The following is a 55,477-nucleotide window of genomic DNA, read 5'->3' as shown; positions in this document are numbered from 1 at the left end:
GGGCTTCGCCGCCGGCGTGATGCTGGCGGCCTCGTTCTTCTCGCTCATCATTCCCGGCATCGACGTGGCGCAGGAGCAGGGGGCGACCAAGCTGGGGGCCGTCACCCTGGTGATCGCCGGCATCCTGCTCGGGGCCGCCAGCCTGTGGCTGGTCCATCGCTACCTGCCGCACGAGCATTTCATCATGGGCCGGCAGGGACCCGACGCGCCGCGCTTCCGGCGCATCTGGCTGTTCGTCATCGCCATCACCCTGCACAACTTCCCCGAGGGGCTGGCGGTCGGCGTGGGCTTCGGCGGCGACGATCTCGGCAAGGCGGTGGCCCTGGCGATCGGGATAGGCTTGCAGAACATGCCGGAGGGGCTGGCCGTCGCTGTCGCGCTGCTGAGCCTCGACTACAGCAAGGGGCAGGTGTTCCTGGTGGCGCTGCTGACCGGGCTGGTCGAACCGATTGGCGGCCTGCTGGGGGCCGGCGCCGTCACCGTGGCGCAATCGCTGCTGCCCTGGGGCCTGGCCTATGCCGGCGGCGCCATGATCTTCGTGATCAGCGACGAGATCATCCCCGAAACCCACCGCCGCGGCTTCGAGACCCATGGCACGGTCGGCCTGATGATCGGCCTGGTGGTGATGATGTTCCTCGACGTCATGCTGGGATGAGGAGCAAAGAAAAAGCCTCCTCCGCCGGAGCAGAGGAGGCTTTCCTTAGTCGTTAGCAGTGACTTACTGCACCACCTCGAACAGGCCGGCGGCGCCCATGCCGCCGCCGATGCACATGGTCACGACGACGTTCTTGGCCTTGCGGCGACGGCCCTCGATCAGGGCGTGGCCGGTGCAGCGCGCGCCGGTCATGCCGAACGGATGGCCGATCGAGATCGAGCCGCCGTTGACGTTCAGCTTCTCGTTGGGGATGCCGAGCTTGTCGCGGCAGTACAGGACCTGCACCGCGAAGGCCTCGTTCAGCTCCCACAGGTCGATGTCGTCCATCTTGAGGCCGAACCGCTTCAGCAGCTTCGGGATCGCGTAGACCGGGCCGATGCCCATTTCGTCCGGCTCGCAGCCGGCGACGACCAGGCCCTTGTAGATGCCGAGCGGCGTCAGGCCGCGCTTGGCGGCTTCGGCATCGCTCATGATGACCGCGGCCGAAGCGCCGTCCGAGAGCTGGCTGGCATTGCCGGCGGTGATCCACTTGTCGGGACCGGCGACCGGCTGCAGCTTGGCCAGGCCCTCGAGCGTCGTGTCGGGACGGTTGCCCTCGTCCTTGGTGAGCTTCACCGTCTTGCGGGTGGTCTCGTTGGTGTTCTTGTCGGTGACCAGCATCGTGGTCTCCATCGGCACGATCTCGTCGTCGAACTTGCCGGCCTGCTGGCCTGCCGCAGTGCGCAGCTGGCTCTGCAGCGAGTACTCGTCCTGGGCCTCGCGGCTGATGCCGTAGCGCGCGGCGACCGTGTCGGCCGTCGTGATCATGGCGTGGTAGATGCCCGGCACGTGCTCCTGCACCCACGGGTTCACCAGACGGTTCTTGTTGCCGCCCGGCGGGCCCTGGACCAGCGACACCGACTCGAGGCCGCCGGCGATCATCACCGGCACCTTGTCGACCAGCACGCGCTGGGCGGCCATCGAGATGGTCTGCAGGCCCGAGGAGCAGAAGCGGTTGACGGTCACGCCCGAGACGCTGACCGGCGCGCCGGCTCGCATGGCCGAGACGCGCGCCACGTTGGAGCCCGTGGTGCCTTCCGGCGCGGCGCAGCCCAGAATCACGTCCTCGACTTCGGCCAGGTCGACCTTGGCGCGCTCGGCGGCGTGCTTGATCACGTGCGCGCCCATGTCGGCGCCGTGCGTGTCGTTGAAGATGCCGCGGAATGCCTTGCCGATCGGCGTGCGGGCGGTGGAGACGATTACTGCATCAGCCATTTTTCTTTCCTCCTCGATCGCCGCCCAGATGGCACGGCGTTGACTTCCGATAATTGTCCTCCCGAGGCCGAAGGCCGAGGGACCTTTACTGTTCCGGAAAGGTCCCTCGCTGCGCTCGGGATGACAGCGTGCTTAAACTCAGACGCTAGAGAACTTCTTGCCTTCCTGCACCAGCTTCTTGAGCAGCGGAGCAGGCTCCCAGAACGGGTCGCCGGAAGCATCGCGATACTTCAGCAGCGCGTCGTGGATGGTCTTGAGGCCGACGACATTGTCGGCCCACCACATCGGGCCGCCGCGATAGACCGGCCAGCCGTAACCGTTGACCCAGATCACGTCGATGTCGAGCGAGCGCTGGGCCATGCCCTCTTCGAGGATCTTGGCGCCCTCGTTCACCATCGGATAGAGCGCGCGCTCCAGGATCTCCTGGTCGGAAATGGCGCGGCGCGTGATGCCGAGCTTCTTCGAGGTCTCCTCGATGATCTTCTCGACCTCGGGATCGGGGATCGGCGTGCGGTCGGGCAGATTGTACTTGTAGTAGCCCGCGCCGGTCTTCTGGCCGAAGCGGCCCAGCTCGCAGATCGCGTCGGCGACGTAGCCGGTGTAGCGCACGTTGCGCTTTTCCTTCTCCTTCTTGCCCTGGCGGATGCGCCAGCCGACGTCGTTGCCGGCGAGGTCGCTCATGGCGAAGGGGCCCATCGGGAAGCCGTAGTCGTAGACCACCTTGTCGATCTGCTGAGGAAGGGCGCCTTCCTCCATCATGTAGGCCGACTGGATGCCGCGCATGCGCAGCATGCGGTTGCCGACGAAGCCTTCGCAGACGCCGACCAGGACCGGGATCTTGCCGATCTTCTTGGAGAACGACATGACCGTGGCGATGACGTCCTTCTCGGTCGCCTTGCCGCGTACGTTCTCCAGCAGCTTCATGACGTTGGCCGGCGAGAAGAAGTGCATGCCGATCACGTCGCCGGGCCGCTTCGTGTAGGAAGCGATCTGGTTGACGTCGAGGCCCGACGTGTTGGTGGCCAGGATGGCGCCGGGCTTGGCGACCTCGTCGAGCTTCTTGAAGACGGTTTCCTTGACTTCCATCGTCTCGAAAACCGCCTCGATGATGACGTCGGCATCCTTGAGGGCATTGTAGTCGAGGGTCGGCGTGATCAGCGCCATGCGCTTCTCGACATCCTCGGCCTTCATGCCGCCGCGCTTGGCGGTGTTCTCGTAGTTGGTGCGGATGGTCTTGAGGCCGCGATCCAGCGCCTCCTGGCTGGTTTCCAGCATCGTCACGGGCACGCCCGCATTGGCGAAGTTCATCGCGATGCCGCCGCCCATCGTGCCGGCGCCGATGATGCCGCCGGTCTTGATCTCGCGCTGCGGCGTGTCGGCCGGCACGTCCTTGACCTTGGCGGCCTCGCGCTCGGCGAAGAAGTAGTAGCGCTGCGCCGCGGACTCAGTCGAGGTCAGCAGCTCGGCAAACAGCTCGCGCTCGCGCTTCATGCCCTCGTCGAACGGCAGATCGACGGCGGCCTGCACGCACTTGATGATGTTCCACGGCGCCTTGAAGCCGCGTGCCTTGCGGGCAATCGACTTCTCGGTCTCGGCGAACAGCTCGGGCGATTCCAGCGTCACGCTGAGGTCGCGGACCCGGCGCAATGGCGCCTTCTGCGCCAGCAGCATCTCGGTATGCGCGATGGCGCCCTTCAGCAGGTCGCCCTCGACGATCGCATCGACGATGCCCTTGCTCTTGGCCTCGGCGGCCGGGATGTGTCGGCCCGACAGGATGGCGTCGAGCGCATACTTGGCGCCGGTGAGGCGCGGCAGGCGCTGGGTGCCACCGGCGCCCGGCAGCAGGCCGAGATGCACTTCCGGCAGGCCCATGCGCGTGGTCGGCAGGGCGACGCGATAGTGGGCGCCCAGCGCCGTCTCGAGGCCGCCGCCCAGCGGCGTGCCGTGCAGCGCCGCCACGATCAGCTTGGGCGAGTTCTCCATCGTCGCGATGACGTCGTTCAGGTTCGGGCCCGATGGCGGCTTGCCGAATTCGCGGATGTCGGCGCCGGCGATGAAGGTGCGGCCGCCGCCGATCAGCACGATGGCATCGACGTTCGAGTCCCGGCCGAACGCCTCGACGCCGTCCTTGATGCCGGCGCGTACCGCCGCGGCCAGCGCATTCACCGGCGGATTGTTGATCGTGAGGATTCCGATGCGCCCCTCTGTGGAGCGAATTACGGCGTCGGACATTGGCGGGTCTTCCCTGTCGAGGCTGTTGCTGTTGAGCCCCTCTTAGCACGGATGTCGCCATCGCAAGGCGCTCCGGGGTTTCGCTTTGCGAAGCGTCGCTCGCATCTTTCCAGGACATGAGTGTCGCGAGCTGGAGGCTACGCTTGCAGGCCCGCCACCGACAGCAGGAGCCAGCCCGCCGAATAGGCTGCGACGAAAGCGGCGAGCCAGAGGCCGGCCGCGTGTCCCGCGAATCGCTGGAGCAGGAAGCCCGCCAGGGGGATGAACTGCTGGGCATGCACGCCGAGGAAATGCGCGGGCCTTGTATCTCCGCCCGTCAGGTGCCAGCCGACGACCGGCACGCCGACGCCGACAGGGGGCTGGCTGGCGCCCAGCATGAATCCGCTGGCCGTCGCCAGCACAAAGGTGAGGACGAGCCCGACGATGACGGCCTGGGTCGCCACCGGTCGCGGGCGTTGCACGCCGTGGACGAAGATCTGCCACGCCAGGAATGCCTGCGTTCCCGTCAGCATGACTGCCGCCACTGCCATCAGGCCGAACATCGCGGCATGAAAGGCGTCGGCGGTGTTGTAGTGGGACGGGGCGCCGAGTGCGCCCTGGATGCTGATGTAGGCCACCTCGAACGCCGACGTCAGGATCACCGTCCATATCATTGCCCGGTTCGCAGGCGAGGTCCGCACGGACTCGGGCAGGAGGTCCATGAACCATGCCGTGGACAGCGAGAACAGCGCGGTGGAGGCCATGAACTTCAGGGGCTTGGCCCAGACGCCGACCTCGCGCGTCGTGCGTTCGTCGAAGGCCATGAGGACCAGCGTGGGCACCATCAGGCAGGCCATCAGCCCCGCATAGATGACGAGTGCGCGATGGCGGCGCGCGAACCCCGCGACGAGATCGCGCGATGTGTACCGGGATGCATCGAGGAGCACGAGGTTGGAGGGGGCCACGGACATCTCTTTTGTTGACGGCGTCAACCATCATTGGCTAGATTGTTGACGGCGTCAACTCCAGGGGGTGAATTTCATGATCAACCGACGCGAACCGCTCGAGGTCCGGTACGGCCCCTGGGCGCTGGTGACGGGCGCTTCGGAAGGCATCGGCAGGAGCTTTGCCGCAGCCCTCGCACAGCAGGGATTCCATCTGGTGCTGGTGGCTCGGCGGTCACATCTCCTCGAGGCCCTGGCGGACAACCTGACGCAGGCCCATGGAACGCAATGCGAAGTGCTGGCCGCGGATCTGTCTACCGCCGAGGGCGTGGCCGAGGTGCTGGATCGCACGGCACGCCATGACGTCGGCTTGGTGGTGTGCTCTGCCGGTTTCGGCACGGCCGGGTGCTTTCTCGAAGGCGATATCGGCGAGGAACTCGACATGCTGCGCGTCAACTGTGGCGCTTCGACTGCGCTGAGCTGGGGGTTCGGCCGACGTTTTAAGTCGCGGGGCCGCGGTGGCCTGATCCTGCTGAGCTCGATCGTGGCGTTCCAGGGCGTGCCACGCTCGGCCCACTACGCTGCCACCAAGTCCTACGTGCAGACACTCGCCGAAGGTCTTCGGGCCGAGTGGGCCGACCGCGGGATCGACGTTCTGGCCGTGGCACCCGGTCCTGTCGCCACGGGATTCGCCCGCCGCGCCGGGCTCACCATGGGGCGGGCGGAAAACCCCGATGTCGTGGCGGCTGAAAGTCTGAACGCCCTGGGCAGGCGTGGAACGGCAAGGCCCGGCCTGCTGGCCAAGGTGCTGGGGTATAGCCTCGCGATGACGCCGCGGTGGGGACGAATCCGCATCATGGCGATGGTTATGCGCGGAATGACCAAGCATCATGCGGCCTGACGTGGACGTCGATCCACAGCTAGGGCGATTTCGTGGCTCGGACGGCATGGCGACAGGCAGAAAAAAGTCGTTCGATCTGAAGGAAGCCTGTGTCCAGGCCGCGCGTGACGTCATCGCCGAGCAAGGCATCGAGGCCCTGAGCATGCGCGACGTCGCACGCAAACTGGGCATCTCGCATCAGGCGCCCTATCGGCACTTCGAGAGCCGCGATCACCTGCTGGCCGAAATCATGCGCCGCTGTTTCGCGGACTTTGCCGAGCACCTCGACCGCCGAAAATCCTCGGATGAAAACGGCGATCATGAAGACATGGGCAGCGCATACCTCGCATATGCGGCGCAGAAGCCCCTGGAGTACCGGCTGATGTTCGGCACGCCCTGGCCGGAACCCGCGCAGCATCCGGAACTGGTGAAGTATGCGGTGCATGCCTTCGACATTCTGCGCAACAGCCAGCGGGCGAGGTACGGTGATGGCCCGGCGCATTATGCGAAGGCCGATCTGGACGCGCTGTTCGTCTGGTCGACGCTGCATGGCATGGCCAGCATCCTGCAGGCCAATGTCATGCAGCACCTCGTGCTGGCGCCGGAGGTCCTGCCCCGTCTCAAGGCGGACCTGATGGGCAAAATCGATGCTGCGCTGGAGGCGTCTTCTCTGCCTGCACCCAAGGCAAAGAAGGCCCGGCGGAAACCGGCGAAGCGATGATGGTGGCGCACGCCATTGCCGTGGCCACCTTGATGGTCTCCCTGTCCGGGTGTTCGGCCTTCAACTATGCCGCCCCGGACAGCCCGGTTCCGGAGGTCTCGGTCGCGCCCATGACGCCGGCGCCACGGGTTGCGCTCGTGCTAGGCAGTGGTGGTCCGCGCGGCTATGCCCACATCGGCATCATGAAGGTGCTGGAGGAGGCCGGCATCGACTACGATCTTGTGGTGGGATCGAGCGCCGGGGCCCTCATCGGAGCGTTTTGGGCGAACGGCTACGACGCCGAGGAAATCGACAGGTTCGCGCAGAGCGGAGGCCCGTTCACCCTCTTCGACCTGTCCTTGTTCGCCGACAGGGGCTGGATCCGAGGCCAGCGCTTGCAGGACTACGTGAACATGCGCCTGGGCGGCAAATCGATCGAGCAGATGCCGCGACGGCTCATCGTGGCGGCCACCCGAAGGGACGACAAGGCGCCGGTCTTCTTCCGGAGCGGCAACATCGGCGTCGCCGTGCGGGCCTCCAGCGCCGTGCCCCGGATCATTTCGCCGGTCGGGATCAACGGCACGGAATTCGAGGATGCCGACGAATCCCTGCCCGTAGCGGTCAGGGCCGCGCGCCAGGCCGGCGCCCGGTTCGTGATTGCCGTCGACGTCTCGGCCAAGGCCGGGGCGGCGCCGCAGGGTACGTCGAAGGCGCTTCTGGAGCGCGATGCACGGCGTCGCAGCCGCATCGATCCGGAGCTTGCCGCCGCCGATTTTCTGATTCATCCGGACCTGGAATATGCCGCGGGACCCCGACGCACCTATTTCGTGAATGCGCAGGCCATGGGCGAACGGAGCGCCCGTGACGCCCTGCCGGCCTTGGTGAAGCGGCTCCGCCTGGCCGGCGTGAACGTGCGAGACTGATCGATCATTGCCCTAGCATCGTCGGAATCGCACCACTATATGACCTGCCGATTGAAAGTCTGGGAGGACTGAAGACAATGACGACGACCCGCCGCACCCTTCTTCGCGCCACTGCCGGCCTGGCCCTTGCCGCGCCTACGATCGTCCGCGCCCAAGCTGGTGCTTGGCCGAACAAGCCGATCACCATCGTCGTGAACTTTCCCGCCGGCGGCCTTACCGACGGCATTGCCCGGGCGTTCGGCCAGTCCGTCAGCCAGGCCACGGGTCAGCAGGTCATCATCGACAACAAGCCCGGCGCCAGCGGAAACATCGGCGCGGCCCAGGTGGCCCGCGCGCCGGCCGACGGCTACACGTTCCTGCACTCGGTCTCGAGCACGCTCATACAGAACCGGGTGATGTTCAAGACGCTGGGCTTCGATCCCGACAAGGACTTCACGATCGTGTCCGGCACTTCCTCTGGCGTGCTGCCGGTCGTCGTGCACAAGTCGCTGCCGGCCGAGGTCAAGGACATCAAGTCGTTCATCGAATACGCCAAGACGAACAAGGTGAACTTCGGCTCGTGGGCGGTCGGGTCCTCGGCGCACATCTTCGCGCAGACCCTGAACGAGAAGTACGGCCTCACCATGGAGGTCGTGACCTACAAGGGCGAGGCGCCGATGTGGCAGGACATGGGCGCGGGTCAGCTCCAGGCCGCCATGGGCAGCCCGCAGGCGATGAACGCGCTCATCGTGAAGGGCGACGTCCGCGGCATTGCGGCACCGTCGAAGGTGCGGGCGCGCGCGCTTCCCGACGTGCCGACCTCAAGGGAGCAGGGCTTCGACGACGATGCCTTCACCGTGTCGGGCTGGCTGGCGCTGGCGGCGCCGGCTGCGACGCCGAAGGACATCGTGAAGAGGATGTCCGATCTCTGGGTCGCCGCAGCCGACTCCGAGCCCGGCAAGAAGATGATGGACAGCTTCGCCCTCGTGGAGAAGCCGATGCCCCACGAGGAAGTCATGATCGACTATGAGCGACTGAAGAAGACGCTCATCCCGCGCATCGTCGCGCTGGGCATCCAGCCGGTCTGACGATCAGGCCGAGACCCGCTTCAGGGTCTCATCGAACCAGCGCGCGAGGCCGGTCATGCGGGCGTCCTCGTGCTGCTGGCCCATGAGCTGCAGGCCGACGGGCATGCCGCCGACGCTCATCAGCGGCATCGTAACGACCGGCGCGAACAGCATCGAGCTGGGCGCGTTGAACACGAAGTCGCCGGTCGGGCGCGGCGCCAGCGGCCGGCCCGGCACGTCGCCCGACCAGAGCGGGGCGGGCCCGGGACAGGCAAGCGTGATCGCCCCGTCGGCCAGTGGCGCCAGGGTCGCGTGCAGGCGTTGGGCGGTCTCGCGCGCCAGCAGCGCCATTCGATAGTCGTCGAGCGTCATCGCCTCCGCCTTGGCCAGCGTCGCCTTCGCCCGCTCGCTGACGCCCGCGGGATTGTTGTCGACGATGCCGCGCTGGCCCCAGCGATTCTCCCAGCCGGTCACGCCGCCGCAGATGGCTCGACCGTTGGCGATCGACTTCTCCAGCGCCTCGACCCAGGGATGGTCCTTGCGGAAGATCAGCTCGACTCCGGCGTCGCGCAGCTGTTTCAGAACGCCGTCGAAGGCCGTCTTGGTTGCGTCGTCCAGTTCCACCCAGCCCTCGGTCTCCAGCACGACCAAACGATTCGGCTTCACGGCCGCGGGCAGGGTGGAGGGACCCATCAGGCCGACCTCGCCGCGATCACCGCCGGCGCGCTGGGCGATCTCGATCGCGACCTGCCACATGTCCTGCAGCGAATTGGCGTGCGGACCGTGCGTACTCTGGCTGGTGGCCTGGCGCTCGCCGCGGTTGATGCCGCCCTGCGTCGGCTTCAGTGCGAAGTTTCCGCAATAGGCGGCGGGGCGGATGATCGAGCCGCCGACCTGTGTGCCGATGGCGGCCGGCACCATGTTGGCGCCCACGGCGGCGGCCGACCCGGAGGAGGAACCGCCCGGCGTGCGCGTCACATCGAACGGATTGGTGGTGGCGCCGGGATGCGAACCGCCCAGTTCGGCCGTCACCGCCTTGGCGAGGATCACCGCGCCCGCCTGGCGCAGCGCCCAAACGGCGGCATTGTCGCGCTTGGGGAAATTGCCCTTGAAGGCCTCGCAGCCCATCTGGGTGGGCATGTCCTTCGTCTCGAGCAGGTCCTTGATGGCGAGCGGCATGCCGTCGATCGAGGAGAGCGGCTTGCCCGCCTTCCAGCGCGCGCTGCTGGCGTCCGCCGCCTCGCGGGCACCGGCTTCGTTGATGGCGGTGAAAGCCTTCACCACCGGCTCGCGCGCCGCCACCGTCTCCAGGCAGCGTTCGAGATAGGCGCGCGGCGTATCGCTGCCGTCGGCGAAGTGCTTGGTGGCGTCGTGGAAGGTAAGCGGCTTGAATTCACTGTACGCGGTCATCGTCGGTCGGTCCCCTATGGAAGGGACCGACCCTAGCACGATGGTTCAGCGCACCCGATAGCGCTCTATCGCGTCGGGATCGAAGGTGAAGCCGAGGCCGGGACGGTCGGGCACGGCGACATGGCCGTCCTCGACCGCGATGGCCTCGCGGTAGAGCTTCGAGGTCCACGGCATGTATTCCAGCCAGGTCGCGTTGGCGAAGGCGCCGAGCAGGCCGATGCTCTGCTGTGTGAAGAGATGGTTGGAGATGGCGATGTCGTGCGCCGCCGCGAGATGCGCCACCTTCACGAACTCGCTGACGCCGCCGACGCGGGCGAGATCGGCCATCCAGATGTCGGCGGCGCCGTGCGCCAGCATCTCGCGGAAGCCGTAGCGCGTCGCCTCGGTCTCGCCGCTGGCGATCGGCGTGTCGAGGGCAGCCGCGACCCGGGCCGAGCCGCGATGATCGTAGGGCGCGACCGGCTCCTCGAACCAGGTGAGGTCGAACTCTTCCAGCTTGCGGCCGAGCCGGATCGCATGGTCGGCGGTGAAGCCGCGGCTGGCGTCGCACATCAGCGAGACGCGAGGGCCGATCGCCTTGCGCACGGAAGCGACCCTCTCGACGTCTTCTTCCACATGTGCCTTGCCGACGCGCATCTTCACGCCGCTGAAACCTTCGGCGACGTAGCCCGCGGCTTCCTTTGCCAACTCGTCCGGAGTGGCCGACAGCCAGAGGCCGGCGCTGGAGTAGACCGGGATGCGATCGCGCGCGGCGCCCAGCATGTGGGTGACCGACTGGCCGAGCGCCTTGCCCTTGGCGTCCCACAACGCGGTGTCGACGCCGGCGAGACCGAAGATCGTCACGCCCTTGTGGCCGAGGAAGTAGAGTTCGCGCCACATGCGGTCCCAGAAGCGCTCGGCGTAGCGGATGTCCTCGCCGACGAGGGCGGGCTTCAGGCTGTCGACCATGGCGCGCAGCACCTCGATGCGCCGTCCGCCCAGAGTGAACAGGAAGCTCTCGCCGGTGACGCCGATGTCGGTGTCGACGAAGATCAATACGGCACCAATGCGGTCGTTGCTGACGCCGCTCGAATTGCGCGTCGGCCGGTCGAGCGGCACCTCGACGAGAACGGTCCGGAGATCGGTGACGCGCATCCCTGTTTCTCCCATTGGATCACCTGGTTCGACATCGTTCCCGTCACGATAGTGTGTGACCGACGCGAGGAACCGCCTTGGAGGCAGTGACGTATCATACAATGACAGGGCAGCGAGAGAGCCGCCCTGTCGGGCTGAAGGCGAGCGCGCCGCCGTCGGTCTCATTGCTCGAATACTGCATCCAACTGGAGAGAAACCATGCTCACGCGTCATACGCTGATCGCAGTCGCCGCCCTGTCCCTTGTTGCCGTCGCGCCGGCCTTTGCCCAGACGATGGCTCCGGCCGCGTCTTCCACGCCTGCCAATCCGATGGTCGGCGGCGCGGCGATGGATGCCAAGAAGAACATCGTCGAGAATGCGGTCGCTTCGAAGGATCACACCACGCTCGTGGCCGCCCTGAAGGCTGCGGGTCTCGTCGAGACACTGCAGGGGGCGGGCCCGTTCACCGTCTTTGCGCCGACCGATGCCGCTTTCGCCAAGCTGCCGGCGGGCACCGTCGAGATGCTGGTCAAGCCCGAGAACAAGGCCAAGCTTACGAAGATACTGACCTGCCACGTCGTTGCCGCCAATGCGATGTCGCCGGCGATTGCCAAGATGATCGCGGACGACAAGGGAACGCATCCCGTCAAGACGGTCGGCGGCTGCGTGCTGCAGGCCAAGATGATGGGCGAAAAGATCACGCTCACCGACGAGAATGGCAATGTCGCCACGGTGACGATCGCCGACGTGAAGCAGTCGAACGGTGTCATCCACGTGATCGACACGGTCGTCCTGCCCAAGGGCTGAACCCCTCTTTCTTGGACGAATGGCGGCGGGGGGCTTTTCCCCGCCGCTTTCATTTGCGCTAGGGTGCCCCGCATCCATCGGCCGGCAGGTTCGTTGTCCGGCACATCGGGTGTTTTCAGGGGCAGTCCATGACCAGTAGGCGGCCGCGCATCGAGGGATTTGCGATCATTTCCAGCGAAGGCATGATCGCGGCTTCGGACGGGTCCTTCCCGGAAACCCTGAAGATCCCGGCCGACCAGAAATTCTATCAGGACTCGGTCAACCGGGCAGGCGCGGTCGCCAACGGCCGGCACTCCGCGGAAGGTGGGCCGAAGGAAGCGGCACGCCGCCGAATAGTCCTGACCCGCCGCGTCGAGCGCGTCGTGCCCGATCCCGATAATGCCAACGCCATCCTGTGGAATCCTGCCTCGGCGCCGTTCGAGGAGGCTTGGATGAAGCTAAATGTCGATGATGGAACGCTGGCGGTGGTCGGTGGCACCGACGTGTTCGGCCTGTTCCTCAACATCGGCTACGATACGTTTTTCCTGACGCGTACCGATGCCAGCGTGCCGCGAGGCCGGCCGGTCTTCCCGGGCGTCGGCAAGAATGCAACGCCGGAGGAAGTCCTCGCCAAGCACGGCATGGTCCTGCGCGCGACCCGCATGCTCGACCCCGCGACCAACACGCGGCTCGAGGAGTGGGTGCCGAAGGGTTAACCCGATCGTCCTGAGCGCCGCGAAGGACCTGACGGATCGAGCAATGGACTCCGTGGCGAATGTGAGATCCTTCGCTCCGCTCGGGATGACAAGAACCTAGAATCGAGCTCCAGCCCATCGTAAGCCGCTTCGAGTGCGATCTCTGAGCCCCGGCCCGGTGCTCATGGCGCCTGCTCCAGGCTTGAGACGATGTTGGTGAGCGTGGTGCGGCGCATGTCGCGCACTTCGGTGGAGTTGAAGCGGCGGGCGCGGTGCATGGTGGCGCGGTTGTCCCACATCACCAGGTCGAAGGGTCGCCAGACATGGGCATAGACGAACCGGCGCTGCGTGGCGTGCTCGGTGAGATCGCGCAGGAAGGCGCGCGCCTCGGGCATCGGCCAGCCCTCGATGCCGCCGGCATGGCTCGCCAGATAAAGCGACAGGCGGCCGGAGCCCGGATGGCGGCGCACCAGGCGCTGGCGTACCGGTGCCCACTTCACGCGCTCGGCCTCGGTGAAATCCTCGAAGCCCAGCATGCCGCGCGAATAGATCTGGCTGTGCAGGCAAATCAGGTCCTGGACCTCGCGCTTGGTCGCCTCGTCGAGCGCATCGTAGGCCGCGCGCATGTCGGCGAATTCGGTGTTGCCGCCGGCCGACGGGATGGTACGGGCCGACAGGAGGGAATAGAGGGCCGGCACATCCTTGAACGAACTGTCGGAATGCCAGAGCTGGTTGCCGAGGCTGAACAGACGGCGGCGATCGTCGCGCGCCAGCACGTTGCCGTGGCGGTCGAGGTTCGAGATGTCGTTCAGGTCCATGCTCATGCGCCGTTCCTCGGGCGGCATGATGTCCCCGGTCGCCTGTTCGAGCGGCCCGAGCTGGCGGCTGAAGGCCAGCTGGCTCTCGTCGTCGAGATGCTGGTCGCGGAACACCAGCACGCCGTAGTGGTTCATCCCGTCATGGATGAAGGCGACTTCCGCGTCGCTCAGGCGCTGGGTGAGATCGATGCCTGACACCTCGCCGGCGAAGAACGGGCGGTTCTGTGGATCGATCGGGTGAATGGCTTTGCTCATGGTGGGAAGAGGCTAGCGCGCTTGGGAACGGCCGGCGAGGCGGATGGACTGAATTTTGCTAACCTTGCTCGCAATGCAGCATGACATTCCGGCCACGCCGCGCCGCAACATAAGCAAGGCGGAACTCTTCTTCGGCTTCCTCAAGATCGGCCTGCTGGGCTTCGGCGGCGTGGCGCCGTGGGCCCGCCACATCATCGTCGAGGAGCGGCGCTGGCTCAGCGATCGGGAGTTCGCCGAGATCCTGGGCATCGGCCAGGTCCTGCCCGGGCCCAACACGATCAACGCCGCCGTCATCATCGGCGACCGGAACCAGGGGATCGTCGGCGTCCTGCTCTGCCTCGTGGGGCAGATGGCGATGCCGCTGGTCATCGTAACCGCGCTGGCAATCGTCTACGAACGCGTCGCCACGATCCCCGAGGTGGGGGCGGCGTTGATCGGGGCGGCAGCGGCCTCCGCTGGCCTCGTTCTGGGCACGGCGCTCAAGATGATCCGCAACATCCGGCCGACGCCGCTCTCCTATGTCATCGGTGCCGCGGGCTTTGCGGCGATCGGCCTGCTGCGCTGGCCGCTCGTGGCCGTGGTCCTCGTGCTGGTGCCGACCGCCATCGCCGCGACCTGGTGGGAGCGCCGCAAGTGACCGGTGTGCTGGCCGAGCTGGCGCGGACTTTCGCGCTGCTGTCGCTGGTCTCGATCGGCGGCGTGAATGCGCTGCTGCCCGAGATCCATCGCCAGGTCGTCGACATCCACGGCTGGATGACCGATGCGACGTTCGCAAGCGCTTTCGCCATCGCCAATGCCTCGCCCGGCCCCAACGTGATCTTCGTCAGCCTGATCGGCTGGCAGGTCGCGGGTCTGCCGGGCCTGCTGGTGGCGACATTCGCTCTGCTGATCCCGTCGAGCGTGCTCGCCTATTTCGCCGGTCGTGTGCTCACGCGCTGGTCGCATCATCCGGCCGTCGCGGTGCTGCGCGACGCATTGATACCCGTCGCGCTCGGCATGATGCTGGCCTCGGGCCTCTCGATGATGCGCACCGTGGACCGCGACGCCGTCACCGTTCTGATCAGCCTCGCCACGACCGTCTTCGTCTATACGACACGGCGCAATCCCCTGTGGGCGCTGGGCAGCGGCGCGATCGTCAACGTGGCGGCGCTGCATGTTTTGTGACTAGGAGCCGTTTAAGGCATTCCGTCATCCTGAGCGAAGTCGCCCGCAGGGCGGCGCAGTCGAAGGATCTATTTTCCGACGCACGGTCCGCTGATGCGAAAAGAGGCCCTTCGACTACGCTGCGCTCCGCTCAGGGCGACGGGACAGGCTTCACCTTCGGCAGGTCCGCCCATTCGCGGAACAGGCGGCCATTGTCCTGGTCGAAAGGCTCATCGAGGACTGTCGACGACTGGATGCGCTCGACCCGGAAGTTGCGGTAGCCGTTGCGCAGCTCGCACCAGGCGCCGATCAGCGTGACATCGACATAGTAGGCCATGGCGATCGGCCAGATGGTGCGGTTGGTACGCCGGCCCGTCTCGTCGGCATAGGCGACGTGGAGCTTGCGGCTGTCGCGGATCGCGGTGCGCACGTCGGCAAGGTCGACGCCCTGAGGTTCGACAGTGTCGCCGGGCGAGACGTAGAAGGGCGTCGACGCGAGCTGCCGGCGCAGCGCTTCGGGAGTCTGCTGATCGCGCTGTGCTCGGCCGTGGCGACCGTGTGCTTCCTGAACGCGTTGCGCCTCTCGACCGTGGCCGACGTACTGGTGATCGACGCGACGATCCCCTTCGTGACGGCGGGCATCGCCTGGCAGGTGATCGGAGAGCGCGAGGAATGGGTCACGTTGGGGGCCACGCTGGCCGCCGTCGTCGGCGTGGCGGTGATGATGGGGGCAGCGGCATCGGGTGGACGAGTCGCGGGCAACCGGCTGGCCTTCGGCATGGCAGTGCTGATGTCGATCGTGCTGGTTCTGATCCGGCGCAACCCCGGGATCAGCATGCTGCCGGCGGTCGGGCTCTCGGCCGTCCTCTGCGCGCTGATCGTGCTGCCGTTCGCGCGGCCGCCGGCGGTGAGCGGTGAGGAGCTGGTGCTGCTCGCCCTGTTCGGCACGAGCCAGTTCGGCATCGGCGTGCTGCAGACGCCGCTCGGCACGCTCTGGGTCTGGCTGGCCTTTGCCGAGATGCCGGGCTGGATGACCCTCGCGGGAGGCGCGATCGTCGTCGCGGCTGTGGTTTGCGACATCGCGATCCGCCGTCCACAGGAGGCAATAACGTAACGATTGTGAGGGGTTGACGGCAGGGAGGGGTCTTCTTACATTTAAACAGTTGTTCAAATGTCAAAATCAAAGAATATCCTCCTGTCCGCCGACCATGCGGTGGCGCTGGCCGACCTGTTCCGGCTGCTGGGCGATCCCACGCGGCTGAAGATCGTGGTCTCCTGCCTGCGCACGCCGCTCGCGGTGTCGGACATCGCCGACCGGCTTGGCCTGTCGGTGTCGCTGGTCAGCCATCACCTGCGGCTGCTGAAGGGCGCGCGCCTGGTGCGGGCCGACCGGCATGGCAAGCAGGTCTACTACAAAGCCGATGACCTCCATGTCCGCCGCATGGTCGAGGACATGGTCAACCACATCGCGGAGCATTGACATGAGCGCGAGCTGTCACGCCCATTCGCACGGTCCCGGCCATGACCACGGCGCAGCTGCAGCGGCCTCGCCCGCCTACCGGCACATCCTGTGGATCGCGCTGGCGGTGAACCTCGCCATGTTCGCCATCGAGATCGGCGCCGGCGTCGCCGCGCAGTCGGTCTCGCTGCTGGCGGACTCGCTCGACTTCCTGGGCGACGCCGGCAACTACGGCATCAGCCTCTTCGTGCTGGGCATGGCGATCCAGTGGCGGGCCCGCGCCTCGCTGTTGAAGGCCGCCAGCATGGGCGCCTTTGGCCTGTGGATCGCCATCACAACGATCAATCACGCGATGGCCGGCACCGTCCCGGCGGCGCCGGTGATGGGCGTGGTCGGCGCCCTGGCGCTGACCGCCAACTTCGGCGTGGCGCTGCTGCTCTATCGCTGGCGCGAGGGCGACAGCAACATGCGCTCCGTCTGGATCTGCACGCGCAACGATGCGATCGGCAACGTCGCCGTGCTGGTCGCCGCGGCGGGCGTGTTCGGCTCGGGCACCGGCTGGCCGGACTACATCGTCGCCGCGATCATGTCCGGGCTCGCCCTGGTCGGCGCGTTCCAGGTGACGCGCCAGGCCCTGGTCGAGTTGCGCCGCCCTCGGGGCGGCAGCGCTCAGGCGGTCGGGAGCTTGTAGGCTTCGAACTGCTTGCGCAGCGCCGTCTTCAGGATCTTGCCGGTGGCGCCGTGCGGGATGGCGTCGACGAACTGCACGTCGTCGGGCATCCACCACTTGGCGATCTTGCCGTCGAGGAACTTCAGGACGTCGCCCTTCTCAACCGAAGCATCTGGGCGGCGGACGACGATGAGCAGGGGGCGCTCGTCCCACTTGGGATGGGCCACCCCGATCACCGCGGCCTCGGCCACGCCGGGGCAGCCCATGGCGGCATTCTCGAGGTCGATCGAGCTGATCCATTCGCCGCCCGACTTGATCACGTCCTTGGAACGGTCGGTGATGACGACCGAGCCGTCGCTCTCGATCTTGCAGACGTCGCCGGTGTGGAACCAGTCGTTCTCGATGAACTGGCTCCTGCCGTCGCCCTTCATGTAGCCCTTCACGATCCACGGACCGCGAACGACCATGTTGCCCGAGACGCTGCCGTCCAGCGGCAGGTCGTTGCCGGCATCGTCGATGATCTTCATCTCGCAGCCGAATACTGGGCGGCCCTGCTTGGCGGTGATGGCAAACCGCTCGGCGTCGGGCAGGTCGCGTTCGCCACGGTTGAACCGGGTCAAGGTGCCGAGCGGGCTCATCTCGGTCATGCCCCAGCCCTGGGCGACCTCGACGCCATGCTCCTTCCAGAAGCGCTCGATCATGGCGTAGGGAACGGCCGAACCGCCGATCAGGGTGCGCTTGACCGACGACATCTTGAGCTTGTTCTGCTGGCAGTAGTCGAGCAGGGCCAGCCACACGGTCGGCACGCCGGCCGACAGGGTCACCTGCTCCTTGTCGAGCAGTTCGTAGATGCTGGCGCCGTCGAGCTTGAAGCCCGGGAACACCAGCTTGGTGCCGCAGAAGGGGCCGGCATAGACGAGGCCCCAGGCGTTGGCGTGGAACATCGGCACGACGGGAAGGATGGTGGTGTCGGGATCGAGCGCCAGTACCGGGCCCGAGCACATCATCATCGAATGGATCATCGTGGAGCGGTGCGAATAGAGCACGCCCTTCGGATTGCCCGTGGTGCCCGACGTGTAGCAGAGCGACGAGGCGGTCTTCTCGTCGAACTCCGGCCACGTGAGGGTGCCGGGCTTGTCGGCGATCAGCTCCTCGTAGCAGAGCAGGTTGGGGATCTTGGCCGAGGTCGGCATGTGGGCGCGGTCGGTCATGACCACGACATGCTTCACGGTCTTGAGCTGGTCCCAGACGCCCTCGACGATCGGCATCAGGTTCAGGTCGACGAAGAGGATCTGGTCCTCGGCGTGGTTGGCGATATAGGCCACATGCTCGGGCGCCAGGCGCGGGTTCAGCGTGTGCAGGACGGCGCCGATGCCGGAGATGCCGAAGTAGAGCTCGAAATGCCGGTAGGTGTTCCAGGCGATGGTGCCGACCCGGTCACCGAGCTTGATGCCGAGCCCCTGCAGCGCTTCGGCGAGCTGCTTGGCGCGCTTGTGCGCGTCCTTGTAGCCGTAGCGGTGAATCGGGCCCTCGACGGTCCGCGTCACGATCTCGACGTCGGGATAGGCGGCGGCCGCATAATCGATGATCTGCGAGATCAGCAGCGGACGGTCTTGCATCAAACCCAGCATGGCGTTTCCTCTCTTACGCGCGCCGCTCGATATGTAGGCTTCTTAGGGGTAGGAGCGGCTTGATGTCCGGTTCTAGACCGAGTCCTTGCCCGCCGGGAAGGCTGACGCGGCCGTCACGGACCGAAAAAACATCCTGAAGGATGCCCTCGCGCAGGGGATTCGGGTTCGCGTCGACCTCCAGCAAGCCCGGTCCGCGCGCCGCGGCGAGCAGGTGCAGGGAATGGAGGAGGCCGATGCCGCCGCCCAGGAAGTGCGGACAGAAGGTGCGGCCGGCGGCGAGGGCGGCACGGGCAACCGGCAGGCAACCGGAATGGCCACCCCACTTGGCGGCATCGGGTTGGATCACCCCGAACAGGCCGCTGTCGATGGCTTCCTGGAAGGGGCCGGCGCCGCGCAGGTTCTCGCCGGCGGCCAGCCGGGTCGGCGCAACGGCTGCGACCTGCGTCCACTCCGACAGGGGCCGGTCGGCCATCAGCGGCTCCTCGATCCAGCCCAGACCGAATTCGGCGAGTTTCGGTGCCATCGCACACGCAGTGCGCAGGTCCCATCCCTGGTTGGCGTCGACCATCAGCCGCTCGCCTTCCTGCAGTTCTGCGGTTACGGGGCGCAGCGAACCGAGATCGGTCTCCTCGCCGAAACCGACCTTGATCTTGAAGGCGCGATAGCCCGCTGCGCGCATGCGGCCGACCGTGTCGTAGGCGGCGCGCCCGGGATTGAGGCCCGACGCATAGGCGGGGACGGGCGCATCGTCGGTGCCGCCCAGCGCACGCCACAGCGGCAGGCCGCGCTTGCGCGCCCGCAGATCGTGGATCGCGAGGTCGAGGCCGGCGGCTGCGGCGGAGAGCGCCCCGGCATCGCCGCTCTGGACGCGCAGCACGTGCAGGGCGCGGTCGATCTCGCCCCACAGGCCGACCGGATCGTCGAGCGACCGGCCCAGCGCGCGCGGCGCCACGATGTCGGCGAACAGCAGCGCGCGATGTTCGGCGGCGGCGTTGGGGAAATTGCACCAGATCTCGCCCCAGCCGCGGGCGCCGTCGGAATCCTCGACGCGTACGAACACGGCCGCCCGTTCGGTCATGGTGCCGAAGGAGGTGCGGACCGGCTCCGCGATGGGCGTGCGGAAGACGTGGGCTTCGACGCGGGCGAGGGTCGCCCCGCTCATTTTCTCATGTTCCTCCCGGACCTCGGCTTTCCGCCGATGGAGAGGGAACTCTAGTCGCTCGGTTCGCTGAAGGTAAGCCTGTTGGCGAACGGATCGGTCACGGTGACCGTACGGGCGCGGCGCGCCGTCGCCATGATGCTGGCTGAGAGGGAGCGCGACGTCGGCGCGAGCTTGATCCCCTCGCTCATTCGGCGGCTTGCGGGTCGGAATTCAGCAGGTCGTAGGTCCGCTTCTGATACTCGACCATGTAGTCGGTGTAGCAGGTCGTGGGGTACTTCGGCGGCCTGTCGGGGCCGACCGTGGTCGGCACGGCGGCGATCGGCCAGTCGATGGTATTGTCGCAGAAGAAGGCCAGGGCGTAGCGCTCGCCGCCGCTGCGGTTGACGGCGCGATGCGGCGTGGCGAGGCAGACGTCGTTGGTCCAGCGCTGCAGCAACTGCCCGCCATTCACGAGGTAGGCATCGGGCAGGACGGGCGCCTCGATCCAGCGCCCGTCCCGGCTGCGGATCGACAGGCCGGGCACGTCGTTGGGCGCCAGCAGGGTGAGGAAGCTGGTGTCGGTGTGCGGGGCAATGCCGAACTCGTCGTCGGCGAGGGCCGGTTGATTGGGATAATGCGTCATGCGCAGCTTGTATTGCGGCTCGGCGAAGGGCGCGTCGAAGTATGTCGGCGGCAGGCCGAGGGCGCTGGCATAGAGCGGCACCAGCCTGCGGACCAGCCGCTCCATGGTGTCGCAATAGGCAACGACGGCCTCGCGAAAGCCCGGCAGGTCCGACGGCCACCGGTTGGCGCTGCGGAAGCGCCGGTCGGCCACGACGTCGGGGTGGTCGGCGGGGAGATCGCGCGCGACGAAGAAGGCTTCGTTGAGATTGGGCTTGGTGACGGTCTGGACCGTGGAGGTGCGCAGCGTATCGCCCCGCATCGGCAGGTACCCGACATTATGCCTGTCGATCCTGACGTCCATCTTGCGATCCAGCGGCAGGGCATGAAACCGTGCGGCCTGATGGAAAGTGTTTCGGATCAGGTCCGGCGGCACGCCGTGATTGACCACGAAATAGAAACCGATTTCGGTCAGCGCGGCGCGCAGCTCCCGGGAGGCGCACTCGATCGCGCCGGGTTCGCCCGCCAGACAGGGGCCGAGATCGATGATCGGGATGGCGTCGGCGCGAGGGCTCATTCGGCGGCCTGCTGGGCCTCCGTGTTGAGCACGTCGTAGTTCCGCTTCAGGTACCAGGTCATGTAGTCGCTGTACCAGGTGGTGGGATATTTCGGCGGCTTGTCGGGACCGACCGTGGTCGGCACGGCGGCGACCGGCCAGTCGATGCCGCTGTCGCAGAAGAAGGGCAAGGCATAGCGCGCACCGCTGGTCTTGTTGATCGCACGGTGCGGCGTCGCGAGGAACGTGTCGTTGGTGTAGCGCTGCAGCATCTGCCCGCCATTCACGACATAGGCGTTGTCGATCGCCGGCATGTCGATCCAGCTGCCGCTCTGGCTGCGGATCGACAGGCCCTGCACCTCGTTGGGCGCGAGCAGGGTGAGGAAGCTGGTGTCGGTGTGCGGCGCCAGGCCGAACTCGTCTTCGACCGGACCGTCCTGCGGCGGATAGTGCGTCATGCGCATCGAGAACATCGGCTCGGCGAAAGCCGCGTCGAAATAGTTGGCCGGCAGATCGAGGGCGCGGGCGTAGAGCCGCACCATCTTCTGCACCAGCCGCTCCATCTCGTTGCAATAGTCGACGACGGTGTCGCGGAAGCCAGGCAGGTCGGGCCAGCGGTTGAGGCCGCGGAAGCGCCGGCCCGACAGCACGTCGGGATGATCCGGCGCCATCTCGCGCTTCACGAAGAAGGCCTCGTTGAGGTTGGCCTTGGTTCCGGTTTGGACGGTCGAGGTGCGCAGCGTGTTGCCGCGCATCGGGAGGTAGCCGGTATTGTGCTGGTCGAGCTTGAGCTCGAGCTTCTTCTCGACCGGCTGGTCGTGGAAACGCTTCACCTCGGCGAACATGCCGGCGATCTTCTCGCGCGCGATGCCGTGGTTCACGATGAAGTAGAAGCCGATTTCGGTCAGCGCGAAGCGTAGCTCCTTTGCGGTGCGGTCCATCGCGCCGGGCTCGCCCGACAGATAGGGGCCAAGATCGATGACGGGAATTGTTTCGGTGGCCACGGTCTGCTCCTCCTCGGGCTCCCTATTTCGCCCGGAACGGACGATAATGCCGCCACGGCGCCGCGGTCCAGCGCGCAAGGAAGGAATGTCATGATCTTCGGAATTCTGGCCCTTGTGACGGCGTCGCTCTTCGCCGGTGCGGCCTTCTACGTGAGCTTCGCCGAGCACCCGGCGCGGTCCGAACTGGACGACCGCGCGCAGCTCCAGCAGTGGAAGCCTGCCTACAGGCGGGGGACGATCATGCAGGGATCGCTGGCCGCCCTGGGATTCGTGCTGGGCATGGCGGCGTGGTGGCAGACGCGCGACGAGCTCTGGATCGTCGGCGCCATCCTGATGGGAGCCAACTGGGCCTACACCGCCCTGATGATCATGCCCATCAACAACGAGCTCAAGGCAATCGAACTCGACGACGCCGGCGAGGACAGCCACACGCTGCTGCGGCGCTGGGGCAAGCTGCACCACAAGCGCACGATGCTCGGCATCGGGGCGACCCTGTTGTTTCTCTGGGCGGCGTTGAGTTGAGGAACGACGCGAGCATGACAAGTCCTGTCATCCTGAGCGAAGCGAAGGATCTCGCGCCCGCCAAAGAGTCCTTCGGTCGTTCCGGCAGGTCCTTCGCTCCGCTCAGGACGACAATTAAGCCGTCGGCAGCTTGTAATCCTTGAAGTCCTCGCGCAGGCGGGTCTTCAGGATCTTGCCGGTGGCGGTATGGGGGATCGCGTCGACGAACTGCACATCGTCGGGCAGCCACCATTTGGCGACCTTGGTCGCGAGGAACTCGACCAGCTCCTGCTTGTCGATCTGGGCGTCGGGCTTCCTGTGCACGATCAGCAGCGGGCGTTCGTCCCATTTCGGATGCGCGACCCCAATGACGGCTGCTTCGGCGACGGCGGGATGGGCCATGGCGGCGTTCTCGAGGTCGATCGAGCTGATCCACTCGCCGCCGGACTTGATCACGTCCTTTGAACGGTCGGTGATCTGCATGTAGCCGTCGGGATCGATGGTGGCGACGTCGCCGGTGGCGAACCAGCCGCCGCCCTTGCCCGCAATCTCGCGAAGCACCTCGCCGCCTTCACCCTTGAAGTAGCCCGAGGTGATCCAGGGGCCGCGCACCAGCAGGTCGCCAAACGCCTTGCCGTCGCGCGGCAGCTCGTTGCCGGCATCGTCGACGATCATCATGTCGACGCCGTAAGGCGGGCGTCCCTGCTTCAGTCGCACCTGCAGCAGGTCCGCGGGCGAGAAGTCGAGATGCTTCTCCTTGGGATGATTCACCGTGCCCAGAGGGCTCATCTCGCTCATGCCCCAGGCATGCAGCACCTCGACGCCGAACTCCTTGTCGAAGGTTTCGATCATGGCGGGCGGGGCAGCCGAGCCGCCGATCACGGCGTATTTCACGGTCGAGAGCTTGAGCTTGTTGGCCTTCATGTGGTTCAGCAGCGCCAGCCACACGGTCGGCACGCCGGCGGTGAAGGTGACGCGCTCCTTCTCGAACAGCTCGTGCAGGCTGGCGCCGTCGAGGGCGACACCGGGGAAGACGAGCTTGGCGCCGACGAGAGCCGCAGAGTAGGGCAGGCCCCAGGCATTGACGTGGAACATCGGCACCACGGGCAGCACCACCGAGCGGGCCGAGAGGTTCAGCGTGTCGGGCAGCGCCGCGCCGTAGGCGTGCAGGATCGTCGAGCGATGGTGATAGAGCACACCCTTGGGATTGCCCGTCGTGCCCGACGTGTAGCAGAGCGACGAGGCGGTGCGCTCGTCGAACTCCGGCCACTCGTAGGTGCCGGGCTTGTCGGCGATCAGCTCCTCGTAGACCAGCAGGTTGGGGATATTGCAGTCCTTGGGAAGGTGGGCGCGGTCGGTCATCGCCACGACGTGGCGCACGCCCTTCATCTGCGGCAGCAGCTTCTCGACCGCCGGCAGCAGGTTGAGGTCGACGAAGAGGAGCTGATCCTCGGCGTGGTTCACGATGTAGACGATCTGCTCGGGGAAGAGCCGCGGGTTGATCGTGTGGCAGACCGCGCCCATGCCGGAGATGCCGTAGTAGAGTTCGAAATGGCGATAGCCGTTCCAGGCCAGCGTTCCGATGCGGTCGCCGACCTTGATGCCGAGGGCGAGCAGGGCCTCGGCGACCTTCTTGGCGCGCTTGTTCGCATCGCGGTAGGTGTAGCGGTGGATCGGGCCTTCGACGGTGCGGGAGACGATCTCGGTATCGCCGTGGTTGAGGGCGGCATGCTCGATGAGCTGCGAAATCAGAAGCGGGCGATCCTGCATGAGGCCGAGCATCGGGGCATCTCTCCTGTCGTGTCGTCTGGTGGCTGGGCGCCAATTGCCTTAGGTTCGGGAAGACATCCTTTGGGGGAGAATCGATGAAACGGTCAAGCGGTGGCGGCGCCTCCGCGATCGGCGCTCTGGCCGCCACCTGGGCGTTTCCGGCGACGGCCCAGACGGTGACCGGCGGCCATAGCGCTTCGGCCGGGTTCCTGCTGCTGATGACCGAGCGTTTCGAGTTCACGGTCGCGCAGATTCCCGCACTCGGCACGCATCTCCTGGCTCTGCCGCAGACGATCGGCGGTCGCACGGCGCTGCTTCTGGTCGGCATCGTCGTGGCCGGCCTGATCGCCGAGTTCATTGCCCGCCTGATCCTGAGCCGCGCGCGTGTCCATGCCTTCGACCGTTTGGCCAGCAAGACGCCGCTGCGCGCCTTCTTCCGCGCGCTCCTGCTCGACGCGCTCGCCCTGGTGGCGCTGGCCGTTGCGGGGCGGCTGGTGCTGGGCCAACTCGGGCCGTCCGATAGCCTCGGGTCCAGGCTTGGCCAGATGGTGCTCCATGCACTCGTCTACTGGCGCGCCTTCAATCTGGTGTTCCGCGCCTTCCTGCGCCCGCACCTGGCCGAGGGCCGTATCGCCCCGGTGGATGACGCCACGGCGCGCCGTCTGCTGGTCGCACTGGACCTCGTCATTCTGCTGCCCTTGCTGGGCAGTCTCGCGGCGCGTGCTCTCGATGGGACGGGGGCAAACCGCGAAATGACGAGTGCCGCCATCATTCTCTACGTACCGCTCGTCTCGGTGCTGCTGCTTGCCATCGTCTGGCGCTGGCGGTTCGATATGGCGGCCTGGCTGACGGCCATGGTGCCTCCGACCGGCTTCACCCGGCAGCTCAAGCTCGATGCGGCCCGCAACTGGTGGATGGGCGGCCTCTTCTTCTACGCGCTCCTGGGCCTCGCCTCGGTGTATGCGGCGCTGACGGAGAGCGGCACCGCCGCGCGCGGCATGACGACGATCGAATCGGCCCTGATCGCGTTGCTGCTGTTCGAGACGCTGATGCACCGCATCACGCGCCACATCGTCTCCGAGCTGCCGATGGCGGGCGACGTGGTGGCCGACTGCGTGCGGCTGCTCGTGCGTCTCTATGTGGCGATCCTGATCGCCGAGGCGCTGATGGTCCGGGTGCTCGCCGCGGCGACGGCTGAAGAATGGGTCGCGCACGATCGCGGGGCCAAGATGGCGGCGATCACCGCGGTCGCCATCTACGCCGGCTGGCGGTTCCTTAAGTACCGCATGGACTCCTACATCGCCTCCAATCCGCTGCCCTCGGCCGACGTCTCGGGGGACTCGGAGGAGGAGGTCCAGGTCGCGGCTTCCCGGCTGCGCACTCTGATGCCGCTGCTGCGCGTCGTTGCGGGCGCCGCCATTGCCGTCATCGGCGGCCTGCTGGTCCTGGCGGAGCTGGGCGTCAACATCACGCCGCTGATTGCCGGCGCCTCTGTTCTCGGCCTGGCCATTTCCTTCGGCAGCCAGTCGCTGGTGCGGGACATCGTGTCGGGCGTCTTCTTCCTGGCCGAAGACTCCTTCCGTATCGGCGAATACATCGATTGCAGTAAGGTGAAGGGCACCGTCGAGGGGTTCAGCGTCCGCTCGCTGAAGCTGCGGCACCAGAACGGCCAGCTCAACATCGTGCCGTTCGGGCAGATTGCCCACATCACCAACTTCAGCCGCGACTGGACGGTGGTGAAGTTCAACATCGCCTTCGCCAACGGTACGGATGTCGAGCTGCTGCGCAAGACGGTGAAGAAGATCGGCCTCCAGTTGATGGAGGAGCCGCAGTTCAAGCCCATCCTGCTGCAACCGCTGAAGATGCAGGGCGTCGTCGACATCAAGGACAATTCGCTGATCGTGCGGTTCAAGTTCATGGCGCGGCCCAAGAATCCCACCATGGTCCAGCGCATGGCGATCCGGCGCATGTACGAGCAGTTCCCGGCGCTCGGCATCCAGTTTGCAACAGGGAACAACTATCTGTTCCCGATACCGGCGACGCCCGCGGTGCCGCCGCTGGCCGAAGAAAAGACCGTGGCGTCTCCTGTCATGCCTCCCAAGGCCGCCGAATAGTTCTCCAGAGGAGTCACAGATGCAGAAGCGCAAACTCGGCAAGTCCGACCTCGAGTTCGTTCCCATCGCCTTCGGCGGCAACGTCTTCGGCTGGACCGCCGACGAGGCGACGTCGCACAAGCTTCTCGACGCCTTCGTCGATGCCGGCTTCTCCTTCGTCGACACCGCCGACGTCTATTCGCGTTGGTTCCCGGGCAACAAGGGCGGCGAGAGCGAAACGGTGATCGGCACCTGGCTGAAGAAGGATCCGTCCAAGCGCGACAGGATCGTGCTGGCCACCAAGTGCGGCATGGGCCTGCCGAGCGGCGCGCTCTCCGCCAAGAATATCAAGGAGTCGGTGGACGCCTCGCTGAAGCGGCTCAACACCGACCGCATCGATCTCTTCCAGTCGCACAAGGACGACAAGGACACGCCGCAGGAGGAGACTCTCTCGACCTATGCCGAGCTGATCAAGGCGGGCAAGATCCGCTGCATCGGCGCCTCCAACTTCGATGCGCCCCGTCTTGCCGAGGCCGCGAAGATCGCGAAGGAGAAGGGCCTGCCGCGCTACGAGAGTCTGCAGCCGCACTACAATCTGATGGAGCGCGGCCTGTTCGAGGGCGCGCTGGAGGACGAGTGCCTGAAGCAGGGGATCGGCGTCATCCCCTACTATTCGCTGGCCAGTGGCTTTCTGACGGGCAAGTACCGGTCCGAGGCCGATGTCGGCACCGCCCAGCGTGGCGCCGGTGTGAAGAAGTACATCAATCCCAAGGGTACGGCCGTTCTGAAGGCACTCGACGATGCCGCCGAAAAGAACGGCGCGACGCTCGCACAGGTCGCGCTTGCCTGGCTGCTGCAGCGCAAGTCGATCACGGCGCCGATCGTCAGCGCGACAAGCCTGAAGCAGCTCGACGACGTGCTCAATTCGACGACCCTGGAACTCGATCCCGAATCGGTCGCTGCGCTCGACAGGGCCAGCGGGCCGGCCTGACAAAGGAGAAGCCGATGCTCGTCTTCCGCCAGCTCTTTGATCCTACCTCGTCGACCTACACCTATCTGCTTGGCTGCAGCGTCTCGAAAGAGGCACTGTTGATCGACCCGGTGTTCGAGCAGGCGCGGCGCGATGCGGCGCTGATCGGCGAACTGGGGCTCACGCTCGCCTGGACGCTCGACACCCACGTCCACGCCGACCATGTCACAGGCGCCTGGCTGCTGAAGCAGCGGTTGGGCAGCCGGATCGCGCTGTCGGCAGGGTCGGGCGCGGCGGGCGCCGACCGCCTGCTGGAGGATGGCGACCGGATCGCATTCGGACGACGCTCGCTCGAGGTCCGAGCCACGCCCGGCCACACCTCCGGCTGCGTCACCTACGTGCTCGACGATGAGAGCATGGCCTTCACCGGCGACTGCCTGCTGATCCGCGGTTCCGGCCGCACCGATTTCCAGCAGGGCGATCCGCGCGCCCTCTACCGCTCGGTCCGCTCGCGCATCTTCGCGCTGCCCGAGAGCTGCCTGCTCTATCCCGCGCACGACTATCGCGGCCTTACGGTCAGCAGCGTCGCCGAAGAGAAGCGGTTCAATCCACGGCTGGGCGGCGAGGTCGGCGAAAGCGACTATGTCGGCTACATGAAGAACCTCGACCTGCCTCACCCGAAGAAGATCGACGAGGCGGTGCCCGCCAACCTGCGCTGCGGCCAGCCCGGCAACGAGACTCCGCCACCGGCCGAGCCCGGCTGGGCGCCCCTGCGCTTCACCTTCGGCGGCGTCTGGGAGGTCGAGCCGCACTGGCTCGAGGAGAATCTGGCGAAGGTGCATGTCGTCGACGTGCGCGAGCCGGCCGAGTTCTCCGGCCCGCTCGGCCATATCCGGGGCGCCACCCTGGTTCCTCTGGGCGAGCTGGCGGCGCGCGCGAAAGATCTGCCGAAGGACAAGCCGGTCGTCGCCGTCTGTCGCGCCGGCAGCCGCTCTGCCCATGCCACCGCGATCCTGCAGAAGGCGGGCCTGGCCGACGTCGCCAACCTCCCCGGCGGCATGCTGCGCTGGCGCGCCGAAGGCCGCGCCGTCGAGGGCGGATCGGCTTAGAATCCATAGAGCTTCGTCGGCGTGTCGATCAGGATGGTGCGTCGCATAGCCTCGTTCGGCACCCAGTCCTCGAAGGTTCTGAGCGTGATCGGATAGGTCGTGACGCGATTCAGATCGGTGTCGGTGTGCGGCCAGTCGCTGCCCCACATCAGGCGCTCGGCGCCGAAAGCGTCGAGCAGCATCGGCGCGGCCTGGCGGGCGCGCTCCGGGCCGACCCGATAGGCGCCGCACATCACGACGAAGACGCGGCCGGTTTTCGAGCTCTCGAGCAGGGCCTTGAAGCCGGGATCGCGCGCCGGACCCAGGGTACGGTCGAACATGCCGTAGTGCGGGATCACGACCTTGTGGCCGCCGTCGAGCAGGAACGGCAGCATCTCGGGCAGGCGCTTGCTCTCGACATAGAGATGGATCGGCCAGTCTCGCTTCAGCGCCTCGCCCAGCATCTCGTGATAGGCCGACCATTGCGGGGTCGGCAGGCCGAAGATCGGGAAGCGCAGGCCACGCACGCCGATCCGCGCCATCTCCTCCCACTCTTCGGGCCGCGTTTCGACCGAGGGCGAAATCCACGGCACGCCGCGGAAGCGCTGCGGCTCGGCCTTGAGCGCCGCGAACAGGTAGGAATTGTCGTATCCCAGGAACGAGGGCTGCAGCAGCACCGTACGGCCGACGCCGTTGGCCTCGGCCAGCTTCAGCAACGTCTCCCAGGACGCGTCGTAGGCCGGCGCATAGCGTGCATCGACGGCGAGCTTGAGCCCGCGCACGAACGCGTGGGTGTGTGCGTCGATCCAGGGAGGAGGCGCTGCCCGGGCCGGAAGCGCCGCCGCCGCCAGCGCCATCGGCGCCAGCGCGCGACGTGTGATCTTCACGGTGGCAACGTCGCGTCGCGCGACGTCTCGCGGAAGGTGAGGAGGGTGGCGATGGAGATGGCGGCGGCGCCCATGAGCAGCCAGGCCGGGCTCAGGTCCATCTCGGTGCGGGCGACCAGCCAGGCCGCGGTGAGCGGCGTCAGCCCGCCGATCACGCCAAAGGCGATGTTGTAGCCCAGTGAAATGGCCGTGCAGCGGACCCGGCCCGCCACCGCTTCGGTCAGGAGGGAGGGGATGATGCCGAGGCCCATGCCGGCCGGCACCACCAGGGCGAGTTGTCCCACCAGGATCAGCCTCGGATCGGGGTGATGCATCAGCCACAGGAACGGCAGCGCGCCGACGAAGCCCAGGATCATCGCCACGAACATCAGCGGACGGCGGCCGAGGCGATCCGACAGCCAGCCGGACAGGAGCATCACCGGGAGCAGGAAGAACATGCTGACGGTATTGATCTCCAGCGCACGCGCCGGCGCGATGCCGTCGACGGTTTGCAGCCAGGTCACGACGTAGAGGAACATCAGGTAGAAGCCGACGGCGTTGAAGATCGTGATGCCGGCGACGCGCATCACCGCACGGCCATGATGGCGCAGGGTCTCGACCAGAGGCGAACCGTGGCCCGCCTTGGGTGGCGCCTCCTCGACGATGACCTGGCGGATCCACCAGCCGACGATGCCCAGCACCAGGCCGAGCAGGAACGGCACGCGCCAGCCCCAGGCGGCGAGCGCTTCCGCCGGCAGGAGCGCGGCGAAAGTGGCGCCGATCGCCGAGCCCAGGAGAAAGCCGCCGGTGGCGGCCAGCGAGCAGAAGCTTCCGACCAGGCCGCGGCGCCCGGGCGGTGCCTGTTCGACCAGGAAGACCATTGCCGTGGTGGCCTCGCCGCCGACCGACAGTCCCTGCACCATCCGCAACAGGGTGAGCAGGATCGGCGCCGCCATTCCGAGCGTCTCGTATCCCGGCAGCAGGCCCACCAGGAAGGTCGGGACCGCCATGGCCGCGATCGAGAAGGTGAGGGCGGCACGCCTGCCGTAGCGGTCGCCGATATGGCCGACCACGATGCCGCCCAGCGGGCGCATCAGATAGCCCAGCGCGAAGATGCCGAAGGCGGCCAGGACCTGCGCCACTGGATTCTCGGCGGGGAAGAAGACACGACCGATCGTGGCGGCGAAATAGCCGTAGATCGCGAAATCATACCATTCGAGCAGGTTGCCGATGGTACCGGCCGCAACGATGCGGCGAGTGCTGGCGGGGGTCATCTTCCCCGACTATGCCATGAGAGGGCAGGCGGGCATTACTTCGGACTTTCGGCAGGCCGGTCGTCGGGCATCCCCGTTCTGTCGCGGAACGAGGCCGTCGCGACCAGGGAAATCGCCGCCGCCCCCATGATGAGGAAGGCGGGGCTGAGGTCGTTCCCTGTTCGGTGGATCAGCCAGGTCGCCGCGAGCGGCGCGAGCCCGCCCAGGATGCCTGCCGGGAGATTGAAGCCGAGTGCCACTGCCGTGCAGCGGATCGGGGCGGGCGTCGCTTCCACCATGAAGGCCGGTTCGATGCCGAATACGATGCCGATGATCAGAACGAAGCCCAGTTCGCCAGCGAGGACCAGGATGGGATCGGCGTGGTGCATGAGCCAGAACAGAGGGAACGCGCCCACCAGGGCCGCCGCCATCCCGCCGAGGAGCAGCTTCCGCCGGCCGATCCGGTCGCTCAACCAGCCTGCGGAAAGGTAGATCGGGAGAGCCGCAGCCATCGCGATCGAACTAAAGCCGAGGGCGCGCACCGGCGAGACACCATCGATGACCTGCAGCCAGCTCACCAGGTAGAGGAAGATGACGAAAAACGTCACGGTGCCCAGCGAACCCATGCACGCCAGGCGCGCCACCAGCCAGAGATGGTGGTTGAACACCTCCCGCACGGGGGTCTCCACAATACTGGTGTCCCGAGGCGGCTCGGGCACGCCCCGGCGCAGCCAGAGGCCCATCAACCCGACCGGAAGGCCGAGCAGGAACGGCAGCCTCCAGCCCCAGTCCTGCAGAACCTCCGGCGGCATCACGGCGGTGAGGAGCGCACCGGATACAGATCCGAGGAGGAGTCCGGCCGCGTTGCCGCCGGTCGCCATTGCGCCGGCCAGGCCACGCTTGCGCGCGCCCGCATGCTCGATCATGAAGATGAAGGCGGTCGGGCACTCGCCGCCGAGCGACAGGCCCTGCACCATGCGCAGAGCCGTCAGGAGCAGGGGAGCCGCCATTCCCAGGGTCTCGTAGCCCGGCAGGATACCGACGAGGAAGGTCGAGAAGGCCATCGCCGTCATCGAGACGGTGAGCGCGGCGCGCCGGCCGTAGCGGTCGCCGATGCTGCCCGACAGGAGGCTCCCCAGCGGCCGCATCAGGCAGCCGATCGCGAAGACGCCGAAGGTAGAAAGCAACTGCGCCAGCGGATCCTGGTGCGGGAAGAAGGCTTGGCCGATGGTGATCGCGAAATAGCCGTAGATCGCGAAATCGAACCATTCTAGGACGTTGCCGATGGCACCGGCGCCGATGATGCGGGTCTTCTCGGAAAACACCGTCGGCGCCGGCGCGATCGGCGTCAGTTGCCCTTCTTCTCGATGTTCCAGAACACCGGCACGGGACTCGTGACCACGCCGCTCAGACGGTCCGAGCGCGTCGCGGTCGGCAGCGTGTACTGGCCGAGCGGAACGTGCGTGCCGTAGGTGATGGCGCGCGCCTGCAACTCGGCCGCGATCTTCTTGCGGCTCTCGAGGTCGGGCGCCCGCGCGAAGGCGTCGCGCAGCCTCTCGACCTCGGCGTCGCAGGGCCAGCCGAAATTGGCCTTGTCGCACGAGGCGGTGAGCATGCTGTTGGTCAGAGGGTTCATCATGTCCACCGACAGCCAGGCGGTCATGAAGCCGTTCCAGCCGCCATCCTGCGGCAGTGTCTTGCGCAGGCGCCGCGCGACGATGGCCTGGAAGTCGAGCGGCACCATCTGCACCTTGAAGCCGCCCTTCTCGAGCAGGTCCTTGGCGATCGGTCCGGCATTGGTCAGGACGGCGATGTCGGTGGTGTGCAGCATCACGATCGGCGTGCCGTCATAGCCCGCCTCCTTGAGCAGCTCCCTCGATTTGGCGAAGTTGCCCCGTACCAGCCCTTCCATGCCGGCAGTGGATTCGAGCGGCGTGCCGCAGACGAACATGGCATCGCAGGTCTGGTAATACTTCTCGTCGCCGATCACGCCCTGGAGAAAAGCCTTCTGGTCGAAGGCATACTCCGCGGCGCGTCGCACCTTCTCGTTGTTGAAGGGCGGGACGACGGTGTTCCAGCGGAAGACGTACTGCGCGCCGATCTTGTTGTAGACCTCGAGCCTGATGTTCTTGTCGGCCAGCAGCAGCGACTTCAGGTCGTGCGGCGGCGCCTCGATATAGTCGATCTCCCCGGCCAGCAGCGCGTTCACCGCGGTCTGGTGGTCGGGGATGGCCAGCCACTCGACACGATCGACCTTGGCGACCTTGCCGCCGGCCAGGCCTGAGGCCGGCTCCGGCCGCGGCTTGTAGTCGGGGTTCTTCACATAGACGGTCTTGTCGCCGGGCTTCCACTCGTCGGCCTTGAAGATGAAGGGGCCGGAGCCGATGAACTCGGAGATCTGCTTGGCGGGATCGGTGTCGGCGATGCGCTTGGGCATCATCAGTGGGGTCGACCCGCCAGGCTTGGCCAGCGAATCGATCAGCAGCCCGTAGGGCTCCTTCAGCACGATCCTGAACGCTTTGTCGTTCACCGGCTCCAACGAGGAGACGAAGCTCAGCATCTTCACGCCCGTCGAATCGCGCGCACCCCAGCGCTTCAGCGAGGCGATGCAGTCCTCGGATGTGACGGGCTTGCCGTCGTGCCACTTCAGGCCGTCGCGCAACGTGAAGGTGTAGGTGAGCTTGTCGTCGCTCAAGGTCCAGGTGTCGACCATCTGGGGCTGCGCCTGCAGCTTCTCGTCCATCGCGAACAGCGTGTCCCACACCATGTAGCCGTGGTTGCGCACGATGTTGGCGGTCGTCCAGATCGGGTCGAGGACCTTGAGGTCCGAGTGCATCACCGCCTTGATGGTCTTCGTCTGGGCGAAGGCGGGCGAGGCGAGGAGGAGGGCGGCGGCGGAGCCGGCCGCGAGCAGGTCGCGAAGGCGCATCGGATCAGGCCTGCCAGCGGGAGGTGGCACGCTCGCCGGGCGCGATCTCGGCCTCGGACGGCGCCTGGACCTTCGACATGTGGCCATAGCGCTGGGCCGCGAACCACAGCGCGTAGTCGCCGAACTTGATCGGCGGATACTTCGCCGGCTTCTCGGGCGACTGGCAGGACGGCAGGCACTCGATCATCGTGTCGTGGTCGGGATCGCAGAAGAACGGAATGGCGTAGCGGACCTGTCCGGAGACGTTGCGTACCCGATGCGGCGTCGACAGGAAGCGCTCGTTGGTCCAGCGGTGCAGGATGTCGCCGCCATTCACGACGAAGGCGTTCTCGAGGCCGGGTGCTTCCATCCAGTGTCCGTCGGGAAGCAGGATCGACAGGCCCTGCACCTTGTTGGGCGGCAGCAGGGTCATGAAGCCGGAGTCGGTGTGCGGCACCAGGCTCTCGACGCTCTCGTCGGCGCCGTCGATCTGCGGATAGCGCGACATGCGCAGGATCATGTGCGGTTTGGCGAAGCAGGCATCGAAGTAGGTCTCCGGGAGATCGAGCGCCAGCGCGTAGAGCTTCACGAGTTTCTGGCAGAGTTTCTCGAGCGTGGAGATGTATTCGAGCGCGGTCTCGCGAAATCCCGGCAGGTCGGCCGGCCACTTGTTCGGCGCATGGAAGCGGCGGCCCGAGATCACATCCGGATCGCTGGCGGCGCGCTCGCGGCGCAGGAAGTAGGCCTCGTTCTGGCTCGGCTTCTTGCCCTGCGCGGCGGCGTTGGGCGGCGCTTTCTGCGCGATTGGCATGTAGCCGATATTGTGCTCGTCGACCTTGACCGCGAGCTTGGCATCCATCGGCTGGGCATGGAAGCGGGCAGCCGCCTCATAGGTGGCGTCGATCAGCGTCTGCGGCACGCCGTGGCCTGCAAGATAGTAGAAGCCGACATTCTCGAAGGCGTAGCGCAACTCGGCCGCGGCCTTCTCGGCGGCGCCGGGAACGCCCGCGAGATAGGCCGAGACATCGATCAGCGGAATCTCGCCGCCGATCAGGGGAGGAGAGAGAGGCTGCGTCCTCACGGGTTGGATGGATGGCTGCATCGACGACCTCCGAATTCAATACGCGAACGCTAACACGCGCGCTGGAGACCCTGCAAAAAGCAAGCCGTGTCCGTTTCGCAGGAGTGCTAGAATTTCGCGGACCGCCAGTGCCCGGCGGTCCCAGGAAAGGTCGATTTCGTGCAACCCATCTGGATCTCGCTCGCGGCTTGCGGGGTCATGCTCCTCGGCGCGGTCATCGGTGCCTTGCTGCGCCGCTTGTTGCCGGACCATCATCTCGATGACCATGCCCGGGACATCATTCGACTGGGCGCCGGCCTGGTGGGCACGATTGCGGCGCTGGTCCTCGGCCTTCTCATCAACTCGGCGAACAGCAGCTACGAGGCCCAGCGCGGCGAAATCCGCCAGATTGCCGCCAACCTCATCCTGCTCGACGCGGTGCTCGATCAATACGGTCCGGAAGCGAATCCGACCCGCGTGCTGCTGAGGGAAGCCGTCGGTCAGATGATCGAAAGGATCTGGGGCGACCCGGCGTCCAGGAATAGTGCCGGGCTGTATGGCAGCGGGACGCTGGCGTCGAAGCTCTATGCCGGCCTCCACGCGCTGCCAACCGGAACCCCGGTGAAATCGGCTCTCGTCGCGGAGGCCCTGCAGCTGGCGGTGTCGACTTCGCGGGCCAGGCTCGCTCTGTTCGAACAGTCGAGGTCCGGGTTGCCCGTGCCGACCCTCATCGTACTGATTTTCTGGCTCACGGTGCTGTTCGCCAGCTATTGCCTGTTCTCGCCGGTGAATCCGACATCGGCCGTGGCGCTCGTGCTGGTTGCCCTTTCGGCGTCGGCGGCCCTGTTCCTGATCATCGAGATGGTCCAGCCGTTCTCCGGCCTCATGCACATATCGAGCCTGCCGATCCGTGCCGCCCTGCCGCCGTTCGCGCCGTGAGGGCCGCCGCTGGATCTCAGCGTTCCGGCTGCCTCAACGCACGCCGGATGAGTTCCGGAGTCGACGTCGCGCCCAGCTTCAGCATCGCGCGGGCGCGATGGATCTCGACGGTGCGGTGGCTGATGCCCAGCGCCCGCGCGATGAACTTGTTGGCGGCGCCTTCGAGCACCTGGACGAGCACCTCCGTCTCGCGGCGCGTGAGCGAATCGAGGGCGGGCCGCGGAAGTCGTCGCAGCAGTTCGGCTCCGGTATAGGTCGTGGTCGAGAAGTCGAGTGGCTTGCCGGCGATCTCGGACAGGCGCAGACGCGCCGTGCTGCCGATGATGCGGCAGGCGGTGACGACCGGCTTGCCGCTGGTGCGCGCGACCTGCTGGGCCATCTCGCCGGTATAGCCGACCGAGTTCATCACGATCAGGTCGGCGCCGGACACGCGGTCGATCGCCTGCGTGAGGTCGGAACCCTGGCTGCCGCCGATGGTCGCCAGAGAGCTCTTCAGCATCGTGCCGTAGTCGCTCTCGCTGGCGGCCGACTGCTGGCTTGCCAGGGGGAATATGATGCCGATCCGCGAGTTGCTGGCGACCAGTGCGGAAATCCAGGCGTCGAGCGCGTCCTGGCCGTGGACGAGCGGGGTCCGCGTCGAAAGCCGCGCCCGCATGCCGGTCATCGCCAGGATGAGAAGATCGTAGTCGCGGCCGTCGAGCTCCGCGACCAGTGCCTCCGTGCGGCTCGTCACGAAGCCGGCTTCCAGGATGACGTGCCGGCCGTCCCGCAACTGGGTGAGATAGCTCAGCTCGTCGCCGCGCGGCGCCATGCTCGCGATCACGTCCTCCGCATCGTCGTCGAGGGCGCCGAATTCGTCACACTCGGCTTCGCCCAGCAGGGGGCCGATTTCCTGCATAACGTCGGGACGCGGGGCATGGCCCATCGTGATCATGGCGATGCGCGGTGTGCGCCTGGTCCCCACCTGTTGTCTCCCCATACGTGTTCGCACGTATTGATGCCTGCCTGTCCGATCCATAGACATGCCTGAACACGGGGCAGGATGTCATGCGGGCTGGAATACATCACGTGACGAAACACGCCGCGTCGATGGTCCCGATCTTGCAAGGCGTCGCTCCGGCGGACCTCGTCTGACCGACAACAGCGACCTCGCCCGAAGCACTGGCCCATGCCCCTGACCGACATCACTCTCGACGACATCGAATCGCTGGCTGTTGGCGCCTGGGTCCTCGGGACCGGTGGCGGAGGCAGCCCCTATCTCGGCCTGCTCAACATGCGGGCCCTCTACAAGGAGGGCTATCGCGTCCAGCTCATGCCGGCGTCGGAGCTGGCCGACGACGACTGGGTCGCCGCCGTTTCCAACATGGGCGCACCGCTGGTCGGGCAGGAGCGTCTCACCGACAGCCGCACGATCGCTCGCGCCGTCGACCTGATGGAGCGTCACACGCGCTATCGCTTCCGCGGGATCATGTCGCTCGAGATCGGCGGCGGCAATTCGATCCAGCCGCTGATGGCGGCGGCGCACCTCAAGCGCCCGGTGATCGATTCCGACATGATGGGCCGCGCCTATCCCGAGGCCCAGATGACGTCGGTTGCGGTCGGTGACCTCGAGCCCTGTCCCCTGACCACCGTCGACGTGCGCGGGCTCGAATCGGTCGTCGAGAAGGTGCCGACCTGGAAGTGGATGGAGCGGGTGAGCCGCAAGATCTGCGTCGAGTACGGCTCGATTGCCTCGACCTGCAAGGCGCCGCGGACCGGCGCCGAGGTGAAGAAGTGGGGCATCCACGGCACCACGACCAAGGCCATCGCCATCGGCCACGCCGTGCGCGAGGCCCAGCGCCGGCACGAAGACCCGGTCAAGGCCATTCTGTCGGTTGAGCCGGGCAAGGTCCTTTACAAAGGCAAGGTCGTCGATGTGGAGCGGCGCGCGACCGAGGGCTTCCTGCGCGGCCGCACCCGCTTCGACGGGATGGACGAGTGGCGCGGCTCGGCGATGGAGATCAATTTCCAGAACGAGTGGATCGTGGCGTGGCTCGACGGCAAGCCGATCGCCATGTCGCCCGACCTGATCTGCGTGCTGGATTCCGTGTCGGGCGAGGCAGTCGGCACCGAGACCATCCGCTACGGCCAGCGAGTGACGGTGATCGCTTTGCCGCCCCCTCCGGTCTTCCTCAGCCCCAAGGGCCTGCAGCATGTGGGACCAAGGGCCTTCGGCTACGACATCGAGTTCAAGAGCGTCTTCGCTTGAGCCGGCGCGAAATCACCGAGGAAGATATCGAATCGCTGGCCGTCGGCGCCTGGGTCCTGGGTACCGGCGGCGGCGGCAATCCCTACCTGTCGCTGCTCAACATGCGGGTGCTCTATCGCGAGGGCCGTCGCGTCCAGCTGATGCCGGCGTCGGATCTCGGCGACGACGACTGGGTCGGCGTGATCGCCAACATGGGCGCGCCGCTCGTCGGTATCGAACGGCTGACCGATCACGAAACCATCGCCCGTGCCGCCCGCCTCATGGAGCGTCACACGAACCGCCGGTTCGACGCCGTGATGGGGATGGAGATCGGCGGCGGCAACGGCGTCCGGCCGCTCATGGTCGCGGCCCATCTCGGCGTTCCGGTCGTCGATTCGGACACGATGGGCCGCGCCTATCCCGAGGCGCAGATGACCTCCGTGGCGGTCGGCGGCCTGCGGCCCTGTCCGTTGACGGTGGTCGACGTGCGCGGCCTCGAGTCCATCGTCGATACCGTGCCGTCCTGGAAGTGGGCGGAGCGCATCGCCCGCAAGATCTGCGTCGAATACGGTTCCACGGCACCGACCTGCCAGCCACCCCGCACGGGGGCCGAGGTCAAGAAGTGGGGCATCCATGGCACTACCACCAAGGCGATCGCGATCGGCCGTGCCGTGCGCGAGGCGCAGCGGACGCACGACGACCCGGTGGCTACCATCCTCTCCGTCGAGCCTGGGCGGCTGCTTTACAAGGGCAAGGTCGTCGACGTCGAACGGCGGGCGACGGAAGGCTTCCTGCGCGGCGTCGTCCGATTTGAAGGCATGGACGACTGGCGCGGATCGGCCCTTCGCATCAACTTCCAGAATGAATGGATCGTGGCCTCGCGCGATGACGGGCCGCTCGCCATGACGCCGGATCTGATCTGTGTCCTCGACTCGGTGTCCGGAGAAGCGGTCGGCACGGAGACGATTCGCTACGGGCAGCGGGTCACCGTGATCGCGTTGCCCGGGCCCGACATCTTCCTCACTCCCGAAGGGCTGGCACATGTCGGACCCCGGGCTTTTGGCTATGATCTCGACTTCAGGAGCGTGTTCGCGTCATGAGACGAATCGGTATCGATGTCGGCGGCACCAACACCGACGCTGTCCTCATCGAGGAGGGCAGGGTCTCCGGCGCGGTGAAGGCGCCGACCAGCCAGGATGTCACAACGGGCATCCTCGATTCGCTGAAGAAGCTCGCCGCGACCGGTGTGCTGCAGGGCCGCGACGGGAAGCCGAAGAAGATCGACGGCGTGATGATCGGCACCACGCATTTCATCAATGCCGTGGTTCAGCGCCGGCATCTCACCAAGGTGGCGGCGCTGCGGCTCGGCCTGCCCTCGGGCGCGTCCTTGCCGCCGTTCTGCGACTGGCCCGAGGATCTTGGCGAGCTGGTGCGGGGCGGCGTCTGGATGGTCGAAGGTGGCCATGAATATGACGGCCGCCCGTTCATGCCGCTCGACGAGGCTGCCGTGCTGAAAGCGGCTCACGAGATGAAGGCGGCTGGCCTGCGCGCAGTCGGCATTTCCGCGGTGTTCTCGCCGCTGGATCCGACCCACGAGAGGCGTGCCGCCGAGCTGGTCGCCTCCGTGATTGCGGATGCCGCCATCACCTGCTCGTCCGATCTCGGCCGCATTGGTCTGCTCGAGCGCGAGAATGCCGGGCTGCTGAATGCGGCGCTCGCCGACCTGTCGCGCGACACAATCGCCGCCTTCGAGAAGGCGATCCGCGATTCCGGCATCGCAGCGCCGCTGTTCATCACCCAGAACGACGGCACCGTGGCCGAGGCAAGCCAGGCGCGGCGCCTGCCGGTTTACAGCTTCGCCTCGGGTGCCACGAACTCGATGCGGGGGGCGGCCTATCTCTCCGGCCTGAGCGACGCGATGGTGATCGACGTCGGCGGCACCACGACCGACGTGGGCCAGCTCAAGCTCGGCTTTCCGCGCGAGGCCAATTCGGTGGTCAAGGTCGGCGGCGTGCGCACGCTCTTCCGCATGCCCGACCTCCTGTCGATCGGCCTCGGTGGTGGCAGCCATGTGGTGCTCGATCCGCTCTCGATCGGCCCGGTCTCGGTGGGCTATCGTCTTCTGACCGATGCCATTACCTTTGGTGGCGCGCAGCTCACGACCACCGACGTGGCGGTCGCTTCCGGGGTGCTCGATCTCGGCGACAAGTCCCGGGTCGCCCATCTCGATGCGACGACCTGTGCCCGCGTCTTTTCCGAGGCGGCGCGCCTTGCGGAGGAGGCGGTCGACCGCATGAAGACCGAGGCGGGTGACGTGCCCCTGATCGCCGTCGGCGGCGGGGCGTTCCTGATTCCCGCGAAAATGGCCGGCGTTTCGCAGGTGATCCATGTCGAGCATGGCGACTGCGCCAATGCCGTGGGCGCCGCCATCGCCCAGGTCTCGGGCGAATGCGACCAGATCTTCAAGGACATGAGCCGGGTGGAGGCGCTGGCCGCGGCGCAGGACATCGCCAACGACCGCGCCGTGGCGGCCGGCGCCGACCGGGCGACCCTGCACACGATCGAGAGCGAGGACATGCCGATCGCCTACCTGCCCGGCAACTCGGTGCGCGTGCGCGTCCGGGTCGTGGGCGACGTCGCGGCCACCGCGTGACCGTGACGGCATGACGAACGCCGCTCGCCCGACACCGATCGCCTGGTTGATCGCCCCGGCCGGGCTGCTGTTCGTCCTGTTCTTCGTACTGCCGTTCGCGGTGATGACCGCGATGTCGTTCTATTCCGGCAATCCCGTCACCAATCCCAACGCCTTCCTGACGACGCGGCACTACGAGCGCTTCATCTTCGACACGGCCGGCATCTTCCACGAGGCGCTGTGGTCGACCCTGCGCATCGGGCTGATCACGACCGTCATTTCGCTGCTGATCGGCTATCCGCTGGCGCACTGGATGGCGCGCATGCAGTCCCGGCTGGGTCATGCGCTGGTTCTCATGGCGGTGATCGCCCCGATGCTGACCGGCATCGTCGTGCGCACCTTCGCCTGGATGACGATCCTGCAGGACAAGGGCGTGATCAACACGACGCTGATGCAGTGGGGTCTGATCGAGAAGCCGCTGCCGTTGATGTACAACGAGTTCGGCACCATCGTGGCGCTGGTCCACATCTACGTGCCGTTCATGGTGCTGACCCTGACCGGCGTGATCGGCCGCATCGACGAACGGCTGGAGCAGGCGGCGCGCAGCCTGGGCGCCGGCCGACTGCGGGCCTTCGTCGAGGTCACCCTGCCGCTCAGCCTGCCCGGCATCCTGGCGGGCTCGCTGCTGGTCTTCGCCCTGTCGATCAGCGCCTATGTCACGCCCTCACTGATGGGCGGCACCGACGTGCTGACCCTGCCCATGCTGATCGCCCAACAGGTCGGCACCAGCTTCAATCCCAACTTCGCAGGGGCACTCGGCGTCATCCTGCTTCTGGTCTCCCTGGCCATCGTCGTGGCCTACAACCGCATCCTCGCGCGGCTTGCCGGCGGGCAGGGGATGGCATGAGCGCCGCGCCCAACCGCCGGCCATTCGATGTGGGCCGCGCCGCCTATCTCACGCTGAACGCGCTGCTGCTCGCGTTCCTGCTGCTGCCCATCGCGATCGTGCTGGTGTTTGCGCTCAACCCGACGCCGTACATCTCCTTCCCGCCGGTCGGCGTCAGCCTGCGCTGGTTCGAGAAGTTCTTCGGCAGTGCGGAGTTCATGAATGCGCTCTGGCTGTCCTTGTGGGTGGCGTCCGTGGTGCTGGTCCTGTCGATCGTGATCGGCGCCGCCTGCGCGCTCGCCCTGGCGCGCGGCAACCTGCCGGGGCGGGCGGTGATGACAGCCTTCTTCATGTCGCCCCTGATGGTGCCGGCAATCCTGACCGGCCTGGCGCTGTTCCAGGCCTATCTCCTCTCCGGGATCGGCCGGCCGGTCTGGGGCCTGATCGCGGCCCACACGCTGGTTGCGGTGCCCTATGTCATCCGAACGACCTTGGCCGTCCTGCACAATTTCGACCGGCGCATCGAGGAGGCCGCGGCGGTGCTGGGCGCCAGTCCGACGCGGGTCTTCTTCGAGGTCACGCTGCCACTGATCCGCCCGGGCGTGTTCGCCGGCGGCGTCTTCGCCTTCATCGTGTCGTTCGACCAGTTCCCGGTCTCGCTGTTCCTGGTGGTACCGAAAGGCGAGACCCTGCCGGTGGTCCTGTTCAACTACATGAAATTCGACCTCGACGGCGCTATCGCGGCCGCCTCGATGGTCTCGATCTTGCTCGCATTGTCGGTGGTTCTGGTGCTGGAGAGGCTGATCGGCCTCAAGGCCTACGTTAAGCTCTGATGGAAACGTAACAGGGGGTTGCCATGATTTCTCGTCGCAAAGCGTTGCGGACCGGCGCCGGCCTCGCGGCTATAGCCGCGGTGGGGGCACCGTCGATCCTTCATGCCCAGACCAAGACGCTCAAGATCACGACCTGGGGCGGCAAGTGGGGCGAGGTCATGAAGGCCACGGTGCTGCCGGCCTTCGAGAAGGAGTTCAAGTGCACGGTGTCGGCCGACCAGGCCTTCCCGTTCCTGCCCAAGCTGCAGGTCAGCTCGAAGAACGATCCGATCTATGACGTGCTCCACACCAACTCCAACGAGCAGTGGAACGCCGTCGTCGAGGGGCTGGTGATGGCCAAGATCACCGCCAAGGAAGTGCCTAACATTGCCGACGTCTATCCCTATGCGGTGAGCGACAAGATCGTGGGTGTCACGATCTTCACCAGCGCCATCGGGCTGGGATTTCGCACGGACAAGGGCTTGACCAAGCCGACCTCGTGGAAGGATCTCGCCGATCCCAAGCTGGCCGGCGCGCGCGGCGGCTACCTGATCCCGGTGAACAGCCTGGGCCAGGCGCACCTGATGATGCTGGGCAAGGTCTACGGCAAGGGCCTCACCGACCTCGACGCCGCCTACAAGGCGCTCGAGGCGCTGAAGCCGATCAAGCTGGTCGACTTCACGGGCCAGATGGAAAAGATGCTGCTGTCGGCCGAAGTGTCGATGGGCGTCATCCACGATTCGGGCGTCTATCGCTACGAGGGCGCGAATATGCAGCCCGTCGACTTCGCCAGCCCCTCCGAGGGCGTGCTGGCGCTGGAGCAGGTGCTGAACGTCACGCCCGGCTCGAAGGTCAAGGAGCTGGCCTTTGCCTATATCGACTACATGCTGCGGCCCGACGTGCAGAAGCTGCTGGCCGAGGCCGTCTGGTATTCGCCGGCCAACAAGAAGGTGAAGCTCGAGGCCAAGTACGACGCCAAGCTCCTCACCACGCCGGAGAAGGTCGCGACGCTGATCCAGCCCGACTGGAAATGGTACAACGCGCGTCGCGAGGATATCGACGCCCGCGTCACCAAGATCCTGAAGGGCTAACGGGCGGCGTGCGTACGTGACCTCCGCGGCCATCAAGCTCGACCAGGTGACCAAGACGTTCGACGGCCGCGTAATGGCCGTCGACGCGGTCACGCTCGACATCGCCGCCGGCGAGTTCTTCTCGCTGCTGGGACCCTCCGGCTGCGGCAAGACGACGAGCCTGCGCATGATCGCGGGCTTCGAGCATCCCGACTCGGGCCGTGTCCATGTCGGCGGCCGTGACATCACGGACCTGCCGGTGCATCGCCGCGACATGGGGATGGTGTTCCAGTCCTATGCGCTGTTCCCGCACCGGACGGTGGCCGAGAACGTGGCGTTCGGATTGCGCATGCGCGAGGTCCCGAAGCCGGAAATCGAGCGGAGGGTCGCGGCGGCCCTGGCGCAGGTCGCCTTGACGGGCTTCGAGACACGCAAGCCCGGCCAGCTCTCGGGCGGACAGCAGCAGAGGGTGGCGCTGGCGCGCGCGCTGGTCGTCGAGCCGCCGGTGCTGCTCTGCGATGAGCCGCTGGGCGCGCTCGACCGCAAGCTGCGCCAGCAGATGCAGTTCGAGCTGAAGGAGCTGCAGAAGCGGCTGGGCGTCACCCTGGTCTTCGTGACCCACGACCAGGAGGAGGCGCTCGCCATGAGCGACCGCATCGCCGTGATGAACGGCGGCAAGGTCGAGCAGGTTGGCACGCCGACCGAGATCTACGAGCGGCCGCGCACGCGGTTCGTCGCCGACTTCATCGGCGAGATCAACATTCTGGACGGGGGCGGCCCGCTCCGCGCGCTGCGCCCCGAGAAGATCCGGCTGGTCGCGCCCGACGGCGCCCGTCTCGCCGGTATGGTCGAAACGGCCAATTACCTCGGCGGATCGACGCTGTTGCGCGTCCGGCCCACCACCGGCTCGTCGATGCTGGTGCGCGAGACACATGCCGGCGAGCGGGCCTCGCGGATGCCGGGCGATGCGGTGGGTCTTACCTGGAACGACAGCGACGCCGTCGCGCTGGAGAGCTGAACATGAGCACCCTGGGAATCGTCACCATCGGGCAGGCACCGCGCGACGACATCGTCGAGCTGTTCGCCGCCCAGGCGCCGGCCGGCACGAAGGTGATCCTGCGCGGTGCGCTCGATGGCTTGAGCGACGCCGAGGTCGATGCATTGCCGCCGCTCAGTGGCGCCGACACGCTCTACACGAGGCTGCGCGGCGGCCGCGACGTGAAGATTTCCAAGCAGGCCGTGATCGCCCGATCGCCGGAGACACTGGCCAAGCTGCGCGCCGACGGCTGCGATGCCATCGTCTATGCCTGCACGGGCGAGTTCCCGGCGATGGACGGTGATGCCGGCGTGCTGTTCCCGTCGCGGGTGCTGAGCGGCATCGCCGAAGGCCTGCTGCCGCGCGGCCGGCTGGGCCTTCTGGTGCCCTTTGCCGAGCAGGGCGAGAAACTCGCCACCAAATGGGCGCGCGGCGGCGTAGCGGTAACCGTCGAGGCGCTCGTCCCGAGCGCCGGGCCGGAGGAGGCGGCGGCGGTCGCCGGCCGTCTGGCCGCGACCAGGCCCGACCTCGTGGCGCTCGACTGCATGAGCTACGGGCCAGCCACCAAGGTGGCGGTCAAGGCCGTGGTGAAGGTGCCGACATTGCTCGCCATCACTGCCACCGGGCGTGTCCTGCGCGAACTGCTCGACTGAAATCCTATTCGTTGCCGACGGTGAAGGGGATCTCACCGTCGAACCTTGGTTCACCACCTACTATCCAATGAAGGCTGTATCGCCCAGGCTGGAGGGTGGGCGCGCGCGCAAAAAGCACATCTGGCGCCGACTCCAGCCGCGGGTGCAGAACCTCGATGATCCTGCCGTCCTGTTTGATCGAGAGGCGGGAATCCTCGTGGTCTACCGGACGATTGAAGCGAACATAGAAGCCGCTGCTGCGCCGTCCGATCACCGCGTTCGCCTTCGGCGCGGAGTCCAGCACGCGCACATCCTGAGCGTGGGCCGAGCCGGCACCCAGAAAGCCGGCCGCGGCGCCTGAGAGAAGAGTCCGTCGTCGCGTCACCATGATCGGGAACCTCATCGCATAGCGTCGTGGTCCTGCCCAGCAGGCAGGCGGCGTGTCCTAGTTGCGCTCCATCACGCGTTCCAGCCGTCGGGTCAGGAACCAGGTGAGCGCGATGAAGGCCACGAGCATGGCGATCCCGAAGACCGAAAGCGCATCGGTCATGGTCTTTTCCGATACGAATCCGAAGCCGTAGCCGATCGAGACGGCGAACCCGGCCCACAGGCCTGCGGCGACGAAGTTCAGCACGAGAAAGCGCGGCCAGCTCAAGGCGGAGGCACCGTAGGCGAAGCCAGCGACGTTGCGGATGATGCGGGGATAGCGATGGATCAGGATCATCCAGACATGGTGGCGGGCGGCCAGCCGTGCGGCCGTCTCGACTGCACGCTGAAGGCGCGGGATGCCGCGCAGCCAGCGTGTGCCGAATCGCCGGCCGACCCAGAAGCGCAGCGCGTCACCCGCGAAGGTGCCGGCCCAGCAGGCCGCCAGTGCCTGCTCGTAGCCCAGCGCACCCGCGTGGGCGGCGTAGCCGGCGAACAGCGCGAGCAGGAGACTGTTGGCCATCGAGTAAATGGCGAGGAAGCTGTAGACGGCGTCGCCATGCTGGCGAATGAAATCGAGGAAGGAGGCGAGGTCGCCGTCGAGCATGCGCCCTGCCTACAACGAAAAAGGCGGCCCCGCGAGGGGCCGCCTTCACTTGCTCCCGTCCAGTGACGGATTTACGCGGGGCCGATCGGGCGGCCAGGCCAGCGATAGCCGGGGGCCGGCAGCGGGATCTTCGCCGAGATCAGCGCGTCTTCGAGGGTCGGAATACCGCCGGCGTAGTCGCCCGCTTCGCACTTGGCGATGGCAGTGGCCTCAGGCGTGTCGACTTGCGACGTGCGGAACTGGCGCCACTTGTCGCTCAGTGCCTTGCAGTACGAGCGCGGGTCGGAGAACACGGTGCTCACCGTGGCCTGGCCACCTACCGAGATCTCGACGCGGCGGTTCTGCGGCTCGCGGACATTATCGCCGGTCTGCACGAGAAGGCCTTCCTCGCCGCGGCCGTTGACCGAGATGGCGGTCGCCGGCACGCCGTCGCGGACGAGCTGATCCTTGACCGAGTTCGCGCGGCGCAGCGACAGCGCCATGTTGTACTGCGGCGAGCCCGAGGTGTCGGTGTGGCCGGTCGCCACGATGTTGGCGCTGCCGCGGGTCTTGTAGGCCTGCGCGGCCTGGCGAACCGTTTCCACGGCCTGCGCGCTCAGGTTGGAGCGGTCCCAATCGAAGAAGACCATGAAGGTCTGCGCCTGGACCGGCGGCGGCGGCGGGGGAGGCGGCGGCGGAGGCGGCTCCGACGCGCAAGCGCCCAACAGGAATGTCGCCGCGGCGACGACCAGGAGTTTTTTGAGCATGGAATGGTTTCCCTCGATTTTCGGATCCAACCCACGGCGGGTCCGTCCGAGGGCTTAAACGCGCAGCCCCCGGGGAAGTTCCGATCCCGTGCACAAAGAAACTTTCCGTCGTCCGGATCAGTAGTCCCACTCCGCCTTTACCCCAACGCGGCCTGTGGAATTCGCGCCGATGTCGCCCTCCACCTTGATGTTGTCAAAGACGTCGAGTTGCACGACGCCGCGGCTGGAATTGCCCGCCGCCCCCTGCCGGGCGCCGACATAGACGCCGGGCGCCACGTAGCGGCCCGCTTCGAGGGACACTCCGCTCGCTCCTGCTCCCGAAGGCTCGCCGGTCGAGGAAGCAGAGGATCCGATGCTCAGCTGGTCGAGCCCCAGTCCCTTGCGCAGCCGGCTCAGGACACCCTCGCCTGGAGACTGGCCGGCCAGCTCGGCGAGCGCCTGGCCAACCTGAACCAGCTCCGACGCCCCGAGCTGGGAGGCCGGCTTGCCGAAAATGAGGAGGGCCATCGCCTCGTCCGGTGGCATGGAGGGCGTCGAGGTGATTTCCAGCTTCGGTTCGCGGGCTGTCCCCGTGATGGCGACCCCGATCGTGGCGGAATTGGCCGTCGTGGTTGCGAGGAAGTCGAGGCGCGGATCGATCGTGTTGAGGTTGTCGAGAGTCACGATTCCCTTGGAGAAGGTTAGTCGACGGCTCCCCAGGCTGAACGTGCCGCGCCGCATGGTGAAGCCGCCGACCACGGCGGGCGCGCTCGGGCTGCCGCTGACCGTGAGCTGGCCACTCATCTCGGCGTCCAGACCGCGGCCGCGGACGAAGATCGCCTGGGGCGCCCGCACGTCGAGCGCCAGCTTGATCGGCGTAGCGTCGGGCGGCGGCGGGGCCTTCGGGGACGTCCGGCGCTGCGCCGGCTGTGTGGCCGCAACGGCGGCACCCGGCTTGTTGATCTCTCGCACGTCCAGGGTCGGGAAGGACGCGGTCTGGCCGCCGCCCACCGAGATCTCGGCCCGATCGATGGTGACGGGCCCGGAGATCTCGATACCCGAGGAGGTCGTCCCTGTGATCTTGAGCGTGCTGGAGACCGTCGCCACCATGTCGGGCCGGCTGACCAGCAGCGCGCGCTGCGTCGCCAGCCCGAGGTCGAGGACGAGACCGCGTTCGACATCGACCCGTATCGAGCCGCTGCCGTTCACGGTGCCAGTACCCGCCCGGAAGGTGAGCCGCTGCACCTGCAGCGTGTCCCCCTGCAGGACGAAGCGGCCCTGGCCGCCGCTCAGTTTCAGACCTGCTTCCGGCATGGTCAGCGCACCGGCTTCGAAGTCGATCGCGCCGGTACCGGTGATCTGCGTGCCGTCGATGGACACCGACAGGTTGGGCCGGAGCCGGCCACTCACGTTACGGATGTCGTTGCCCAGGAGGGGCGCAAAAGGCGCGATGTCGATCGAGCCTCCAACGGCGATCTTGGCAGCGACAGGCCCGGCCCCGCGGGGCACAGTTCCAGTGCCTTTCATCGTCAAGTTTGTGCTGCCGCCAGCGGCCAGCCGTGCGTCGAGGCTCGCCTGCTGGCCGACGAGGGAGGCGGTTCCCTGCAGCGACAGGGCTGGGATCAGTCCCGCGTCGGGGCGGCGTACGCGGACCCCGGCGGCGCTGTAGCTTGCCTCCAGCCGGGGCGCACCCATCGCGCCGGTCGCCCGAACCTTGGCCTGGAGCGTGCCTTCCAGCCCGGCACCCGGGGCGAACGTGTCGATCAGGGCGAGCGGCAGGCCCGCGATTTCGGCCTGGAGGTCGCTGGCCACGGGATCGAGCGTGCCGCGCAGGTCCACCCGGCCGGCGCCGACGCGCAGGTTCGTCGGATCGATCACGATGCGTGCACCGGCCACGACAATCTTCGTCGGCGCATTCAGGCCGAGCGGGATGTCGCGATAACGGCCGCTGAATCTGGATAGGGCGATGCGGATCTCATCGGCCGGGAACTCGACCTTCGCCGCGAGATCGGCCGAGAGTTCCGGGCCTGAGCCCAGCAGCGTGACATCGATGCCGTTCGCGCGATCGCCCTTGGCCGTCGCCTTCAGAGTGGACAGTCCCCCGGCGCCGCGCAGGCGTGTCGCGTCGAGCGCGAGGTCCGTGGAGGCCCGGCCGGCCGGGTCGTCGACATGCCCCTTGAGGTCGAGCGTGGCGGCGCCCAGGCCCTGGCCGGCAAGGTTGGTGCCCTTGACCGAGACGTCGAGCCGGCCCGCGGGGGCATTCGGATCGGCCGTGACATCCGCAACCAGCGACCCTTCAAGGCCCAGCGCGGCCAGCGCCTCGACATCCTTGAGCTGGGGAATTGCCAGCCGTGCGTGCCCCGTCGTCCGCGTCTGGGCAATGGCAAGATTGGTGACGTCGAGCACCGCGTTCGACCAGCGTCCCTGGAGGTTCGGGACGGAGAGGCCGGCGGCCTCTTCGTGCGAGAATCGGCCCCCGATCGACAGCGGCTGACCTGCCACCTCACCCTCGGCCTGGACCGTGCCCGCCACCTTGCCTCCAGGTGCCAGCGATACGGAGGTGTCGAGCACGAGGCGACGCGAAGTGATTTTCTGGTAGGCGACATTGCGGCTCTCGACCTTGAGCTTGAGCGTGGTTTCAGGGCCGCCGAAATCCACGGTCGCCGCAGCGGTTGCAGCGCCCTGCACCTCGGCCCGGAAGGTCGCCAGCCGTGGCAGATCGAGGGCGAGGTCGAGGCTGCCCGCCTCCTCGTGGCCACGGCCGGACACGGTGAGCGTGCCGCTGTCGCTGCCGAGCTTCGCGTCCCGGATCGTCCAGGTGCCATCGGGTGCGAGCGTGGCGTTGCCGGCGAGATTGACGGTGGCCACCAGGTCCTGCGGCACGTCGGGGGCGCCGAAATCGTCGATACGGCCCTGCCAACGGGCGGAGAGGTTGCCATTGTAGATGCTCGCCGTAAGGTCGACCTGCGCCTTGCCGCTCAGGGCACGGCCGGCCATGGCGGACAAGGGTTCGAGGCTGGGCAGATCGACTGTCGCGCGCACTTCGCCCCGATCCTCCGCCGCAACGTAGTCGCCGTCGCCTTTGACGCGCAGGAGCGGCATGACGACTTCGAACGATCGGATATTGATCTTTTCGCCGGCAAGATCTGCGATGGTGGCGTCGACCGCGACGGTGCCGGGTTGGGGCAGGCGGGGATCGAGCGTCGCAAGCTTCAAATCCTGCACGGTACCCCGTACGCGGATCGCGCCAGTCAGCTTGCCGTCCGACTCGAGATGCAGACCCTGCCAGGCGACGCCCTGGGCCGGCACATCGATCGCGCCGGCGTCGAGGCTGGCCTGGAAAGCGGTGTCGCTGCCATCGGGCATCCAGCGGAGACTGCCCTTTGCGGTCGCCGCGTCGCCGGCCTTGGCCGTCAGTTCGGCCGTGCCGTCCCGTTCGTCGCCTCGGGCCGAGAGCTTCAGGGAGATGTCCGGCAGATCGGGCCGCTGCATCAGCGCCGCCACGATGCCTCCCGACGCCTCGTCGAGCGTGATGTCGGCCGCGATCCTGCGAGGCGACCGCTCCAGCCGCACGTCGGCGGTGAGCTTGCCCGTGGGGCCTCCCAGACGGTCGGCCGCGAGCCTGGCGCTGATTTCACCGAGGTCGCTGGCGATCGCCGCCTCGCCGCCGATCTTCCAGTGGGAGTCGATGCCGCCGAGAGCGGCCGCGAGATGGAGATCGTCGACCCGCATTGCCTGCAGGTCAATGTCGAAGGGGAGCTGGAGGCCGCCGCTCGTGGGCGTGCTTTCCTTCTTTTCTCCCTGCGGCGCGCGCAGCACGTCGATCTTCGCGGCCGACAGCAGCTCGATACGCAGCCTGCGCTCCAGCAGGGATGCGAACGACCAGGAAAGGCGAGCGTCGGCGATCTGCAGCCAGGGGCCCGTGCGGTCGGCGATTTCGACGCGCGCCACGCTCAGGTCTGTCGGCACGAAACCGTCGATGCCGATGATGCGGATCTGTTGATCCGGCGAGGAGGCGAGGCTGGAGGCCACCGACGCCAGCAACCGCTTGCCCGGTGCGGTCTGGACGCCCGCGAAGGCGAGGCCGACCACCGCCACGACGGCGACCAGCAAAGAGGCCGTGATGCGGAGTAGGCGCATCAGAAGGCCTGCCCCAGGCTGACATAGAGGCCGAACGGCGGATCGCTTGGCCGGCGGTTCAGCGGGATGCCGACATCGGCCCTGATCGGCCCGAAGTCGGTGTAGTAGCGGATGCCGACGCCGGCGCCGACTCTCGGTGCCAACTGCGAAAAGTTCGGCAGGACATCAGGGTAGGCGCTGCCGGCATCGACGAAGGCCACGGCGCCGAACGCCTTGCCGATCCGCTGGCGCAATTCGACGCTCGCCTCGACGACGCTCGCGCCGCCCAGTGGGTTGCCGTAGGCGTCGAGCGGTCCGGCGGTCTGGTAGACGAACCCTCGCACCGAGCCGCCGCCGCCGGCATAGAAGAGCTTGTCGGGCGGGATGCCGCCGATGCTGGTGGTGGGCTCGATGCCGAACGAGGCGCGCGTCGCCAGCACGGTGCGGCCGGGCTCGGCGATGTCCCAGTAGTGACGGCCGGTCAGGCGCAGGATGGTGAACATGTCGCTGCCTGGTCCGGTATCGACCCAAGGCTGGACGTTGAACTCGATGCGATACCCGCGCGTCGGGTCGAGGTCGCTGTTGGCACGATTGTAGAGCGCCGTCCCCTGCAGGCCGAGCATGCGATAGCTCTGGGTGATGCCGTTGCGGGTGATGTCGGCGATCTCGACCGCCAGGCCGAGCCGGCCCTGCCAGCGCGGCGAAAAGATCCGGTCGAAACCGCCGTAGAAGGTGGCGGCCTTTCTCGTATAGGCAGGGACCACTTCGCGCAGCGCCGCTGCTTCCAGCCGCAGATCCTGTCCCGGCAGCCACCAGTCGGGCTTGCGGAAGGCGGCGCGGAACGCGAAGCCCGTATCGAGGATCGCGTAGCCCTGGCCGATGTGATTGACCTCTCCGGACAGGCGCAGGCTCTCGGCCTGGCCGAACAGGTTGCGGTGGACCCAGAAGCCCTCGACCGCGAAGCCCAGCTGGGTTTCGTAGCTCACCCCGAAGCCGATCGAGCGCTGGAGGCGGTCGGTCAGCTCGGCCTCGATCGGCAGCTCGCCATTGGCGTCGAGTTCCGTCGCGGGTTTCAGGCGCACCGCATTGAAGGTGCCGAGCGAGGTGAGTTTCCCGCGCAGCTCTTCGACCTTGGCCGGAGAGTAGGGCTCGCCCTCCTTGAAGGGCACGCGACGCTGCAGCCACGCCGTGTCGACTTTCTCCGTTCCGGTAAAGCGTACCCGGCCCATCTTGGCGAGCGGGCCGGGCTCTGCCACGAAGGTTACCTCGGCCTCGCGGGTGGCGTGATCGACGATGACTTCGCGATCCTTGATGGCGGCCAGCGCGTGGCCCTGCTTGCGCAGTTCGTCCAGCAGCTTGCCCTGGGCGGCGATGATGGCGGCGGCATCGGCGGGGTCACCGGGCGCGATGCCGAGTTCCGCGCGGTCGATGCCGGGCAGGGACTGCTGCGTCCCGGGCGGACGGATGGCAATGGAACCGATGCGAAAACGCGGACCCGTCTCGATCGTGACGTCGACGGTTGCCGGATCGGAATCGGCGCGGGCCTCGAGAGCCTCCAGGGCGGAGGCATCGGCAATCGGCTTTCCTTCGATCGTGGCTTTGATCGTCGCATCATAGAAACCACGCGACCGCAGGGCCGTATTGAACTGGGAGGTAACCGCCTGGGCGCCCTGCAATATCCCCAGTGCATCTCCCGTCAGGGGCTGCTGCTTCTGGAAATCCTCCGACAGGTCCTTGAGATCGGACGACATCCGCTCGTCTCCGGTCACCGTGAGGATGACCGTGGCGGTCCGGGCATCGGCTGCGCGCGCCCACAGGCTCGCCGTTCCCGCCCATGTGAGCGAAATGAGACAGCATATGCGCGTCCAGCGCAGGAACTCGCGATTTACAAAGGCCATGCCACGCGACACATACAACGCGTTACGGGCAAAAGGGATGCGCCTGCGGCCTCTATTCGATCGCGACCTGGAGTCTTGGGCGGTCGATCAGGGAACGAACCTGGGATCGAGTTCGGCGTAACGCCGCTGCTGATCTGTCCAGATGACCATGAAGAGCTGCCGGAAGAGCTGCTCGATGCGCGGATCGGACGGGCCGGTCGCCTGTGTCCATGCGGTGGTAAAGGACATGGCCCGGTCGTTCCGGCAGTAGATCGCATAGACGTAGAAGCGACCCGGCTTGCCCGGCTGGAAGCGCGGCGGCTCGCCGGCGCAGACGGGATCGGCATTGAGGTTGTTGGCGGGATCGAACACCAGCACCAGTCGGTAGTCGGGACTCGCCGGCGGAATCGGACGTTCGTATGTGAAGGTGAGGGCCGGGGCGGGCTTGGCCCGCTGCATCGCCGGCAGGAGGTCGCTCGCCACCACGCCCGCATCGACGCCTGGGAAAGCGCTGCCCGCCAGGATCACCGGAAAATTCTTGCCGTCGGTCGCGGCGAAGAAGTCGCGGTAGTCGTACTGCGGCGCGTAGTAGACGCCGCCGATCGTGGCAGCGACTGCAAGCGCGGGCAAAGCGGCAAGTCCGGCAAGAATGGCCCCAATTCTTTTGGCAGCGCGCATCGAAACTCCTGTGAGCGGCTAGGTGCCAAACTAGGAGTGTCCCGTCGCTTCCGGCAAATCAGGCCTTCGTGAGCGGTCCCGGCCAAGGTTGCGGGGGTTTTCGATTCCGCGCGTTCATGCCACAGAAGAAGCCGAAATATTCTGGAGGACAGCTCAATGGCATCGCCGCTTTTCGACCTTACCGGCAAGGTCGCCGTCGTCACCGGCTCGAGCAAGGGCATCGGCAAGTCGATCGCCCTGCACCTCGCGCTGCAGGGCGCCAAGGTCGTGGTGTCGAGCCGCAAGGCGCCGGCCTGTGAGGAAGCGGCGGCGGAGATCAAGGCAGCCGGCGGCGAGGCCATCGTCATTCCCTGCAACATCTCCGACAAGTCGCAGTGCGAGAATCTGATCGCCGAGACCCGCAAGCAGCTCGGCCCGGTCGACATCCTCGTCTGCAACGCCGCCTCGAATCCCTATTACGGGCCGAACGAGAAGCTGCCCGACGACGTGTTCATGAAGGTGATGCACAACAACATCCTGTCGAGCATGTGGCTGATCAATTTCTGCCTGCCCGACATGCGCGCCAAGAAGGACGGCTCGATCATCATCGTCTCGTCGATCGGCGGCGTGCGCGGCACCCCGGTGATCGGCGCCTACGGCATTTCCAAGGCCGCCGACATGCAGCTCGCGCGCAACCTCGCCGTCGAGTACGGCAAGGACAATATTCGCGTGAACACGATCGCGCCGGGCCTGGTGAAGACCGACTTCGCCAAGGCTCTGTGGGACGACCCGAAGTATCTCGCCGTCCGCCTCAAGGGCGCGCCGCTCGGGCGCATCGGCGAGCCGGACGATATCGGCGGCATTGCCGTGATGCTGGCCGGCAAGGCCGGCGCCTTCATCACCGGTCAGACGATCATCGCCGATGCCGGCGTGACCATCGGCAGCGGCGGCTAACCGTTCCGTCCGGAGTCGCGGGAGGGCTGGGGATGAGCCTCTACCAGGTCCAGAAGCTGATCTATCAGCTCAACCGCGACCCGCGCACGCGGCAGCGCTATGCCGACGAGCGCGACGCCGTGCTCGGCGACTACGATCTCACCCAGGAGGAGATCGGCGCGCTGGCGAAGCCCGACATCGGGCTTCTCTACGTGCTGGGCGTCAACGGCCAGCTCCTGATGCACTTTGCGGCGCTGCACCGTATCGAGTGGACCGACTATCTCGAGCGCATGCGGCAAGGGCTGAAGGAGTACGGCCCGGTGCGTGAAGGCGTCTATGCCGCAACCGGCTACGAAGGCGTCGAGGCGCACGACGCCCGCCTCAAGGCCGAACGGGAGACGCGCTGATGCCCCTGGTCTATTGCGGCGCCTGCAGTCATGCCCCCGGCATCACCGGTCGCGCCGAGCGCGCCGACACCCAGACTCGGCAGGCGCTGGAGACTGCGTTCCGTCGCATGGGCGATGAGATGCGGGCCACCCGACCCGATGCGCTGGTGGTGATCGCGGCCGAACACTTCGCCAACTTCTTCATGAACAATATGCCGGCCTTCGCGATCGGCATGGCCGACAGCTACGAGGGCCCGATCGAGGATGAGGCCTTCCTGCGCATCCGGCGTACGACCGTGCCGGGCAACAAGGCCCTGTCGCGCCGGCTGATCGAGACCGTCATGCAGACGGTTGACGTGGCCTATGCCGAGGAATGGAAGTTCGATCACGGCATCTCGGTGCCGCTGCACTTCCTGACGCCCGACTACGACCTGCCGATCGTCCCGGCCAACATCAACTGCCAGGGCCCGCCGCTCGCCCCGCTGGCCCGCGCCTGGGCGTTCGGCGAGGCGCTGCGCCGTGCGGTCGACGCCGTTCCGGAACGCATTGCGCTGATCGGTACCGGCGGCCTCTCGCATTGGCCGGCCACGCCGGACTCAGGCAAGATCAATCACGAATGGGATCGCGAGTTCCTGCGTCGCTGGTCGGCCAACGACCGCGAGGCGCTTCTGTCCTACACCGACGCCGAAATCTATCGCGAGGCCGGCCAGGGCGGCTTCGAGATCCGGACGTTCATCGCCGCCGCGGCTGCGGCCGGGGGCGCGACGGGAAGGATCGATTTCTGCGAGCCTGTCCCGATCTTCGCAGTGAGCTGCACGCTCGGCAGCTTTGAGCTTCCTCCCGCCCAACAAAACACTCCGTCGTCCTGAGCGGAGACTCCCGAAGGGCGGCGCAGTCGAAGGCCCTCTTTTCTGGCGCACGGCGCGTTGAAACAAAAAAAGAGGTCCTTCGACTACGCGCCTTCGGCGCACCGCTCAGGACGACGGGGATCACTACGACCGCGGCTTCTTCTTGAACGTCACCACCAGCCCGTCGCGATAGGCGGGCTGGGCCGGGTTCTCCGGCTGCACCGGCGTCACGCCGTGATAG

53 protein-coding genes (1 of these 53 cut by a window edge) are annotated in these 55,477 nt (G+C 66.8%); 28 read left to right on the top strand and 25 right to left on the bottom strand.

Annotation, left to right across the window (positions count from 1 at the left end):
* Positions 1 to 655: the 3' portion of a ZIP family metal transporter gene (locus tag Q7V45_RS19025; protein ID WP_304854916.1), read on the top strand. The gene continues 140 nt to the left of window position 1, outside the view; only the last 655 of its 795 coding nucleotides appear in the window; its start codon lies beyond the left edge, outside the window; its stop codon occupies positions 653 to 655.
* Between the two features lie 63 nt (positions 656 to 718).
* Here the strand turns inward: Q7V45_RS19025 and Q7V45_RS19020 are convergent, their stop codons facing one another.
* From Q7V45_RS19020 to Q7V45_RS19010, 3 genes are all read right to left on the bottom strand, one after another.
* On the bottom strand, positions 719 to 1,909 hold the full coding sequence (locus tag Q7V45_RS19020) for an acetyl-CoA C-acyltransferase (protein WP_304854913.1): 1,191 nt from the start codon (positions 1,907 to 1,909) through the stop codon (positions 719 to 721).
* Between the two features lie 138 nt (positions 1,910 to 2,047).
* The gene (locus tag Q7V45_RS19015) at positions 2,048 to 4,141 is read right to left on the bottom strand and encodes a 3-hydroxyacyl-CoA dehydrogenase NAD-binding domain-containing protein (RefSeq protein ID WP_304854910.1); all 2,094 of its coding nucleotides are present in this window, start codon (positions 4,139 to 4,141) and stop codon (positions 2,048 to 2,050) included.
* Positions 4,142 to 4,278: 137 nt separating this feature from the next.
* Entirely contained in the window at positions 4,279 to 5,085 is an 807-nt protein-coding gene (locus tag Q7V45_RS19010; protein WP_304854909.1) for a hypothetical protein, read from the bottom strand.
* A gap of 76 nt (positions 5,086 to 5,161) precedes the next feature.
* Here Q7V45_RS19010 and Q7V45_RS19005 point away from each other — a divergent pair, with 76 nt between their 5' ends.
* The 4 genes from Q7V45_RS19005 (at position 5,162) to Q7V45_RS18990 (ending at position 8,634) form a co-directional block, all read left to right on the top strand.
* Positions 5,162 to 5,965, top strand: a complete 804-nt coding sequence (locus Q7V45_RS19005; RefSeq protein ID WP_304854906.1) for an SDR family oxidoreductase — start codon at positions 5,162 to 5,164, stop codon at positions 5,963 to 5,965.
* Position 5,966: 1 nt separating this feature from the next.
* A complete protein-coding gene (locus tag Q7V45_RS19000; protein ID WP_304854905.1) occupies positions 5,967 to 6,665 on the top strand; it encodes a TetR/AcrR family transcriptional regulator in 699 nt (232 codons plus the stop codon).
* Positions 6,662 to 7,567, top strand: a complete 906-nt coding sequence (locus tag Q7V45_RS18995) for a patatin-like phospholipase family protein (RefSeq protein ID WP_304854903.1) — start codon at positions 6,662 to 6,664, stop codon at positions 7,565 to 7,567. Before Q7V45_RS19000 ends, Q7V45_RS18995 begins: the two co-directional genes overlap by 4 nt.
* A gap of 77 nt (positions 7,568 to 7,644) precedes the next feature.
* Positions 7,645 to 8,634 carry a tripartite tricarboxylate transporter substrate binding protein gene (locus tag Q7V45_RS18990; protein ID WP_304854902.1) on the top strand — a complete coding sequence of 330 codons (990 nt, stop codon included), beginning with the start codon at positions 7,645 to 7,647 and terminating at the stop codon, positions 8,632 to 8,634.
* Between the two features lie 3 nt (positions 8,635 to 8,637).
* On the opposite strand, the gene Q7V45_RS18985 is transcribed toward Q7V45_RS18990, so the two are convergent.
* Complete coding sequence (locus Q7V45_RS18985) at positions 8,638 to 10,023, bottom strand: amidase (RefSeq protein ID WP_304854901.1); 1,386 nt, start codon at positions 10,021 to 10,023, stop codon at positions 8,638 to 8,640.
* 45 nt (positions 10,024 to 10,068) lie between these two features.
* Positions 10,069 to 11,157, bottom strand: a complete 1,089-nt coding sequence (locus tag Q7V45_RS18980; RefSeq protein WP_304854899.1) for a mandelate racemase/muconate lactonizing enzyme family protein — start codon at positions 11,155 to 11,157, stop codon at positions 10,069 to 10,071.
* Between the two features lie 198 nt (positions 11,158 to 11,355).
* Here Q7V45_RS18980 and Q7V45_RS18975 point away from each other — a divergent pair, with 198 nt between their 5' ends.
* Positions 11,356 to 11,943, top strand: coding sequence for a fasciclin domain-containing protein (locus Q7V45_RS18975; protein WP_370692628.1), 588 nt, complete (start codon positions 11,356 to 11,358; stop codon positions 11,941 to 11,943).
* Between the two features lie 128 nt (positions 11,944 to 12,071).
* Positions 12,072 to 12,638: a dihydrofolate reductase family protein gene (locus tag Q7V45_RS18970; RefSeq protein ID WP_304854897.1), complete on the top strand. Its 567-nt coding sequence runs from the start codon at positions 12,072 to 12,074 to the stop codon at positions 12,636 to 12,638.
* A gap of 161 nt (positions 12,639 to 12,799) precedes the next feature.
* On the opposite strand, the gene Q7V45_RS18965 is transcribed toward Q7V45_RS18970, so the two are convergent.
* Positions 12,800 to 13,690, bottom strand: coding sequence for a TauD/TfdA family dioxygenase (locus Q7V45_RS18965; protein ID WP_304854896.1), 891 nt, complete (start codon positions 13,688 to 13,690; stop codon positions 12,800 to 12,802).
* A 73-nt stretch (positions 13,691 to 13,763) separates the two neighbouring features.
* Here Q7V45_RS18965 and Q7V45_RS18960 point away from each other — a divergent pair, with 73 nt between their 5' ends.
* Together Q7V45_RS18960 and Q7V45_RS18955 are read left to right on the top strand one after the other, a co-directional pair.
* Positions 13,764 to 14,327, top strand: coding sequence for a chromate transporter (locus Q7V45_RS18960; RefSeq protein ID WP_304854962.1), 564 nt, complete (start codon positions 13,764 to 13,766; stop codon positions 14,325 to 14,327).
* Positions 14,324 to 14,854, top strand: a complete 531-nt coding sequence (locus Q7V45_RS18955; protein WP_304854894.1) for a chromate transporter — start codon at positions 14,324 to 14,326, stop codon at positions 14,852 to 14,854. Before Q7V45_RS18960 ends, Q7V45_RS18955 begins: the two co-directional genes overlap by 4 nt.
* A 130-nt stretch (positions 14,855 to 14,984) precedes the next feature.
* Here the strand turns inward: Q7V45_RS18955 and Q7V45_RS18950 are convergent, their stop codons facing one another.
* Positions 14,985 to 15,263, bottom strand: coding sequence for a YafY family protein (locus Q7V45_RS18950; RefSeq protein ID WP_304854891.1), 279 nt, complete (start codon positions 15,261 to 15,263; stop codon positions 14,985 to 14,987).
* Between Q7V45_RS18950 and Q7V45_RS18945 the strand changes: the two genes are divergently transcribed.
* The 3 genes from Q7V45_RS18945 to Q7V45_RS18935 are packed head-to-tail and all read left to right on the top strand — an operon-like array spanning position 15,228 to position 16,983.
* The gene (locus tag Q7V45_RS18945) at positions 15,228 to 15,947 is read left to right on the top strand and encodes a DMT family transporter (protein WP_304854889.1); all 720 of its coding nucleotides are present in this window, start codon (positions 15,228 to 15,230) and stop codon (positions 15,945 to 15,947) included. The two genes, Q7V45_RS18950 and Q7V45_RS18945, sit on opposite strands and share 36 nt — an antisense overlap.
* Positions 15,948 to 16,004: 57 nt before the next feature.
* Complete coding sequence (locus Q7V45_RS18940) at positions 16,005 to 16,313, top strand: helix-turn-helix transcriptional regulator (RefSeq protein WP_304854887.1); 309 nt, start codon at positions 16,005 to 16,007, stop codon at positions 16,311 to 16,313.
* Position 16,314: 1 nt separating this feature from the next.
* Positions 16,315 to 16,983, top strand: a complete 669-nt coding sequence (locus tag Q7V45_RS18935) for a cation transporter (protein ID WP_304854884.1) — start codon at positions 16,315 to 16,317, stop codon at positions 16,981 to 16,983.
* Here Q7V45_RS18935 and Q7V45_RS18930 read toward each other — a convergent pair.
* The 5 genes from Q7V45_RS18930 to Q7V45_RS18910 are packed head-to-tail and all read right to left on the bottom strand — an operon-like array spanning position 16,962 to position 21,915.
* Positions 16,962 to 18,593, bottom strand: coding sequence for a long-chain-fatty-acid--CoA ligase (locus tag Q7V45_RS18930; protein WP_304854883.1), 1,632 nt, complete (start codon positions 18,591 to 18,593; stop codon positions 16,962 to 16,964). The two genes, Q7V45_RS18935 and Q7V45_RS18930, sit on opposite strands and share 22 nt — an antisense overlap.
* 13 nt (positions 18,594 to 18,606) lie before the next feature.
* Positions 18,607 to 19,755 (bottom strand): mandelate racemase/muconate lactonizing enzyme family protein, encoded by a 1,149-nt coding sequence (locus tag Q7V45_RS18925; protein ID WP_304854881.1) that lies wholly within the window; start codon positions 19,753 to 19,755, stop codon positions 18,607 to 18,609.
* A 50-nt stretch (positions 19,756 to 19,805) separates the two neighbouring features.
* Positions 19,806 to 19,943, bottom strand: coding sequence for a hypothetical protein (locus Q7V45_RS18920; RefSeq protein ID WP_304854878.1), 138 nt, complete (start codon positions 19,941 to 19,943; stop codon positions 19,806 to 19,808).
* Complete coding sequence (locus Q7V45_RS18915) at positions 19,940 to 20,932, bottom strand: isopenicillin N synthase family oxygenase (protein WP_304854876.1); 993 nt, start codon at positions 20,930 to 20,932, stop codon at positions 19,940 to 19,942. The genes Q7V45_RS18920 and Q7V45_RS18915 overlap by 4 nt, the downstream gene beginning before the upstream one ends.
* Positions 20,929 to 21,915, bottom strand: coding sequence for an isopenicillin N synthase family oxygenase (locus tag Q7V45_RS18910; RefSeq protein WP_304854874.1), 987 nt, complete (start codon positions 21,913 to 21,915; stop codon positions 20,929 to 20,931). Before Q7V45_RS18910 ends, Q7V45_RS18915 begins: the two co-directional genes overlap by 4 nt.
* 90 nt (positions 21,916 to 22,005) lie before the next feature.
* On the opposite strand from Q7V45_RS18910, the gene Q7V45_RS18905 reads away from it, so the two are divergent.
* Positions 22,006 to 22,437 (top strand): DUF1772 domain-containing protein, encoded by a 432-nt coding sequence (locus tag Q7V45_RS18905; RefSeq protein ID WP_370692627.1) that lies wholly within the window; start codon positions 22,006 to 22,008, stop codon positions 22,435 to 22,437.
* A gap of 114 nt (positions 22,438 to 22,551) precedes the next feature.
* Here Q7V45_RS18905 and Q7V45_RS18900 read toward each other — a convergent pair whose 3' ends face one another.
* Positions 22,552 to 24,198 carry a 3-(methylthio)propionyl-CoA ligase gene (locus Q7V45_RS18900; RefSeq protein WP_304854873.1) on the bottom strand — a complete coding sequence of 549 codons (1,647 nt, stop codon included), beginning with the start codon at positions 24,196 to 24,198 and terminating at the stop codon, positions 22,552 to 22,554.
* 83 nt (positions 24,199 to 24,281) lie between these two features.
* Here Q7V45_RS18900 and Q7V45_RS18895 point away from each other — a divergent pair, with 83 nt between their 5' ends.
* From Q7V45_RS18895 to Q7V45_RS18885, 3 genes are read left to right on the top strand one after another with little or no spacing between them, the layout of a single operon-like run.
* Complete coding sequence (locus Q7V45_RS18895; protein ID WP_304854870.1) at positions 24,282 to 26,300, top strand: mechanosensitive ion channel family protein; 2,019 nt, start codon at positions 24,282 to 24,284, stop codon at positions 26,298 to 26,300.
* Positions 26,301 to 26,319: 19 nt separating this feature from the next.
* Positions 26,320 to 27,270: an aldo/keto reductase gene (locus Q7V45_RS18890; RefSeq protein ID WP_304854868.1), complete on the top strand. Its 951-nt coding sequence runs from the start codon at positions 26,320 to 26,322 to the stop codon at positions 27,268 to 27,270.
* A 14-nt stretch (positions 27,271 to 27,284) separates the two neighbouring features.
* Positions 27,285 to 28,358, top strand: a complete 1,074-nt coding sequence (locus Q7V45_RS18885) for a rhodanese-like domain-containing protein (RefSeq protein ID WP_304854866.1) — start codon at positions 27,285 to 27,287, stop codon at positions 28,356 to 28,358.
* On the opposite strand, the gene Q7V45_RS18880 is transcribed toward Q7V45_RS18885, so the two are convergent.
* From Q7V45_RS18880 to Q7V45_RS18860, 5 genes are read right to left on the bottom strand one after another with little or no spacing between them, the layout of a single operon-like run.
* Entirely contained in the window at positions 28,355 to 29,224 is an 870-nt protein-coding gene (locus Q7V45_RS18880) for an amidohydrolase (RefSeq protein ID WP_304854864.1), read from the bottom strand. The genes Q7V45_RS18885 and Q7V45_RS18880 overlap by 4 nt on opposite strands.
* Positions 29,221 to 30,477, bottom strand: coding sequence for an MFS transporter (locus Q7V45_RS18875; protein ID WP_304854860.1), 1,257 nt, complete (start codon positions 30,475 to 30,477; stop codon positions 29,221 to 29,223). Before Q7V45_RS18875 ends, Q7V45_RS18880 begins: the two co-directional genes overlap by 4 nt.
* Before the next feature lie 35 nt (positions 30,478 to 30,512).
* On the bottom strand, positions 30,513 to 31,781 hold the full coding sequence (locus Q7V45_RS18870; RefSeq protein ID WP_304854857.1) for an MFS transporter: 1,269 nt from the start codon (positions 31,779 to 31,781) through the stop codon (positions 30,513 to 30,515).
* 23 nt (positions 31,782 to 31,804) lie between these two features.
* Positions 31,805 to 33,385 carry an ABC transporter substrate-binding protein gene (locus Q7V45_RS18865; RefSeq protein ID WP_304854854.1) on the bottom strand — a complete coding sequence of 527 codons (1,581 nt, stop codon included), beginning with the start codon at positions 33,383 to 33,385 and terminating at the stop codon, positions 31,805 to 31,807.
* Positions 33,386 to 33,389: 4 nt separating this feature from the next.
* On the bottom strand, positions 33,390 to 34,466 hold the full coding sequence (locus Q7V45_RS18860) for an isopenicillin N synthase family oxygenase (RefSeq protein ID WP_304854851.1): 1,077 nt from the start codon (positions 34,464 to 34,466) through the stop codon (positions 33,390 to 33,392).
* Positions 34,467 to 34,643: 177 nt separating this feature from the next.
* Here Q7V45_RS18860 and Q7V45_RS18855 point away from each other — a divergent pair, with 177 nt between their 5' ends.
* Entirely contained in the window at positions 34,644 to 35,363 is a 720-nt protein-coding gene (locus Q7V45_RS18855; RefSeq protein WP_304854849.1) for a DUF4239 domain-containing protein, read from the top strand.
* Positions 35,364 to 35,379: 16 nt separating this feature from the next.
* On the opposite strand, the gene Q7V45_RS18850 is transcribed toward Q7V45_RS18855, so the two are convergent.
* Positions 35,380 to 36,327, bottom strand: coding sequence for an AroM family protein (locus Q7V45_RS18850; RefSeq protein WP_304854848.1), 948 nt, complete (start codon positions 36,325 to 36,327; stop codon positions 35,380 to 35,382).
* A 204-nt stretch (positions 36,328 to 36,531) separates the two neighbouring features.
* Between Q7V45_RS18850 and Q7V45_RS18845 the strand changes: the two genes are divergently transcribed.
* Genes Q7V45_RS18845 through Q7V45_RS18810 form a run of 8 tightly spaced genes read left to right on the top strand, consistent with a single transcriptional unit; the run spans position 36,532 to position 44,679 of the window.
* On the top strand, positions 36,532 to 37,611 hold the full coding sequence (locus Q7V45_RS18845) for a DUF917 domain-containing protein (protein ID WP_304854846.1): 1,080 nt from the start codon (positions 36,532 to 36,534) through the stop codon (positions 37,609 to 37,611).
* Positions 37,608 to 38,690 carry a DUF917 domain-containing protein gene (locus tag Q7V45_RS18840; protein ID WP_304854843.1) on the top strand — a complete coding sequence of 361 codons (1,083 nt, stop codon included), beginning with the start codon at positions 37,608 to 37,610 and terminating at the stop codon, positions 38,688 to 38,690. The genes Q7V45_RS18845 and Q7V45_RS18840 overlap by 4 nt, the downstream gene beginning before the upstream one ends.
* Positions 38,687 to 40,243 carry a hydantoinase/oxoprolinase family protein gene (locus tag Q7V45_RS18835; protein WP_304854841.1) on the top strand — a complete coding sequence of 519 codons (1,557 nt, stop codon included), beginning with the start codon at positions 38,687 to 38,689 and terminating at the stop codon, positions 40,241 to 40,243. The genes Q7V45_RS18840 and Q7V45_RS18835 overlap by 4 nt, the downstream gene beginning before the upstream one ends.
* Before the next feature lie 10 nt (positions 40,244 to 40,253).
* On the top strand, positions 40,254 to 41,129 hold the full coding sequence (locus Q7V45_RS18830) for an ABC transporter permease (protein ID WP_304854839.1): 876 nt from the start codon (positions 40,254 to 40,256) through the stop codon (positions 41,127 to 41,129).
* Entirely contained in the window at positions 41,126 to 41,941 is an 816-nt protein-coding gene (locus tag Q7V45_RS18825; RefSeq protein ID WP_304854836.1) for an ABC transporter permease, read from the top strand. The genes Q7V45_RS18830 and Q7V45_RS18825 overlap by 4 nt, the downstream gene beginning before the upstream one ends.
* A 23-nt stretch (positions 41,942 to 41,964) precedes the next feature.
* Positions 41,965 to 43,011, top strand: a complete 1,047-nt coding sequence (locus Q7V45_RS18820) for an extracellular solute-binding protein (protein ID WP_304854834.1) — start codon at positions 41,965 to 41,967, stop codon at positions 43,009 to 43,011.
* Between the two features lie 16 nt (positions 43,012 to 43,027).
* Complete coding sequence (locus Q7V45_RS18815; protein ID WP_304854831.1) at positions 43,028 to 44,008, top strand: ABC transporter ATP-binding protein; 981 nt, start codon at positions 43,028 to 43,030, stop codon at positions 44,006 to 44,008.
* Positions 44,009 to 44,010: 2 nt separating this feature from the next.
* Complete coding sequence (locus Q7V45_RS18810) at positions 44,011 to 44,679, top strand: AroM family protein (protein WP_304854828.1); 669 nt, start codon at positions 44,011 to 44,013, stop codon at positions 44,677 to 44,679.
* Positions 44,680 to 44,683: 4 nt separating this feature from the next.
* Here Q7V45_RS18810 and Q7V45_RS18805 read toward each other — a convergent pair whose 3' ends face one another.
* The 6 genes from Q7V45_RS18805 to Q7V45_RS18780 form a co-directional block, all read right to left on the bottom strand.
* A complete protein-coding gene (locus Q7V45_RS18805) occupies positions 44,684 to 45,046 on the bottom strand; it encodes a hypothetical protein (RefSeq protein ID WP_304854827.1) in 363 nt (120 codons plus the stop codon).
* A 57-nt stretch (positions 45,047 to 45,103) separates the two neighbouring features.
* Positions 45,104 to 45,691 carry a DedA family protein gene (locus Q7V45_RS18800; protein ID WP_304854826.1) on the bottom strand — a complete coding sequence of 196 codons (588 nt, stop codon included), beginning with the start codon at positions 45,689 to 45,691 and terminating at the stop codon, positions 45,104 to 45,106.
* Positions 45,692 to 45,762: 71 nt separating this feature from the next.
* The gene (locus Q7V45_RS18795) at positions 45,763 to 46,437 is read right to left on the bottom strand and encodes an OmpA family protein (RefSeq protein ID WP_304854824.1); all 675 of its coding nucleotides are present in this window, start codon (positions 46,435 to 46,437) and stop codon (positions 45,763 to 45,765) included.
* A gap of 117 nt (positions 46,438 to 46,554) precedes the next feature.
* Positions 46,555 to 50,556: a translocation/assembly module TamB domain-containing protein gene (locus tag Q7V45_RS18790; RefSeq protein WP_304854820.1), complete on the bottom strand. Its 4,002-nt coding sequence runs from the start codon at positions 50,554 to 50,556 to the stop codon at positions 46,555 to 46,557.
* Positions 50,556 to 52,433 (bottom strand): autotransporter assembly complex family protein, encoded by a 1,878-nt coding sequence (locus Q7V45_RS18785; protein ID WP_304854817.1) that lies wholly within the window; start codon positions 52,431 to 52,433, stop codon positions 50,556 to 50,558. The genes Q7V45_RS18790 and Q7V45_RS18785 overlap by 1 nt, the downstream gene beginning before the upstream one ends.
* Positions 52,434 to 52,520: 87 nt before the next feature.
* Positions 52,521 to 53,090: a hypothetical protein gene (locus Q7V45_RS18780; protein WP_304854814.1), complete on the bottom strand. Its 570-nt coding sequence runs from the start codon at positions 53,088 to 53,090 to the stop codon at positions 52,521 to 52,523.
* 156 nt (positions 53,091 to 53,246) lie between these two features.
* Between Q7V45_RS18780 and Q7V45_RS18775 the strand changes: the two genes are divergently transcribed.
* Genes Q7V45_RS18775 through Q7V45_RS18765 form a run of 3 tightly spaced genes read left to right on the top strand, consistent with a single transcriptional unit; the run spans position 53,247 to position 55,257 of the window.
* Positions 53,247 to 54,023 carry an SDR family NAD(P)-dependent oxidoreductase gene (locus Q7V45_RS18775; protein WP_296327992.1) on the top strand — a complete coding sequence of 259 codons (777 nt, stop codon included), beginning with the start codon at positions 53,247 to 53,249 and terminating at the stop codon, positions 54,021 to 54,023.
* Between the two features lie 32 nt (positions 54,024 to 54,055).
* Positions 54,056 to 54,409: a hypothetical protein gene (locus tag Q7V45_RS18770; RefSeq protein WP_304854809.1), complete on the top strand. Its 354-nt coding sequence runs from the start codon at positions 54,056 to 54,058 to the stop codon at positions 54,407 to 54,409.
* Positions 54,409 to 55,257, top strand: a complete 849-nt coding sequence (locus Q7V45_RS18765; protein WP_304854807.1) for a hypothetical protein — start codon at positions 54,409 to 54,411, stop codon at positions 55,255 to 55,257. The genes Q7V45_RS18770 and Q7V45_RS18765 overlap by 1 nt, the downstream gene beginning before the upstream one ends.
* Positions 55,258 to 55,477 lie beyond the last annotated feature (220 nt).

It is taken from the genome of Reyranella sp. (assembly GCF_030651995.1).
Classification (GTDB): Bacteria; Pseudomonadota; Alphaproteobacteria; order Reyranellales; family Reyranellaceae; genus Reyranella.
This window is presented reverse-complemented; position numbering and strand designations above follow the sequence as displayed.

Bases quoted from the DNA above. Each gene is read 5' to 3' on its own strand.
- Q7V45_RS18765 (WP_304854807.1), top strand. From the start codon at position 54,409: ATGCCCCTGGTCTATTGCGGCGCCTGCAGTCATGCCCCCGGCATCACC.
- Q7V45_RS18970 (WP_304854897.1), top strand. From the start codon at position 12,072: ATGACCAGTAGGCGGCCGCGCATCGAGGGATTTGCGATCATTTCCAGC.
- Q7V45_RS18995 (WP_304854903.1), top strand. From the start codon at position 6,662: ATGATGGTGGCGCACGCCATTGCCGTGGCCACCTTGATGGTCTCCCTG.
- Q7V45_RS18990 (WP_304854902.1), top strand. From the start codon at position 7,645: ATGACGACGACCCGCCGCACCCTTCTTCGCGCCACTGCCGGCCTGGCC.
- Q7V45_RS18885 (WP_304854866.1), top strand. From the start codon at position 27,285: ATGCTCGTCTTCCGCCAGCTCTTTGATCCTACCTCGTCGACCTACACC.
- Q7V45_RS18905 (WP_370692627.1), top strand. From the start codon at position 22,006: ATGATCTTCGGAATTCTGGCCCTTGTGACGGCGTCGCTCTTCGCCGGT.
- Q7V45_RS18865 (WP_304854854.1), bottom strand. From the start codon at position 33,385: ATGCGCCTTCGCGACCTGCTCGCGGCCGGCTCCGCCGCCGCCCTCCTC.
- Q7V45_RS19005 (WP_304854906.1), top strand. From the start codon at position 5,162: ATGATCAACCGACGCGAACCGCTCGAGGTCCGGTACGGCCCCTGGGCG.
- Q7V45_RS18795 (WP_304854824.1), bottom strand. From the start codon at position 46,437: ATGCTCAAAAAACTCCTGGTCGTCGCCGCGGCGACATTCCTGTTGGGC.
- Q7V45_RS18790 (WP_304854820.1), bottom strand. From the start codon at position 50,556: ATGCGCCTACTCCGCATCACGGCCTCTTTGCTGGTCGCCGTCGTGGCG.
- Q7V45_RS18835 (WP_304854841.1), top strand. From the start codon at position 38,687: ATGAGACGAATCGGTATCGATGTCGGCGGCACCAACACCGACGCTGTC.
- Q7V45_RS18830 (WP_304854839.1), top strand. From the start codon at position 40,254: ATGACGAACGCCGCTCGCCCGACACCGATCGCCTGGTTGATCGCCCCG.
- Q7V45_RS18920 (WP_304854878.1), bottom strand. From the start codon at position 19,943: ATGAGCGAGGGGATCAAGCTCGCGCCGACGTCGCGCTCCCTCTCAGCC.
- Q7V45_RS18895 (WP_304854870.1), top strand. From the start codon at position 24,282: ATGAAACGGTCAAGCGGTGGCGGCGCCTCCGCGATCGGCGCTCTGGCC.
- Q7V45_RS18875 (WP_304854860.1), bottom strand. From the start codon at position 30,477: ATGACCCCCGCCAGCACTCGCCGCATCGTTGCGGCCGGTACCATCGGC.
- Q7V45_RS18860 (WP_304854851.1), bottom strand. From the start codon at position 34,466: ATGCAGCCATCCATCCAACCCGTGAGGACGCAGCCTCTCTCTCCTCCC.
- Q7V45_RS18890 (WP_304854868.1), top strand. From the start codon at position 26,320: ATGCAGAAGCGCAAACTCGGCAAGTCCGACCTCGAGTTCGTTCCCATC.
- Q7V45_RS18965 (WP_304854896.1), bottom strand. From the start codon at position 13,690: ATGAGCAAAGCCATTCACCCGATCGATCCACAGAACCGCCCGTTCTTC.
- Q7V45_RS18785 (WP_304854817.1), bottom strand. From the start codon at position 52,433: ATGGCCTTTGTAAATCGCGAGTTCCTGCGCTGGACGCGCATATGCTGT.
- Q7V45_RS18975 (WP_370692628.1), top strand. From the start codon at position 11,356: ATGCTCACGCGTCATACGCTGATCGCAGTCGCCGCCCTGTCCCTTGTT.
- Q7V45_RS18855 (WP_304854849.1), top strand. From the start codon at position 34,644: ATGCTCCTCGGCGCGGTCATCGGTGCCTTGCTGCGCCGCTTGTTGCCG.
- Q7V45_RS18935 (WP_304854884.1), top strand. From the start codon at position 16,315: ATGAGCGCGAGCTGTCACGCCCATTCGCACGGTCCCGGCCATGACCAC.
- Q7V45_RS18800 (WP_304854826.1), bottom strand. From the start codon at position 45,691: ATGCTCGACGGCGACCTCGCCTCCTTCCTCGATTTCATTCGCCAGCAT.
- Q7V45_RS18915 (WP_304854876.1), bottom strand. From the start codon at position 20,932: ATGAGCCCTCGCGCCGACGCCATCCCGATCATCGATCTCGGCCCCTGT.
- Q7V45_RS18960 (WP_304854962.1), top strand. From the start codon at position 13,764: ATGCAGCATGACATTCCGGCCACGCCGCGCCGCAACATAAGCAAGGCG.
- Q7V45_RS18810 (WP_304854828.1), top strand. From the start codon at position 44,011: ATGAGCACCCTGGGAATCGTCACCATCGGGCAGGCACCGCGCGACGAC.
- Q7V45_RS18805 (WP_304854827.1), bottom strand. From the start codon at position 45,046: ATGGTGACGCGACGACGGACTCTTCTCTCAGGCGCCGCGGCCGGCTTT.
- Q7V45_RS18930 (WP_304854883.1), bottom strand. From the start codon at position 18,593: ATGCTGGGTTTGATGCAAGACCGTCCGCTGCTGATCTCGCAGATCATC.
- Q7V45_RS19020 (WP_304854913.1), bottom strand. From the start codon at position 1,909: ATGGCTGATGCAGTAATCGTCTCCACCGCCCGCACGCCGATCGGCAAG.
- Q7V45_RS18820 (WP_304854834.1), top strand. From the start codon at position 41,965: ATGATTTCTCGTCGCAAAGCGTTGCGGACCGGCGCCGGCCTCGCGGCT.
- Q7V45_RS18825 (WP_304854836.1), top strand. From the start codon at position 41,126: ATGAGCGCCGCGCCCAACCGCCGGCCATTCGATGTGGGCCGCGCCGCC.
- Q7V45_RS18780 (WP_304854814.1), bottom strand. From the start codon at position 53,090: ATGCGCGCTGCCAAAAGAATTGGGGCCATTCTTGCCGGACTTGCCGCT.
- Q7V45_RS18985 (WP_304854901.1), bottom strand. From the start codon at position 10,023: ATGACCGCGTACAGTGAATTCAAGCCGCTTACCTTCCACGACGCCACC.
- Q7V45_RS18775 (WP_296327992.1), top strand. From the start codon at position 53,247: ATGGCATCGCCGCTTTTCGACCTTACCGGCAAGGTCGCCGTCGTCACC.
- Q7V45_RS18900 (WP_304854873.1), bottom strand. From the start codon at position 24,198: ATGCTCGGCCTCATGCAGGATCGCCCGCTTCTGATTTCGCAGCTCATC.
- Q7V45_RS18980 (WP_304854899.1), bottom strand. From the start codon at position 11,157: ATGCGCGTCACCGATCTCCGGACCGTTCTCGTCGAGGTGCCGCTCGAC.
- Q7V45_RS18770 (WP_304854809.1), top strand. From the start codon at position 54,056: ATGAGCCTCTACCAGGTCCAGAAGCTGATCTATCAGCTCAACCGCGAC.
- Q7V45_RS18925 (WP_304854881.1), bottom strand. From the start codon at position 19,755: ATGAGCGGGGCGACCCTCGCCCGCGTCGAAGCCCACGTCTTCCGCACG.
- Q7V45_RS19015 (WP_304854910.1), bottom strand. From the start codon at position 4,141: ATGTCCGACGCCGTAATTCGCTCCACAGAGGGGCGCATCGGAATCCTC.
- Q7V45_RS18845 (WP_304854846.1), top strand. From the start codon at position 36,532: ATGCCCCTGACCGACATCACTCTCGACGACATCGAATCGCTGGCTGTT.
- Q7V45_RS18940 (WP_304854887.1), top strand. From the start codon at position 16,005: ATGTCAAAATCAAAGAATATCCTCCTGTCCGCCGACCATGCGGTGGCG.